General features: G+C 70.5%; 60 protein-coding genes (2 of these 60 only partly in view). 32 read left to right on the forward strand and 28 right to left on the reverse strand.

Annotated elements, in window-relative coordinates:
* Positions 1-353, forward strand: partial view of an SDR family oxidoreductase gene (locus SSP29_RS21385; protein ID WP_089102283.1) — the 3' end only. The gene continues 409 nt to the left of window position 1, outside the view; 353 of the gene's 762 nt are visible here — the last part of the coding sequence; its start codon lies off the left edge, out of view; the stop codon is at positions 351-353.
* Positions 354-358: 5 nt separating this feature from the next.
* Here SSP29_RS21385 and SSP29_RS21390 read toward each other — a convergent pair whose 3' ends face one another.
* The 6 genes from SSP29_RS21390 to SSP29_RS21415 all read right to left on the reverse strand — a co-directional run bounded on the left by SSP29_RS21390 (position 359) and on the right by SSP29_RS21415 (position 4,930).
* On the reverse strand, positions 359-766 hold the full coding sequence (locus SSP29_RS21390; protein WP_089102284.1) for a hypothetical protein: 408 nt from the start codon (positions 764-766) through the stop codon (positions 359-361).
* A 75-nt stretch (positions 767-841) separates the two neighbouring features.
* Positions 842-1,465: a carbonic anhydrase gene (locus tag SSP29_RS21395; RefSeq protein WP_089102285.1), complete on the reverse strand. Its 624-nt coding sequence runs from the start codon at positions 1,463-1,465 to the stop codon at positions 842-844.
* 149 nt (positions 1,466-1,614) lie between these two features.
* On the reverse strand, positions 1,615-2,544 hold the full coding sequence (locus tag SSP29_RS21400; RefSeq protein ID WP_089102286.1) for an ABC transporter substrate-binding protein: 930 nt from the start codon (positions 2,542-2,544) through the stop codon (positions 1,615-1,617).
* Between the two features lie 10 nt (positions 2,545-2,554).
* Positions 2,555-3,253 carry an ABC transporter permease gene (locus tag SSP29_RS21405; protein ID WP_089102287.1) on the reverse strand — a complete coding sequence of 233 codons (699 nt, stop codon included), beginning with the start codon at positions 3,251-3,253 and terminating at the stop codon, positions 2,555-2,557.
* Position 3,254: 1 nt separating this feature from the next.
* Positions 3,255-3,896 carry an ABC transporter permease gene (locus SSP29_RS21410; RefSeq protein WP_089102288.1) on the reverse strand — a complete coding sequence of 214 codons (642 nt, stop codon included), beginning with the start codon at positions 3,894-3,896 and terminating at the stop codon, positions 3,255-3,257.
* Positions 3,893-4,930 (reverse strand): ABC transporter ATP-binding protein, encoded by a 1,038-nt coding sequence (locus SSP29_RS21415; protein ID WP_089102289.1) that lies wholly within the window; start codon positions 4,928-4,930, stop codon positions 3,893-3,895. Before SSP29_RS21415 ends, SSP29_RS21410 begins: the two co-directional genes overlap by 4 nt.
* A gap of 141 nt (positions 4,931-5,071) precedes the next feature.
* Between SSP29_RS21415 and SSP29_RS21420 the strand changes: the two genes are divergently transcribed.
* From SSP29_RS21420 to SSP29_RS21430, 3 genes are all read left to right on the forward strand, one after another.
* Positions 5,072-6,580: an aromatic amino acid ammonia-lyase gene (locus tag SSP29_RS21420; protein WP_089102290.1), complete on the forward strand. Its 1,509-nt coding sequence runs from the start codon at positions 5,072-5,074 to the stop codon at positions 6,578-6,580.
* The gene (locus tag SSP29_RS21425; RefSeq protein WP_089102291.1) at positions 6,577-7,419 is read left to right on the forward strand and encodes a MurR/RpiR family transcriptional regulator; all 843 of its coding nucleotides are present in this window, start codon (positions 6,577-6,579) and stop codon (positions 7,417-7,419) included. Before SSP29_RS21420 ends, SSP29_RS21425 begins: the two co-directional genes overlap by 4 nt.
* 82 nt (positions 7,420-7,501) lie before the next feature.
* Positions 7,502-8,104, forward strand: coding sequence for a hypothetical protein (locus SSP29_RS21430; RefSeq protein WP_089102292.1), 603 nt, complete (start codon positions 7,502-7,504; stop codon positions 8,102-8,104).
* A 7-nt stretch (positions 8,105-8,111) separates the two neighbouring features.
* Here SSP29_RS21430 and SSP29_RS21435 read toward each other — a convergent pair whose 3' ends face one another.
* The 5 genes from SSP29_RS21435 to SSP29_RS21455 form a co-directional block, all read right to left on the reverse strand.
* On the reverse strand, positions 8,112-8,486 hold the full coding sequence (locus SSP29_RS21435) for a roadblock/LC7 domain-containing protein (RefSeq protein ID WP_089102293.1): 375 nt from the start codon (positions 8,484-8,486) through the stop codon (positions 8,112-8,114).
* A 16-nt stretch (positions 8,487-8,502) separates the two neighbouring features.
* Positions 8,503-9,003 (reverse strand): roadblock/LC7 domain-containing protein, encoded by a 501-nt coding sequence (locus SSP29_RS21440; protein ID WP_089102294.1) that lies wholly within the window; start codon positions 9,001-9,003, stop codon positions 8,503-8,505.
* A gap of 31 nt (positions 9,004-9,034) precedes the next feature.
* The gene (locus tag SSP29_RS21445) at positions 9,035-9,826 is read right to left on the reverse strand and encodes a hypothetical protein (RefSeq protein ID WP_089102295.1); all 792 of its coding nucleotides are present in this window, start codon (positions 9,824-9,826) and stop codon (positions 9,035-9,037) included.
* The gene (locus SSP29_RS21450; protein WP_089102296.1) at positions 9,823-10,212 is read right to left on the reverse strand and encodes a hypothetical protein; all 390 of its coding nucleotides are present in this window, start codon (positions 10,210-10,212) and stop codon (positions 9,823-9,825) included. The genes SSP29_RS21445 and SSP29_RS21450 overlap by 4 nt, the downstream gene beginning before the upstream one ends.
* Positions 10,213-10,385: 173 nt before the next feature.
* A complete protein-coding gene (locus SSP29_RS21455) occupies positions 10,386-11,783 on the reverse strand; it encodes a type III PLP-dependent enzyme domain-containing protein (RefSeq protein WP_089102448.1) in 1,398 nt (465 codons plus the stop codon).
* 165 nt (positions 11,784-11,948) lie between these two features.
* Between SSP29_RS21455 and hutU the strand changes: the two genes are divergently transcribed.
* The 4 genes from hutU (at position 11,949) to hutI (ending at position 17,549) form a co-directional block, all read left to right on the forward strand.
* The gene (hutU, locus tag SSP29_RS21460; RefSeq protein ID WP_089102297.1) at positions 11,949-13,613 is read left to right on the forward strand and encodes a urocanate hydratase; all 1,665 of its coding nucleotides are present in this window, start codon (positions 11,949-11,951) and stop codon (positions 13,611-13,613) included.
* A 170-nt stretch (positions 13,614-13,783) separates the two neighbouring features.
* Positions 13,784-14,986 carry an allantoate amidohydrolase gene (locus tag SSP29_RS21465; protein ID WP_089102298.1) on the forward strand — a complete coding sequence of 401 codons (1,203 nt, stop codon included), beginning with the start codon at positions 13,784-13,786 and terminating at the stop codon, positions 14,984-14,986.
* Positions 14,977-16,338, forward strand: a complete 1,362-nt coding sequence (locus tag SSP29_RS21470; protein ID WP_089102299.1) for a formimidoylglutamate deiminase — start codon at positions 14,977-14,979, stop codon at positions 16,336-16,338. Before SSP29_RS21465 ends, SSP29_RS21470 begins: the two co-directional genes overlap by 10 nt.
* 35 nt (positions 16,339-16,373) lie before the next feature.
* A complete protein-coding gene (gene hutI / locus SSP29_RS21475; protein ID WP_089102300.1) occupies positions 16,374-17,549 on the forward strand; it encodes an imidazolonepropionase in 1,176 nt (391 codons plus the stop codon).
* A 12-nt stretch (positions 17,550-17,561) separates the two neighbouring features.
* On the opposite strand, the gene SSP29_RS21480 is transcribed toward hutI, so the two are convergent.
* On the reverse strand, positions 17,562-19,235 hold the full coding sequence (locus SSP29_RS21480) for a hypothetical protein (RefSeq protein ID WP_145968938.1): 1,674 nt from the start codon (positions 19,233-19,235) through the stop codon (positions 17,562-17,564).
* A 127-nt stretch (positions 19,236-19,362) separates the two neighbouring features.
* Between SSP29_RS21480 and SSP29_RS21485 the strand changes: the two genes are divergently transcribed.
* The 3 genes from SSP29_RS21485 (at position 19,363) to SSP29_RS21500 (ending at position 20,703) form a co-directional block, all read left to right on the forward strand.
* Positions 19,363-19,581 (forward strand): hypothetical protein, encoded by a 219-nt coding sequence (locus tag SSP29_RS21485; protein WP_089102302.1) that lies wholly within the window; start codon positions 19,363-19,365, stop codon positions 19,579-19,581.
* Positions 19,582-20,071: 490 nt separating this feature from the next.
* Positions 20,072-20,335, forward strand: a complete 264-nt coding sequence (locus SSP29_RS21495; RefSeq protein WP_089102303.1) for a hypothetical protein — start codon at positions 20,072-20,074, stop codon at positions 20,333-20,335.
* Entirely contained in the window at positions 20,332-20,703 is a 372-nt protein-coding gene (locus tag SSP29_RS21500) for a PIN domain-containing protein (RefSeq protein ID WP_089102304.1), read from the forward strand. Before SSP29_RS21495 ends, SSP29_RS21500 begins: the two co-directional genes overlap by 4 nt.
* A gap of 14 nt (positions 20,704-20,717) precedes the next feature.
* On the opposite strand, the gene SSP29_RS21505 is transcribed toward SSP29_RS21500, so the two are convergent.
* Together SSP29_RS21505 and SSP29_RS21510 are read right to left on the reverse strand one after the other, a co-directional pair.
* Entirely contained in the window at positions 20,718-22,235 is a 1,518-nt protein-coding gene (locus SSP29_RS21505) for a ricin-type beta-trefoil lectin domain protein (RefSeq protein WP_089102305.1), read from the reverse strand.
* Positions 22,236-22,383: 148 nt separating this feature from the next.
* On the reverse strand, positions 22,384-23,277 hold the full coding sequence (locus tag SSP29_RS21510; protein ID WP_089102306.1) for an RNA polymerase sigma factor SigF: 894 nt from the start codon (positions 23,275-23,277) through the stop codon (positions 22,384-22,386).
* A 305-nt stretch (positions 23,278-23,582) separates the two neighbouring features.
* Between SSP29_RS21510 and SSP29_RS56055 the strand changes: the two genes are divergently transcribed.
* The 6 genes from SSP29_RS56055 (at position 23,583) to SSP29_RS21540 (ending at position 28,901) form a co-directional block, all read left to right on the forward strand.
* A complete protein-coding gene (locus tag SSP29_RS56055; RefSeq protein WP_089102307.1) occupies positions 23,583-23,978 on the forward strand; it encodes an STAS domain-containing protein in 396 nt (131 codons plus the stop codon).
* A 188-nt stretch (positions 23,979-24,166) separates the two neighbouring features.
* Positions 24,167-24,685: an ATP-binding protein gene (locus SSP29_RS21520; protein WP_089102308.1), complete on the forward strand. Its 519-nt coding sequence runs from the start codon at positions 24,167-24,169 to the stop codon at positions 24,683-24,685.
* A 227-nt stretch (positions 24,686-24,912) separates the two neighbouring features.
* Positions 24,913-25,614 carry an LPXTG cell wall anchor domain-containing protein gene (locus SSP29_RS21525; protein ID WP_089102309.1) on the forward strand — a complete coding sequence of 234 codons (702 nt, stop codon included), beginning with the start codon at positions 24,913-24,915 and terminating at the stop codon, positions 25,612-25,614.
* Between the two features lie 28 nt (positions 25,615-25,642).
* The gene (locus SSP29_RS21530; protein WP_089102310.1) at positions 25,643-26,521 is read left to right on the forward strand and encodes a hypothetical protein; all 879 of its coding nucleotides are present in this window, start codon (positions 25,643-25,645) and stop codon (positions 26,519-26,521) included.
* Positions 26,522-26,577: 56 nt separating this feature from the next.
* Positions 26,578-27,591 carry a hypothetical protein gene (locus SSP29_RS21535; protein ID WP_245883165.1) on the forward strand — a complete coding sequence of 338 codons (1,014 nt, stop codon included), beginning with the start codon at positions 26,578-26,580 and terminating at the stop codon, positions 27,589-27,591.
* 2 nt (positions 27,592-27,593) lie between these two features.
* Complete coding sequence (locus SSP29_RS21540) at positions 27,594-28,901, forward strand: hypothetical protein (protein ID WP_089102312.1); 1,308 nt, start codon at positions 27,594-27,596, stop codon at positions 28,899-28,901.
* A 111-nt stretch (positions 28,902-29,012) separates the two neighbouring features.
* Here SSP29_RS21540 and SSP29_RS21545 read toward each other — a convergent pair whose 3' ends face one another.
* Positions 29,013-30,509, reverse strand: a complete 1,497-nt coding sequence (locus SSP29_RS21545; RefSeq protein ID WP_089102313.1) for an oligopeptide:H+ symporter — start codon at positions 30,507-30,509, stop codon at positions 29,013-29,015.
* A gap of 488 nt (positions 30,510-30,997) precedes the next feature.
* Between SSP29_RS21545 and SSP29_RS21550 the strand changes: the two genes are divergently transcribed.
* Together SSP29_RS21550 and SSP29_RS21555 are read left to right on the forward strand one after the other, a co-directional pair.
* The gene (locus SSP29_RS21550; RefSeq protein WP_089102314.1) at positions 30,998-31,675 is read left to right on the forward strand and encodes a response regulator transcription factor; all 678 of its coding nucleotides are present in this window, start codon (positions 30,998-31,000) and stop codon (positions 31,673-31,675) included.
* 118 nt (positions 31,676-31,793) lie between these two features.
* Positions 31,794-33,065, forward strand: coding sequence for a sensor histidine kinase (locus SSP29_RS21555; RefSeq protein ID WP_089102315.1), 1,272 nt, complete (start codon positions 31,794-31,796; stop codon positions 33,063-33,065).
* A 6-nt stretch (positions 33,066-33,071) separates the two neighbouring features.
* On the opposite strand, the gene SSP29_RS21560 is transcribed toward SSP29_RS21555, so the two are convergent.
* Entirely contained in the window at positions 33,072-33,575 is a 504-nt protein-coding gene (locus SSP29_RS21560; protein ID WP_089102316.1) for a GtrA family protein, read from the reverse strand.
* Between the two features lie 207 nt (positions 33,576-33,782).
* On the opposite strand from SSP29_RS21560, the gene SSP29_RS21565 reads away from it, so the two are divergent.
* The 4 genes from SSP29_RS21565 to SSP29_RS21580 all read left to right on the forward strand — a co-directional run bounded on the left by SSP29_RS21565 (position 33,783) and on the right by SSP29_RS21580 (position 37,958).
* The gene (locus SSP29_RS21565) at positions 33,783-34,922 is read left to right on the forward strand and encodes a 5-(carboxyamino)imidazole ribonucleotide synthase (RefSeq protein ID WP_089102317.1); all 1,140 of its coding nucleotides are present in this window, start codon (positions 33,783-33,785) and stop codon (positions 34,920-34,922) included.
* On the forward strand, positions 34,919-35,440 hold the full coding sequence (purE, locus tag SSP29_RS21570) for a 5-(carboxyamino)imidazole ribonucleotide mutase (protein WP_089102318.1): 522 nt from the start codon (positions 34,919-34,921) through the stop codon (positions 35,438-35,440). Before SSP29_RS21565 ends, purE begins: the two co-directional genes overlap by 4 nt.
* A 21-nt stretch (positions 35,441-35,461) precedes the next feature.
* Positions 35,462-36,640 (forward strand): dipeptidase, encoded by a 1,179-nt coding sequence (locus SSP29_RS21575; protein ID WP_089102319.1) that lies wholly within the window; start codon positions 35,462-35,464, stop codon positions 36,638-36,640.
* Positions 36,641-36,860: 220 nt separating this feature from the next.
* On the forward strand, positions 36,861-37,958 hold the full coding sequence (locus SSP29_RS21580) for a dipeptidase (protein ID WP_089102320.1): 1,098 nt from the start codon (positions 36,861-36,863) through the stop codon (positions 37,956-37,958).
* A 7-nt stretch (positions 37,959-37,965) separates the two neighbouring features.
* On the opposite strand, the gene SSP29_RS21585 is transcribed toward SSP29_RS21580, so the two are convergent.
* Complete coding sequence (locus SSP29_RS21585; RefSeq protein ID WP_089102321.1) at positions 37,966-38,355, reverse strand: VOC family protein; 390 nt, start codon at positions 38,353-38,355, stop codon at positions 37,966-37,968.
* A 14-nt stretch (positions 38,356-38,369) separates the two neighbouring features.
* Entirely contained in the window at positions 38,370-38,729 is a 360-nt protein-coding gene (locus SSP29_RS21590; protein WP_089102322.1) for a VOC family protein, read from the reverse strand.
* Positions 38,730-38,846: 117 nt separating this feature from the next.
* Here SSP29_RS21590 and SSP29_RS21595 point away from each other — a divergent pair, with 117 nt between their 5' ends.
* Complete coding sequence (locus SSP29_RS21595; protein ID WP_089102323.1) at positions 38,847-39,353, forward strand: CGNR zinc finger domain-containing protein; 507 nt, start codon at positions 38,847-38,849, stop codon at positions 39,351-39,353.
* A 176-nt stretch (positions 39,354-39,529) separates the two neighbouring features.
* Here SSP29_RS21595 and SSP29_RS21600 read toward each other — a convergent pair whose 3' ends face one another.
* The gene (locus tag SSP29_RS21600; RefSeq protein ID WP_089102324.1) at positions 39,530-40,873 is read right to left on the reverse strand and encodes a UDP-glucose dehydrogenase family protein; all 1,344 of its coding nucleotides are present in this window, start codon (positions 40,871-40,873) and stop codon (positions 39,530-39,532) included.
* 177 nt (positions 40,874-41,050) lie between these two features.
* Here SSP29_RS21600 and SSP29_RS21605 point away from each other — a divergent pair, with 177 nt between their 5' ends.
* On the forward strand, positions 41,051-42,208 hold the full coding sequence (locus SSP29_RS21605) for an acyl-CoA dehydrogenase (RefSeq protein WP_089102325.1): 1,158 nt from the start codon (positions 41,051-41,053) through the stop codon (positions 42,206-42,208).
* A 200-nt stretch (positions 42,209-42,408) separates the two neighbouring features.
* Here SSP29_RS21605 and SSP29_RS21610 read toward each other — a convergent pair whose 3' ends face one another.
* On the reverse strand, positions 42,409-43,671 hold the full coding sequence (locus SSP29_RS21610; RefSeq protein ID WP_150134615.1) for a tyrosine-type recombinase/integrase: 1,263 nt from the start codon (positions 43,669-43,671) through the stop codon (positions 42,409-42,411).
* A gap of 57 nt (positions 43,672-43,728) precedes the next feature.
* Between SSP29_RS21610 and SSP29_RS21615 the strand changes: the two genes are divergently transcribed.
* Positions 43,729-44,280, forward strand: coding sequence for a hypothetical protein (locus SSP29_RS21615; RefSeq protein WP_089102326.1), 552 nt, complete (start codon positions 43,729-43,731; stop codon positions 44,278-44,280).
* A 144-nt stretch (positions 44,281-44,424) separates the two neighbouring features.
* Positions 44,425-45,201 (forward strand): hypothetical protein, encoded by a 777-nt coding sequence (locus tag SSP29_RS21620; protein ID WP_150134616.1) that lies wholly within the window; start codon positions 44,425-44,427, stop codon positions 45,199-45,201.
* A gap of 51 nt (positions 45,202-45,252) precedes the next feature.
* Here the strand turns inward: SSP29_RS21620 and SSP29_RS59850 are convergent, their stop codons facing one another.
* From SSP29_RS59850 to SSP29_RS21650, 6 genes are all read right to left on the reverse strand, one after another.
* Entirely contained in the window at positions 45,253-45,720 is a 468-nt protein-coding gene (locus tag SSP29_RS59850; protein WP_089102327.1) for a hypothetical protein, read from the reverse strand.
* Between the two features lie 83 nt (positions 45,721-45,803).
* Positions 45,804-46,028 (reverse strand): DUF397 domain-containing protein, encoded by a 225-nt coding sequence (locus tag SSP29_RS21630; RefSeq protein WP_089102328.1) that lies wholly within the window; start codon positions 46,026-46,028, stop codon positions 45,804-45,806.
* 95 nt (positions 46,029-46,123) lie between these two features.
* A complete protein-coding gene (locus SSP29_RS21635) occupies positions 46,124-46,348 on the reverse strand; it encodes a DUF7848 domain-containing protein (RefSeq protein WP_150134617.1) in 225 nt (74 codons plus the stop codon).
* Between the two features lie 332 nt (positions 46,349-46,680).
* On the reverse strand, positions 46,681-47,511 hold the full coding sequence (locus SSP29_RS21640) for a helix-turn-helix domain-containing protein (RefSeq protein ID WP_089102450.1): 831 nt from the start codon (positions 47,509-47,511) through the stop codon (positions 46,681-46,683).
* The gene (locus SSP29_RS21645) at positions 47,508-48,032 is read right to left on the reverse strand and encodes a DUF6879 family protein (RefSeq protein ID WP_089102330.1); all 525 of its coding nucleotides are present in this window, start codon (positions 48,030-48,032) and stop codon (positions 47,508-47,510) included. Before SSP29_RS21645 ends, SSP29_RS21640 begins: the two co-directional genes overlap by 4 nt.
* Positions 48,016-48,207 carry a hypothetical protein gene (locus tag SSP29_RS21650; protein WP_089102331.1) on the reverse strand — a complete coding sequence of 64 codons (192 nt, stop codon included), beginning with the start codon at positions 48,205-48,207 and terminating at the stop codon, positions 48,016-48,018. The genes SSP29_RS21645 and SSP29_RS21650 overlap by 17 nt, the downstream gene beginning before the upstream one ends.
* Before the next feature lie 488 nt (positions 48,208-48,695).
* Here SSP29_RS21650 and SSP29_RS21655 point away from each other — a divergent pair, with 488 nt between their 5' ends.
* The 3 genes from SSP29_RS21655 to SSP29_RS21665 all read left to right on the forward strand — a co-directional run bounded on the left by SSP29_RS21655 (position 48,696) and on the right by SSP29_RS21665 (position 49,868).
* Complete coding sequence (locus tag SSP29_RS21655; protein WP_089102332.1) at positions 48,696-49,061, forward strand: four-helix bundle copper-binding protein; 366 nt, start codon at positions 48,696-48,698, stop codon at positions 49,059-49,061.
* 185 nt (positions 49,062-49,246) lie between these two features.
* Positions 49,247-49,630: a DUF6247 family protein gene (locus SSP29_RS21660; protein ID WP_089102333.1), complete on the forward strand. Its 384-nt coding sequence runs from the start codon at positions 49,247-49,249 to the stop codon at positions 49,628-49,630.
* Between the two features lie 37 nt (positions 49,631-49,667).
* Positions 49,668-49,868 carry a hypothetical protein gene (locus tag SSP29_RS21665; RefSeq protein ID WP_150134620.1) on the forward strand — a complete coding sequence of 67 codons (201 nt, stop codon included), beginning with the start codon at positions 49,668-49,670 and terminating at the stop codon, positions 49,866-49,868.
* A gap of 80 nt (positions 49,869-49,948) precedes the next feature.
* On the opposite strand, the gene SSP29_RS21670 is transcribed toward SSP29_RS21665, so the two are convergent.
* On the reverse strand, positions 49,949-51,253 hold the full coding sequence (locus tag SSP29_RS21670) for an LCP family protein (RefSeq protein WP_089102335.1): 1,305 nt from the start codon (positions 51,251-51,253) through the stop codon (positions 49,949-49,951).
* A gap of 119 nt (positions 51,254-51,372) precedes the next feature.
* Between SSP29_RS21670 and SSP29_RS21675 the strand changes: the two genes are divergently transcribed.
* The gene (locus SSP29_RS21675) at positions 51,373-51,921 is read left to right on the forward strand and encodes an acyl-CoA thioesterase (RefSeq protein ID WP_089102336.1); all 549 of its coding nucleotides are present in this window, start codon (positions 51,373-51,375) and stop codon (positions 51,919-51,921) included.
* Positions 51,922-52,251: 330 nt separating this feature from the next.
* Here SSP29_RS21675 and SSP29_RS21680 read toward each other — a convergent pair whose 3' ends face one another.
* A complete protein-coding gene (locus SSP29_RS21680) occupies positions 52,252-53,799 on the reverse strand; it encodes an LCP family protein (RefSeq protein WP_245883157.1) in 1,548 nt (515 codons plus the stop codon).
* Between the two features lie 126 nt (positions 53,800-53,925).
* Between SSP29_RS21680 and SSP29_RS21685 the strand changes: the two genes are divergently transcribed.
* Positions 53,926-54,883, forward strand: the 5' portion of a protein-coding gene (locus SSP29_RS21685; RefSeq protein WP_089102338.1) for a glycosyltransferase family 2 protein. The gene runs 92 nt beyond the window's last position; 958 of the gene's 1,050 nt are visible here — the first part of the coding sequence; the start codon lies at positions 53,926-53,928; its stop codon lies beyond the right edge, outside the window.

Genomic DNA, 54,883 nt, shown 5'->3' on the forward strand with positions numbered 1-54,883 from the left:
AGGGCCGTACCGCCGATCTCGTCAACGTGTCGTCCATCGGCGCGCACGTCGTCTTCCCCACCTTCGCGGTGTACGGCGCCACCAAGGCCGCCGTCACCTTCCTCTCGCAGGCCCTGCGCGCCGAGTTCGGGCCGCGTGACGTGCGGGTCACCAACGTCGAGCCGGGTCTGACGGACACCGAACTCGGCACCCACATCGACGGCGAGGAGCTGCGCGAGCAGGTGGCGGGCATGTTCGACGGGATGGGCGCACTGGCCGCCGAGGACCTCGCAGACCTGGTCGGCTATGTGGCGAGCCGCCCGCGGCACGTCAACCTGCGGCAGGTCGTCGTCCAGCCGACCCGGCAGGTGTGACCGGCTCAGTCCTCCCGGTCGGGGCGGTGGAACAGGCCGGGGTTGAGGCGGACGGCCTGGGTCGCGTTGACGCCGACGATGCCGATCCAGGTGACGACCACGCCCGTCATGCCGCCGAACGCGCCGCTGATCGCCGAGAGCGGGATCGCCAGCACCAGCGAGACGATCCCGAAGCCGAACCGCTCGCCCCAGGAGTCGGTGCCCTTCGGCCTGCGGGCCCCCCGGGCCGCCTGCATCTGCTGCTCGGCCAGACCCCGGCGCAGCCGGCGCTCCACCGCGGTGTCGATCCGCTGGTCGATCTTCTCCAGGAAGGAGTCGACCAGTTCCGACTCGTACTCCGGCCCCAGGTCCCTGCGGGCGTGCAGGGTGGCGGCGAGATCCTTCTTCAGCTCGGTGTCGTGAACGTCCGTCATGACGTCCACCGTAGGGGCCGCGAGAGCCCGTCGCACTGGGGCAGTCCCCCGCATCCGGCGGGGGGTCCGCCGCCCTCAGGGCAGCAGCGACACCAGCCCGCTGCCGGCGTCGAACCGGGCCGCGACCACCGATGCCCCCGCGAACCCGGAGTCCGCCCGGATCGCGTCCCGCGCCCACACCGTCTGGGCCCGCATGGCGTGTTCGGCCCAGTCGCCGGGCAGCGCCCTGGTACGCAGGGCGGCCGGCGCGATCTCGGCGGCGAGGAGTTCCAGGTGACCGGGGACGGGCGCACCGGTGCGCAGCCGGGCGAGGGTGGCGGCGACGGCCCCGCAGCCCTCGTGACCGAGCACCACGACCAGCGGGACGCGCAGTTCCTGCACGCCGTACTGGAGGGAACCGAGCACCGCCTCGTCCAGCACCTGCCCGGCCGTCCTTATGCACAGCAGGTCGCCGAGGCCCTGGTCGAAGACCAGTTCCGGGGCGGCCTCGGAGTCGATGCAGCCGAGCACCACCGCGAACGGGTGCGGTGCGGCGGCCCGGCCGCGGCGGTGGCGGCCGGTGGCGTACCGCCGGTTGCCCTGGAGCAGTTCGTCGAGGGCCGCGCTCGCCGAGGCGGGCAGGACGGCCGCCGACGAGAGGGCGACGGCCGGCGCGCCGACGGCGGTGGCCGTCGGAAGAGCCCTGGGGTTCGAGGCCATGACGCTTCCTCAGGTGCTGGCGCGGATGGTTCTCATCACTGTACGCGGCGGAAACGTTACGTTCGGTGGTGGTTTAACGGCTCTTGGCCGGATCATCGCCCGCGCGATACCGACGCGGTGGCGGGTGCCGGGTGGCCGGTGATCGGCGGTCAGGCCAGTCCGTGCTGCTTCGCGTACGCGGCCGCCACGTCCTCCGGGTCCTTCTTGTCGTTGTCCACCTGGCTGTTGAGCTGGGTGAGCTGCTCGGTGGTGAGGACGTTGCCCAGCCGGGCCAGGGCCTTGCGGACCGTGTCGTCGGCCTTGCGGTCGGCGATCAGCGGGACGATGTGCTGGCTGGGGATCAGGTTCTTGGGGTCGCTCAGCACCACCCAGTCGTCGGCCGCGATGTCCGTGTCGGTGGTGAACAGGTTCGCCACGTCCACGTCGCCCTTCTTCAGCGCGCCCTTGACCAGCGGCCCGTCCGAGTCGAGCGACTTGAACTCCTTGAACTGGACGCCGTACACCTCCTGGAGGCCGACCGCGCCCACCCGGCGCTTCTTCACCTCGGGCGCGGCTCCGATGACCAGCCTGCCGTTCTGCTTGGCCAGGTCGGCGAGGGAGGTCAGGCCGTACTTCTGCGCGGTCGCCCGGGTGACGACGAAGCAGTCGGAGTCGGCGGCCTGTCCGTACGGCAGCACCTGGAGGCCGGCGGGCAGCGCCAGGGTGAGCGCGTTCTGCATGGTGCCCGGCTCGGCGGAGGCGTCCTTGGGCGCGAGGTAGTTGAGGAGGGCGCCCTGGTACTCGGGCAGCAGGTCGATGTCGCCGGCCTTGAGCGCCGGGATCACGATCTCCCGGGTGCCGAGGTTCGGGCGGACCTTCACCTTCACGCCGGCCTGCTGGAGCACGGCCGCGTAGAGGTAGCCGAGCACCTGGTTCTCGGTGAAGTTGGCGGTGCCGATGGTGATCCCGCCCTTGCTGGAGCCGCCGCCGGCGGTCGAGCCGCTGCTCTCGTTCAGGGAGGTGATGCCGCCGGAGCAGGCGGCGAGGGCGGGGACGGAGGCCGCTGCGAAGAGGCCGCCGAGGAGAGTACGTCGGTTCATCGAGGGGTCCCTAGGCAGTGCGGGTGGGGGTGCCCCCGCGCGAGTCTGTTCGAGCGTGGGGGAGGAAGAGGAAGCGCTGGAGGGTGCTCAGGAGCAGGTCGAGGACGACGGCGACGACCGCGACCAGCACCGCGCCGCCGAGCACCTGGACGAGGTCGCGCTGGGCGAGTCCGTCGAAGACGTAGCGGCCGAGGCCGCCGAACGAGACGTACGCGGCGATGGTGGCCGTGGCCACGACCTGGATGAGCGCGAGCCGCAGGCCCGTCATGATCAGGGGGAGCGCGAGGGGCAGCTCGACCTGGAAGAGGACCTGGTGGCCGCGCATGCCCTGGCCGCGGGCCGCGTCCTTCACGTCCGGGTCGACGGCGGTCATGCCGGCGTAGGTGTTGGTGACGATCGCCGGGACGGCGAGGGCGACCAGTGCCACGTACACCGGCAGCATCGACAGGCCGCCGGCCAGGAAGACCAGCACCACCAGGCCGACGGTCGGCAGCGCGCGGCCGAAGGACGCCAGGTTGATGGCGACGAACGCGCCCTTGCCGGTGTGCCCGATCAGCAGGCCGAGCGGGAGGCCGATCGCGGCCGCGATGAGGGTCGCGAGGAGCGAGTACTGGAGGTGCTCGCCGAGTCGGTGGGCGATGCCGTCGGAGCCGGCCCACTGGGAGCCGCTGGTCAGCCAGGTGCCCAGGTTCTTGAAGAGTTCGAACATGTCAGGCTCGCCTCCGCCGCCACGGGGTCAGTACGTACTGGAGGGCCACCAGCAGCGCGTCCGCGACCACGGCGAGCAGGATCGTGAGGACCACGCCCACGATCACCGGGGTCGGGAAGTCGCGCTGGAAGCCGTCGGTGAAGAGCTGGCCGAGGCCGCCGTCGCCGATGTAGGTGGCGACGCTCACCAGCGAGATGGACATGACCGTGGCGATCCGGACGCCCGCCATGATCACGGGGAGGGCCAGCGGGAGTTCGACGGTGAGGAGCGTGCGCAGCGGGCGGGTGCCCATCGCCTTCGCCGCCTCCTTGGTCTTCGCGGGGACCGAGTCCAGGCCCTCGACCGTGTTCCTGAGCAGCACGACCAGCGTGTAGACGGTCAGGCCGATGACGGTCGTGGTGCGGGTCAGGCCGCTGACCGGGAGCAGCAGCACGAAGATCGCGATCGACGGGATCGTGAAGAGCACGTTGGACAGGCCGAGCAGGAAGCCGCGCAGCGGGCGGACCCGGTGGGCGACCACCGCGAGCGGCAGCGAGATGAGCAGGCCGAAGAAGACGGCGGTCATCGCGGCCTGGAGATGGGAGAGGGTGAGGCTGGTGAGGTCGTCGGTGTGGTCGCCGATCCACGACCAGTCGATGGTCATGCCGCCACCACCCGGGCCGCGCTGTGCGCCTGACCGGCGTGGACGTGGATGTCGTCGCGGGACGAGACGCCGGTGAGGACGCCGGCCGCGTCGACCCGGGCGACCAGTCCGGTCGGGGAGGCGATCGACTCGTTCAGCGCCGCGAGCAGTGAGTCGCCGTCCGTCAGCGGCCGTACGGGGAGTTCGGCGTCCTTCGAGGCCCAGTGCAGGGGCTTGCCCGCCGGGTCCAGGACGAGGGTCCAGGTGCCGCCCTGGGGTGCCGGGCCCTGGGGGACGTCGGCGAGGGTCTGCAGGGACAGCAGCTTCAGGCCCCGTTCCGCGCCGAGGAAGTCGGCCACGAAGTCGTCCGCGGGCCCGGCCAGCAGTTCGGCGGGCGGGGCGCACTGGACGAGGTGGCCGCCGGTGCGGAAGATCGCGATCCGGTCGCCGAGCCGGACGGCCTCGTCGACGTCATGGGTGACGAAGACGATGGTCTTGTTCAACTCCTTCTGGAGCCGGAGCAGTTCGTCCTGGAGCTGGGTGCGGACCACCGGGTCGACGGCGCCGAACGGCTCGTCCATCAGCAGCACGGGCGGGTCGGCGGCGAGCGCGCGGGCCACGCCGACGCGCTGCTGCTGGCCGCCGGAGAGCTGGTGCGGGTAGCGCTTGCCGGCGTCGGCGGCGAGGCCGACGGTCTCCAGGAGCTCGGCGGCGCGGGCGCGGGCCTTCTTCCGGTTCCAGCCGAGCAGCAGCGGGACGGTGGCGATGTTGTCCAGCACCGTGCGGTGCGGGAAGAGGCCTGCCTGCTGGATGACGTACCCGATGGAGCGGCGCAGCTCGGCGGCGTCCTGCTGGGTGACGTCCCTGCCGTTCACCTTGATCGTGCCGGAGGTCGGCTCGACCATTCGGTTGATCATCCGCAGGGTGGTGGTCTTGCCGCATCCGGAGGAGCCGACCAGGACGGTGACCCCGCCCTCCGGCATCTCCAGGGAGAGATCGTGGACTGCTGTCGTGCCGTTGGGGAAGCGCTTGTGGACCGCGTCGAACTGGATCATGAGATGTCCCTTGCCCGGCTGTATAACGTCATGCAGAGTTCTCGGTAGGTGAATAGGTTGTCAACGGTCTCGCGTTAATCCGAGGTAACGGATGACCGCAACGCAAGATCGGGTGTCCGGATTGAGGGGAGTTTGGGCGTGATGTCGTCTCGCATTGTGGACACTTCCGGAATCACGCATTCCGGCCTGGTGGTCCTCGACGGCATCGGCATGGGCGTCGAGGACGTCGTACGCCTCGCCGACGGCACCGCCCGCCCGGTCCCGGGCACCGAGGCGATGCGCCGCGCGGAGGAGTCCTGGAACGCCGCCCGGCAGATCGCCGCCACCGGCCGCGTCTACGGCCGCTCCACCGGCGTCGGCGCCAACCGGAACGAGGACGTGCCCACCGAGGCCGCCGCCGGCCACGGACTGCGGCTGCTGCGCAGCCATGCCGGCGCGATCGGGGACGAGCTGCCCGCCCGGCAGGTCCGCGCGATGCTCGCGGTCCGGGCCAACCAGCTGCTGGCGGGCGGCGCGGGCCTCAGGCCGACCGTCGTGACGGCCCTGTGCGAGGCGCTGGAGTCGGGCGCGTACCCGGTGGTCAACGAGTTCGGCTCGGTCGGCACCGGGGACATCGCGGCGCTCGCCCAGGTGGGCCTCGCCCTGGTGGGGGAGCACCCCTGGCGGGGCTCCGGCGCGCCGGCATCCCAGCCACTGGACAACAACGACGCCCTCGCCCTGATCAGCAGCAACGCCCTCACCCTCGGCCAGTCCGCGCTCGCCCTGCACGAGCTGCGCGGGCTGATCGAGGCCACCCAGGTCGTGGCGGCCCTCTCACTGCTCGCCGTCGACGGCTCCCACGAGGCGTTCGCAGCGCCCGTGCACGCGGCCCGCCCGCACCGCGGCAGCGTCGAGGTCGCCCGCCGGATGCGGGAGCTGATCGGCGCCGCCGACCGGCCGACCCCGCCGCTCGGCCGGATCCAGGACCCCTACGGCTTCCGCTGCCTGCCCCAGATCCACGGCCCGGCCCATGACGCGGCCGACGCCCTGGAGCAGGTCCTCGCCATCGAGATCAACGCGGCCGCCGAGAACCCCCTGATCTCGGTCGAGGACCTGGCCGCCTACCACCATGGCGGCTTCTACCAGGCCCAACTCGCCCTCGCCCTGGACCACTTCCGGCTCGCCGTCACCCAGGTCGCCCGCCTGTCCACGTCCCGCCTCTCCTCCCTCAACGAGCCGGCCTTCACCCGCCTGCGCCCCTTCCTCGCCGACCAGGAGCCCGCCTCCTCCGGCGTGATGATCCTGGAGTACGCCGCCGGCGCCGCCCTCGGCGACCTGCGCGCCTTCTCCGCGCCCGCCTCCCTCGGGCACGCTGTACTCTCCCGAGGCGTCGAGGAGCAGGCCAGTTTCGCCTCGCTCGCCGCCCGTCAAACGCTGCGCGCCTGCCGTGCGTACCGTCTGGTGGTCGGCTGCGAACTCGTCGCCGCCGTACGGGCGCTGCGCCAGCGCGACCTGAAGCCCGAACCCGGGCTCGGGGCGGGCAGGGCGCTGGAGCTCGCCGAGGCGGCGCTGGAGGCGGACCCGGCCGACCGGCCGCTCACGGACGACGTCACGGCGGCGGCCGGGCTGCTCGACCGGTTCACGGACATCTGGAGGGGGAGCACGTCATGAACGTGACCGACAGCCCTGCAACACGGTTGCAGGCGCTCTTCGAGGGGCACCGGCTCACGCCGACCCAGCGGCGCATCGCGCACAGCATGGTGCGGCGCGCCGCCGACGTGCCCTTCCTGTCCAGTGTGGAGCTGGCCGAACTGGCCGGGGTCAGCCAGCCCTCCGTCACCCGCTTCGCGGTCGCCCTCGGCTTCGACGGCTACCCGGCGCTGCGCAAGCACCTGCGCGAGGTCGTGCCGCCCGAGCAGGCGGCCGGTTCCGGGTCGTACAACGAGTACCAGCAGGCCGTCGAGGCCGAGATCGAGAACCTCCGGCACCTCGCCGAGGTGCTCGCCGACCCGCGCCCGGTGCAGCAGGCGGGACGGCTGTTGGCCGCGTCCCGGCCGCTGCCGGTGCTCGGGCTGCGCGCGGCCGCCTCGCAGGCGTACGGCTTCGCCTACTTCGCCGCCAAGGTGCACCCGGACGTCCGGCTGCTCAACGAGGGCGGCACGATGATCCACGACCGCATCGACGCGGCCGTCCTCGCCGGCGCCACGGCCCTGCTGTGCTTCGCGCTGCCCCGGCATCCCCGCGAGGTCGTCGACACCCTCGGCTATGCGAAGGAGGCCGGGCTGACCGTGGTCACCGTCGCCGACTCCGCCTTCGCGCCCGTCGCCAAGGTCTCCGACCTGCTGCTGCCGGCCGCCGTGGGCACCGGGCTCGCCTTCGATACCGCGTGCGCGCCGATGCTGCTCGGCCGGGTGCTCCTGGAGGCGATGTGCGACGACCTGCCGGACGCACAGGCCCGCCTGGAGGAGTTCGACACCCGGGCGGCGGCGCGGGGTCTTTTCGTCGAGTAGGCGGCTTTAAGACTCGTCTCACGTTCGCTGGTTAGCGTCCCGCCATACGGACTGGGCCGACACCGGCGAGGAGGCTGCGGACATGGCGCGTGCGGGACGAGGGGTACGAGGAGGACAGGGCCTGGCCCGGGTGGCCGTGGTCGTACGGGCCGGGGCCGCGCCGCTGTGGTGGTTCGGGGTGTTCGCCGCCGGCGTCGGGGTGCTGCCCCCGGGGATCACCGGACGGCGGATCGGGGTGCTGGCCGGGGCCGCGCTGTTCATCGTTGGCGCCGCCGTCGTGGCGCTCACCCGCCGCAAGCGGTACACCGCGCTGGTGAACGGGGCCGCCCGGGCCGGCAAGCACGACGTGCTCCAGGACCGGGCGGTGACTGTGCGGAACTGGCGCCGGGGGCACCGCTGGTGGCTGCTGCTGGCCTTCGCCGTCGCGCTCGGCTCCGCCTTCGCGGTGCCCGCGGCGGGCGGCATGCTGCTCGCCGGGACCGGCACCGGGCTGCGCCTGAAGGCGGCCTGGCTGGGCCGCCGGGAGAAGGCCGGCGAACAGCTGCTGTGGCTGCGCGTCGACTGGCTCGACCAGCGCGGCGGCCGCCCGGCCGGCAAGGACGTCAAGGCGTACCGCGGTACCGGCATCGCGGCGGGCGACGCGGCTCCGGGCGGAGCACGCCGCCGCACCGCGGCGCTGGTGTGAGGTCCGGTTAGACCTCCAGGTCCTCCTCGATCTTCTTCAGCTGGTGCCGGGCCATCGCCAGGTTGGCGCGGGACTGGTCGAGCACCAGGTAGAGGAAGAGGCCGTTGCCGCCCCGGCCCTTGAGCAGCCGGACCAGGTGGTACTGGTTGGAGAGCGTGATCAGGATGTCCTCGATCTCGCCCTTGAGGCCGAGGTGCTCCATGGTGCGCATCTTGGCGCGGATCACGTCGGTGTTGCCGGCCGCGGCCACGTTCAGGTCGAAGGTCTTGCTGCCCCCCATCGTGCCCAGCGCCATCCCGCTGGTGTAGTCGACGAGCGCGACGCCGGTCGCGCCCTCGATGGAGGTGAGGCACTCTTTCAGGGCGGTTTCGGTGTTGGCCATGACTTTCTGGTTCCTTTCAACTGTCGGTTGCGGTGCGCGCGTCGGTGGTGGTGCTGGTGCGTGGCGTGCGCGTGGTTCTGGTCCGTGGGGCTGTGCTGCGGGCCGGGCGCAGGGCCTTGGCGGCGGCCTCGGCGGCGTCGACCATCTCGCCGATGCGGGCGGCGGCCCGGCGGCCCTCCAGGTGGAGCCGGCCGACGTTCACCCGGTCCTCGGCGAGCAGGGTGAGCACGGCGCTGCGGCCGGCCGCGTAGGTGGCGACATAGCCGTCCTCGCCGCGCACCAGCAGCTCCCTGAGCTCGCCCTTGCCGGTGGCGTCGGAGACCCGGACGGCGACACCGAGCTCGGCCGCGGTGAGCGCGGCGAGGCCCTCCGGATCGACGCCCGGGCAGTCGTGGGCGACGACCAGGCCGTCGACACCGGCCGCGAGGGCCCCGGTGAGCTGGGGCATCCGGGTGCGTAACCGGCGCAGTTCGTCGAGGACGGCCTCTCTGTCGGAGCTGCCGGGTTCTGCCGCCATCAGCTGTCTCCTCTCGGCGGGGCGGTGCCGTTCAAAGGGCCTCCAGCGCATCCCTGAGCCTCTTCAGCAGCGCGATGTCGGGGTCGGTGACCGGGGGAAGCGGGGGCGGGGCGGGCGCGGTGCTCCTCGGGGCGAGGAGTCCGGCCGCGGCCAGCCGCCGTACGTCCACCAGCGTGTGGAAGGCCGGCCGGCCCAGCTCCCGGGCGATCCGCGGGGCCGTGCGGACACCGTCCACCCGGTCGAGAACCGCCCGCTGCCGGGGGGTGACCGGCGGCGGCGCGACCGGGTCGGCGCGGATCAGCGGGGCGCCGTCCGCCGACGGGTCGGGCCAGATGCGGTGCAGCAGCTCGCGGCGGCGCAGGGTCTCGCGTTCCAGGTCCGCGACGGGCACGGCGCGCCACGGACCGGCGGCGGCCGTGGCGCCGTAGCGGAACCGGCCCGGGGTGCTGCTGGGCGCCAGTGCGAAGTACGCGGCGTCGTACAGGGCGCCTAGGCGGCACAGCTCCAGGGCGCCTCTCGGGAGCAGGTCGGCGGCGAGCAGCCGCTGGGCGGCGGCGGGTATGTCGTCGGTCCAGGGCCAGACCGCCGGGTCGAGCGTGCCGCGGGCCGTGAGGAGCACGTCGAGGCCGGGTGCAAGGGGGCTCTCGGCGTGCACCACGCGGCCCTCGGCCAGGTGCAGGGTGCCGTGCTCGCGGACCAGGACACCGGTGGCCCGCTCCTCGGCGAGGCGTATCAGCATCGGGGAGAGCGCGCCGGGCACCCTCTCGTGCAGGGCCGCCCGGTCCCGGACCGGCAGCGGCGGCGGCGTTTCGACCACGGTCATCCCAGCACCAGCCGCTCGGCCATCTCGCCGAGCCGGATCCGGGCGAGGGCGAGATTGCCGTCCTCGCGGGCCAGCCACAGATGCAGGAACACCGTGGCGTCGAAGGAGGTGACCACGAACCGCAGTAGGTGGTAGCTGTCCCGGTTGCTGACGATCAGGTCCTCCACCGGAGGACTCACCTCGGTGTCGTCCTCCGTGCTGAACGCCCCGTGCTCGGCGGCCAGCCGGGCCAGCTCGGCGGCCTCCGCTGCGGTGGTCTCGTGGTCACCGCCGGGCGCCTCCCCGACCGTGCCCAGGGCCAGCCCGCTGGTCCAGTCGACCAATGCGGCGCCCCGGGCACCGGGCAGTCGCATCGCTTCCAGTAAGCACTCGTCGATTCCGGGCACCGTGGCTCCCCTCCCGCCGCGTGGGCCTCCGGTTGAGTGACGCAGACATTACGCAACGTGTGCGGGGAGGGGTGAGTCGTTTGGCATTTTCCAGTGGAACATGCTTCCGGCAGGCTAGTGTTGGTCAACTGGGCTGCTTTTCACACCAGTTGATCCCTGCTTTCGGAGGTGTCTCAACGGCTCTCGGATGCGCGCAGGGTGGTGAGCGCGTCGGCGTGCGCCCCTCCGGATTCGGCCACGACCTCGGCGACCGTCTGCGGCTCCCGTACGACGGCGAACGCCACGCCCCCGTCGCCGTCCGGTGCGAAGCCGTAAACCCCGGGCCGGGCAAGGGAGTTGTAGGAGTAGTGACTGCCGAAGTAGTACGCCCCGGTGTCCAGCGCCGCCGCGAGGTCCCCCTGCTCCAGCGGCGGCAGCGCACGCCCCTCGGCGAGCAGGTCGCCCGCGAAACAGGCCGGCCCCGCCACGTCCTGCACCACCGGGGCCCCTTGCCTGGGCCGCCCCTTCGCGTCGTACGCGGCGATCCTGAGCGGCCACGCCCCCGGCACGTACACCGTCCGCGGCGCCACCTGCACCCCCGCGTGCGTCACCGCGATCCGCCGCCCGCCGGAACTCTTCGTGTACTCCACCCGGGCCACCACCGTGCCGTGCCGGGCCAGCAGCGACCGCCCGAACTCCGTCACCAGCCCGTACCGCCCGTCGAACAGCCCCGGCACGACCTCCGCCAGCAGCCGCGCGTACTGCGCGTACGTCGGCTCCGTCGCCTCCGAGGCGAAGTTGACGGAAAGCCCGCCCCCGATGTCGAGGGTGTCGACCTGCCGCCGCCCGGCGCGCGCGTTGATCTCCTCGGCCAGCGCGTACGTCTCCGCCACGCCCCGCGCCAGCAGCGACAGCGGGATCCCCTGCGACCCGATGTGCGCGTGCAGCCGCGTCAGCCACGGCCGCTCCGCGAACGTCCGTACGACCCACTCCCGGGCCCCCTCGTCCCGCAGCCCCACCCCGAACTTCGAGGTCGCCGTCGCGGTGGAGGTGGCCCCGATCGTCCCGGCCCCGACCTGCGGGTTCACCCGGATCCCGAGCGGCGAGGAGGTGGTGGAGCCCGTGTGCACGAGAGCGTCGAGGCGCCGGAGCTCCTGCGGGTTGTCCGCGTTCACGGCGACGCCCAGCGCCAGCGCCTCGCGCAGCTCCGCCTCGGTCTTCGCGGGCGCGTCGAACACCGTACGCTCCGCCGGCATCCCGGCCGCCCGCGCCAGCGCCAGCTCGCCCGCACTGGCCACCTCGGCGCCCAGACCGGCCTCGGCCAGCAGCCGCACCACCGGGACCAGCGGGTTCGCCTTCACCGCGAAGGCGTGCAGGATCGCGGTGCCGGGCGCCGCGACCGCCTCGAACGCCCGGCGCAGCGCGGCGGCCGACGCGCGGATGCCCTTCACGTCCAGCAGGCCTACGATCGGCGCGTCCGGCCCCAGCAGTCCCTGCTCCACCGCCGCCCTGACGGCGTCGTCCCGCCGCCCGACCCGCTCACCGTCGTCCTCGCGCCCGTCCCTGCATTCGTCCACGACGTCCCCCGACATGTCGTCGTCCACACCTTTAAGGCCCATAAGTCCAGCGAAACATCCGGACCGCGGCCGCGCTGGCGGACCGGATGTATTGACTAGTTCTATTCATCGAGCCAGGATGTGAATAACCGCAGGAACACTTCGCTGGCCGTTGATCCCGGATCCGCTAGGAGGCAGACCATGTCAGGACCCCGCCCCGTACGAGCACCGCGCGGTACGGAACTGAGCGCCCTGGGATGGCAGCAGGAAGCCGCCCTGCGGATGCTGCAGAACAACCTGGACCCCGAGGTCGCCGAGCACCCCGACAAGCTCGTCGTCTACGGCGGCACCGGCAAGGCCGCCCGCGACTGGCGCTCCTTCGACGCGATGGTCCGCACCCTGCGGACCCTCAAGCAGGACGAGACCATGCTGGTCCAGTCCGGCCGCCCGGTCGGCGTGATGCAGACCCACGAGTGGGCCCCGCGCGTCCTCATCGCCAACTCCAACCTGGTCGGCGACTGGGCCAACTGGGAGGAGTTCCGCCGTCTGGAGGCCCTCGGCCTGACCATGTACGGCCAGATGACCGCCGGCTCCTGGATCTACATCGGCACCCAGGGCATCCTCCAGGGCACCTACGAGACCTTCGCGGCCGTCGCCGCGAAGAAGTTCAACGGCACCCTCGCCGGGACCATCACCCTCACCGCCGGCCTCGGCGGTATGGGCGGCGCCCAGCCCCTCGCCGTCACCATGAACGACGGTGTCGCGATCTGTATCGACGTCGACCCGCGCGCCATCGAGCGCCGCATCGAGCACCGGTACCTCGACGTGAAGGCCGACTCCCTCGACCACGCGCTCCAGCTGGCGACCGAGGCCCGCGACGCCCGCCGCCCGCTGTCCATCGGCGTCCTCGGCAACGCGGCCGAGCTGGTGCCGCAGCTGCTCGCCATGAACGCCCCCATCGACATCGTCACCGACCAGACCTCGGCCCACGACCCGCTGGCCTACCTGCCGGTGGGCGTGGCCTTCGAGGACATGGCGGACGCGGCGGCCAAGGACCCGGCCGGCTTCACGGCCCGCGCCCGTGAGTCGATGGCCAAGCACGTCGAGGCCATGGTCGGCTTCATGGACGCCGGCGCCGAGGTCTTCGACTACGGCAACTCCATCCGCGGCGAGGCGCAACTGGCCGGATACGAGCGGGCGTTCGCCTTCCCCGGCTTCGTCCCCGCCTACATCCGCCCGCTCTTCTCCGAGGGCAAGGGCCCCTTCCGCTGGGCGGCCCTGTCCGGTGAGGCCTCCGACATCGCCAAGACCGACAAGGCGATCCTCGACCTCTTCCCGGAGAACGAGTCCCTGCACCGCTGGATCAAGCTGGCCGGTGAGCGGGTCCACTTCCAGGGCCTGCCCGCGCGCATCTGCTGGCTGGGCTACGGCGAGCGGGACAAGGCCGGCGAGCGGTTCAACGACATGGTGGCGAGCGGCGAGCTGGCCGCGCCGCTGGCGATCGGCCGCGACCACCTCGACTGCGGCTCCGTGGCCTCTCCCTACCGCGAGACGGAGGCCATGCTGGACGGCTCCGACGCGATCGCCGACTGGCCGCTGCTGAACGCGATGGTCAACGTGGCGTCGGGTGCGTCCTGGGTCTCCATCCACCACGGCGGCGGGGTCGGCATGGGCCGGTCCATCCACGCCGGGCAGGTGACCGTCGCCGACGGTACGAAGCTCGCCGGCGAGAAGATCCGCCGGGTGCTGACGAACGACCCCGGGATGGGTGTCATCCGGCACGTGGACGCGGGTTACGACATCGCGGAGACGGTCGCCGCGGAGCGGGGCGTCCGCGTCCCGATGCGTGAAGGTGAGTCCGCGTGACGAAGGGCGGGGACTCTTCGGTGGGGGCCGGGCTCTCGTCGCCGGGTGCGGGTGCGGCTGTGCCCACCCGTTCCGCCCTGCGGAACGACTGCCCACAGCCTGTACGGGGCGGGGGCCCGCAGCCTGTACGGCCTGAGCAGCCTGCTCGGAGCGCGGCCTCCTTCCACGCCATGTGGCGTGAGCTGCTCCCCGTCGGGCGGCACGCCGACTCCCGCGGCTATCGGCGTTTCGCCTGGACCGGGGCCGATGCCGAGTGCCGGGACTGGTTCAGGGAGCAGGCCGAGGCGCGCGGGCTGGGCTACGAGGTCGACCGGAACGGGAACCAGTGGGCCTGGCTCGGGGACCCGGCCGCCGGGAACGCCGTCGTCACCGGGTCGCACCTGGACTCCGTGCCGGACGGCGGTGCCTTCGACGGCCCCCTCGGTGTGGTGTCCTCCTTCGCCGCGCTCGACGAACTCCGGGGCAGGGGCGTGGAGTTCACCCGGCCCCTCGCCATCGTCAACTTCGGTGACGAGGAGGGCGCCCGGTTCGGCCTCGCCTGTGTCGGGTCCCGGCTGACCGCGGGGCACCTGACCGTCGAGCAGGCCCACCGGCTCACCGACGGGGACGGCGTCACGCTGCCGCAGGCCATGGCCGCCGCCGGCTACGACCCCGAGGCCATCGGGCCCGACCCCGCGCGGCTCGCGCGCATCGGTGCCTTCGTCGAGCTGCACGTCGAACAGGGCCGGGCGCTGGACCTGTCCGGGGACCGCGTCGGCATCGCCAGTGCCATCTGGCCGCACGGGCGCTGGCGGTTCGACTTCCGGGGCGAGGCCAACCACGCCGGCACCACCCGGCTGGCCGACCGGCGCGACCCCATGCTGTCCTACGCCGAGACCGTGCTCGCCGCCCGCCGCGAGGCCGAACTCGCCGGTGCCGTCGCCACCTTCGGCAAGATCACCGTCGAGCCGAACGGCGTCAACGCCATCCCCTCCCTGGTGCGCGGCTGGCTCGACTCCCGCGCCGCCGACCAGGCCACCCTCGACACCGTCGTCGGCGGCATCGAGAAGGCGGCCCGGGAGTACGCGGAGGCGCACGGCATCGACCTGGACGTGGTCCGCGAGTCGTTCACGCCGGTCGTGGAGTTCGACCACGCCCTGCGCGACGAACTCGGCCGGATCCTCGGCAAGGACACCGGTCTCACCGTGCCCGTCCTGGGTACCGGTGCCGGACACGACGCCGGGATCCTCTCGGGGAGCATCCCGACCGCCATGCTGTTCGTGCGCAACCCCACCGGCGTCTCGCACTCCCCGGCCGAGTTCGCGGCCGAGGACGACTGCGTGGCCGGGGTGAGCGCGCTCGCCGACGTACTGGAAGGGCTGGCCTGCGGGTGACGACACGGACGACGTACTGGTTGGAGTACGCCTGGCTGGACACGCACGTCGAGCCGGGCGTCGCCGTGGAGGTGGCCGACGGCCGCATCACGGCGGTGCGGACCGAGGTGCCCACACCGCCGCCCGGGGCCGAGGTGCTGCGCGGCCTCACCCTCCCCGGCCTGGCGAACGCCCACTCGCACGCCTTCCACCGCGCCCTGCGCGGCACCGTCCAGGTCGGCTCCGGGACCTTCTGGACCTGGCGCGAACTCATGTACTCCTTCGCCGACCGGCTGACCCCGGAGACCTACCACGCACTCGCCCGCGCGGTGTACGCCGAGATGGCGCTGGCGGGCGTCTCCTGCGTCGGCGAGTTCCACTACGTCCACCACGCCCCCGGCGGCACCCGGTACGCCGACCCCAACGCCATGGGCGAGGCGCTGATCGCGGCGGCCGCCGACGCCGGGATCCGGATCACCCTCCTCGACACCGCCTACCTCTCCTCCGCCATCGTGAGCGAGCACCGTGGCGAGCCGCCCAACGCCCACCAGCTGCGCTTCTCCGACGGCAGCGCGGAGGCCTGGGCCGAACGCTGTTCAGTTCTCAAGGAACGGGATCACGCACGGATCGGGGCGGCGATCCACTCCGTACGGGCCGTGCCCGCCGGGCAGTTGGCGACCGTGGCCGGCTGGGCCGAGGAGCGGCGGGCCCCGCTCCATGTGCACCTGTCCGAGCAGACGGCGGAGAACGACGCCTGCCTGGCCGCCCACGGCCGCACCCCCACCCGGCTGCTCGCCGACCACGGTGTCCTCGGCCCGCGCACCACGGGCGTCCACAACACCCACCTCACGGACGAGGACATCGCGCTGATCGGCGGCTCCGGCACCGGCACCTGCATGTGCCCGACCACCGAGCGGGACCTGGCCGACGGCATCGGACCGGCCGTCGCCCTGCAGCGCGCGGGCTCCCCGCTCTCCCTCGGCTCCGACAGCCACGCCGTCATCGACCTGCTCGAAGAGGCGCGCGCGATGGAGCTGAACGAGCGGCTGCGCACCCGCACCCGGGGCCACTGGACGGCCGCCGCACTGCTGCGCGCCGCCTCCGCCGACGGCCACGCGGCGCTCGGCTGGGAGGACGCGGGCACCATCGAGACCGGCATGCTCGCCGACCTGACGACGGTCGCGCTGGACTCCGTCAGAACGGCGGGGCCGGTACCGCGACTCGGCGCCGAGACGGCCGTATTCGCGGCGACCGCGGCGGACGTACGGCACACGGTCGTGGGTGGCCGGCACGTCGTACGGGACGGTGCGCACACCCTCGTACCCGATGTGCCACAGGCCCTCGCGCGGGCCGTCGAAGCCCTCCGCACCTGACGACCAGCCCCCACAAGGACTCCGACGAGGCCATCATGAGCAGCAGCACCGCCATCACCAACATCGCCACGCTGGTCACCAACGACCCCTCCCTCGGTGACAACTCCCCTCTCGGTCTGATCCAGGACGCGGCCGTCGTCATCGACGGCGACCGTGTCGTGTGGACCGGTGAATCCAGCAAAGCACCCGCCACTGACAATCGGGTCGACGCGGGCGGCCGGGCGGTGCTGCCGGGCTTCGTGGACTCCCACTCCCACCTGGTCTTCGCGGGCGACCGGACCCAGGAGTTCAACGCCCGCATGTCCGGCCGCTCGTACACCGCGGGCGGCATCCGGACGACCGTGGCGGCCACCCGCGCCGCGACGGACGAGGAACTGGAGCGGAACCTCACCCGTTACCTGACCGAGGCCCTCCGCCAGGGCACCACCACCTTCGAGACGAAGTCGGGCTACGGCCTGACGGTCGCCGACGAGGCGCGCGCCCTGCGCATCGCCGCCGCCCACACCGACGAGGTCACCTACCTCGGCGCCCACATCGTCCCCCCGGACTTCGCCGACGACCCGGCGGCCTACGTCTCCCTGGTCACCGGCGAGATGCTCGACGCCTGCGCCCCGTACGCCCGTTGGATCGACGTCTTCTGCGAGAAGGGCGCCTTCGACGGCGACCAGGCCCGGGCGATCCTCACCGCGGGCAGGGCCAAGGGCCTGACCCCCCGCGTCCACGCCAACCAGCTCTCCTACGGCCCCGGCGTCCGGCTCGCCGTGGAACTCGACGCGGCCAGCGCCGACCACTGCACCCACCTGACGGACGCCGACGTCGACGCACTGGCGAGCGGCAACACGGTCGCCACCCTCCTCCCCGGCGCCGAGTTCTCCACCCGCGCCGAATGGCCCGACGCCCGCCGCCTCCTCGACGCCGGCGTGACAGTCGCCCTCTCCACCGACTGCAACCCCGGCTCCTCCTTCACGTCCTCCGTCCCCTTCTGCATCGCCCTGGCCGTCCGGGACATGCGCATGACCCCCGACGAGGCGGTCTGGTCGGCCACGGCGGGCGGCGCGGCGGCCCTGCGCAGGACCGACATCGGCCGCCTGACCCCGGGCGCGTACGCCGACCTGCTCCTCCTGGACGCCCCGAGCCACGTCCACCTGGCCTACCGCCCGGGGGTTCCGCTGGTCAGCGGGGTGTGGCGGCGGGGCGTACGGGTGGTGTGACCGGACCGCGGATCAGCCCTGGCTCTTTCGCCACGCAACGAGTGCGGATCGGGCCAGGTTGCGTTCCTTCCTGCGCTCGGGCAGAAGGGCCCATCGGCTTCCGAGTAGCTTGGTGAAGTCCGAGAGCGTACTTCTCGCCCGGAGTTCCTGAAGGATCGCAGGCAATGGTGTGCCGACCAGCCCCGCATTCATGAGGGAATGTTGGTAAGCCTTGCAGACAGCCGTGAAGACGGCCACCAGGCCCTCCAGCGACAAGCCGTCGATAAGAACACCGGTGAGGGCTCGCCACTCCGCGTCTGTCATCCCGCCAAGCCGCTCGTCGTGGAGCGACAGCCACAGTCCGGGCATTCGGACCCTCTTCGCGAGATCGGTGACAAGCAGCGCGAGGAGCTGTTGCCATCGGTATTCCGATGCCACAGGGATGAGGGTGAGCACGTACGCGTCCCTGTGCGTCGCAGAGGCGTGCAGATTCTCGACTGCAGTCACGTCGTCGGGTGGGATCAGGGCCAGTACCTGAGCCACTTCGCTCTGACTGCGCGGAGATTCGAGCAGGGCGGCCAGGACGCTTTGTGGTCCGCGGGCCCGAAGACGGAATCCGCCTTCGGCCGTCTCCCAGCTGTCCGGCCAGAGGACGTGCAGCCTGGCGATGTCCCGGGGTGGCATCACTCTGCACGCCTCGGCAGCGAGGAGTTCTGCCCGTTCGGCGGCGGTGTGAAAGGAGGACGGGGTCCACTGCCTGTGCAGGGTCTGTCTGCCGAATGCCGCTACGTCGTCGACGTCCCGGACCCGGGCCACGTTCCGAACGACGTGGTCACCGTGTTGACGGTCCTCCCGATGGTCGAGCCAGGCCACGAGGTCCGAGAGCTCTTCGACGGGAAGGGTCAGTGCCGCTTCCGTGAGTTCTCGTGCGGCTTCGTTGTTCCGGCCGTTCTCCCAGTACGTCATCAACTGGTCCTGGCGCGCTGCCAAGGGCAGCGCGACGCTTCCGCCCTCGCCGGATCGTGCGGCCAGTTCCTCTTCCATGTCCCGGACCCGCGACTCCAAGTGCGCGCACCGGCGTTCGGCCTCTGCGCGCTGTGCGGTGACCTCGGCCAGTTCGGCCTTGAGACGGGCGATTTCCTCGGCACGTCCGTCCGTGTCGGCGGAACGCTGCGGTTGGGGCACGGGTGGTTCCACGTCGGTGTCTGGCGTGGGTGGCTGATCGGCGATCCAGTCCTGACGGACCTGTTCCAACTCGGCGTGCAAGTGGTAGATCTCGGCCTCCCTTTTTCCGAGGAGGTCGTGAAGCGCTTCCTGATGCCTGGCCAGGGTCGCGGCCTTGCGCTGCATCCGCTCCATTTCGTCCCGTACCGACTCGAGCTCATAGACAGCCGGGTCACACACTTGTAGAGCTGCGAGGCGTAACTGGTGGAGATTGGCTCGTACTTCAGGCTGCACGGACGTGTCATGTCGAACCTCGACCTCACGGACCAGCCGGTCGATAAAGTCCTGCGTGGCCACGCGTCGGCCGCGTAGGGAGCGCGACACCACCGACTTGTCGAGAGAGACGCGAACAGCGTAGGCGTTCTGCGACATGTGCAGAGTGTTGAACAGTGTCGTCAACGCTTTGCCGAGCGCGGCAACCTGTGGGATTTCTCCCCTCTCCAACTCTCCTGAATTCCCGGACGCGGGTGTCACATCATTCACAGGTGCCCCCTCAGCGCTGACTCTGTGTTGACTCCGGATCGGCAACCGATGCGGCTGTCGCAACGACACGGGACCCATGGACGGTGGAGGCCGAAAGGTCCCTCCCGCACAAAGGAGCCGTCGAACCATGACATCGTCCTGGGCAGCCGCGGTCATGGGCAGCCGGGTTCAACGCACGCTCATCGTCCTCTTCGCACTGCTCCCTCTGTGCGTCGTGACGCTGGCCTCCGTCCCTGCCCTGCTGCTGCTCCCCTTCTTCCCCACGCATAGCGCCCGTGCCCACGCGATCGTGCAGCAACTGATCACCTGGACGCGTACGACGCTGATCTTCAGCAGGAATCAGTGAGCGGCCGGTCGAGCGGAGCAGCCCCGGCATCGCCCGGTTGCATGGCGCGGAACGCGCGGTCGCAGCCGTCGCAGTTCTGGAGGGGGAGTGGCCGACCCGGAGCAGCGGGAGGTCGGGTTGCCGTCGGAAGGGCCGGTGGCAGCCATTCGCGCAGGCGGTATGCGAGGAGTTGGGCCGGCCAGCGGACCGCGCCGCTGGGGAGGTCACCCGTGAGGGTGCGGAGCAGGTCGGCGGCACGGCAGTGGTCGGCGGAGAGCGGGGGCGCCGGAGGCTCCCGACCGGTGCGGTGTACAGGTTTCCACGCCGTCACGGCCGCTTGCTCATCCGATCGTGTGATCCAGGCTGGCGGCCATGGCCCCGGTAGGGATTTGGAGAGGTTCTCTTCCAGGCGTTCTTTCCGGGATATCGGGCGTGCCGGGAACGCGGCCGGCTGGGTCGTGGGATGTCCGATCCTGGGCGGGGCGATGGTATTCGGTTGTATTCTCGGGGTATGAGTGACACCACGATCAAGATCAGCGAATCAATAAGAGACCGCCTCCGCACGCTGGCCGAAGAGCGTGGCATGAGCACGCGGGCGTACGTGGAGCGGGTCGTCGCCGCCACGCCGACCGAGACCGAGCGCGCAGAGCGGACGGCGCGGGCGGTGGCCTATGTGCAGGCCCACCTCCGGGAGGACTTCACCGAGGGAGACGTACGGGAAGCGCAGGAGTGGCGTGCGGCGATTGCCGAGGGGCGATTGGGGAGTCGCAGGTGATTTTTCTCGACCACACCGCTGTGCTCGCACTCTGCCGTGGTCACCGGTTGCTCTCCGGGCTGGCTGTCGTGGAGGTAGATGATCTGGCCCAGCGCGCTCACGTACCTGCCTTGTGCCTTGTCGCGGCCAGCCTGGAACGGCCCGGTGTGGCGGCGCATGTCGGAGCGCTGCCCGGGCTGGAGTTTCTTCCGCTCGACTTCGCCGGTGCGGCAGCGGTTGAGCAAGTCGTGTCCGCCGGGCTGGACTGGTCCTTCGGGCATGCGGTGTACGCAGCCTCCTCCGATCCTGCCGAGGGACAGATCCTGACGGCCGTACCGGATGCCTACAACGGCACCGGTATGTGGGTGGTGGACATCGGTAAGCCCTGAGAGGCCGGGGAAGGTCAGCCCGCCCCCGCCCGCCAGTGCTGGCCCGTGCCGTCGTTCACCGGGGACAGGGAGAGCTGGTCGGCGCCGGTCGGGGTGAGGGCCGTTTCGAGGGCGATCTCCGGGCAGATCTCGCCGTCGGGGGTCACGGTGAAGCGGAGGTTGTCGCCGTGGTCGCCGTCCACGGAGGCGCAGCTCCAGATGCCGACGCCCTTGTCGACGGAACCCCGGCTGTCCAGGCAGAAGTCGGGATCCGCGGCGGACTGGAGGACGCCCCGGGCGGTGTCGACCCGCCAGCGCTGGGTGGGGGAGGCGGAGCAGGGGGCCGTGACGACGTCGGTGCCGTTGCCGAGGTCGGCGTCGCGGATGTCCAGGCAGCGGGCGGTGGCGGCGTTCACGACCTGGGCGTAGGCGGTGCCCGGGGGTTTCGGGGTCGCGGACGGGGTCGGCGTCGCGGATCGCGTCGGGGTGGCGGACGGGCTCGGGGACGGACTGTGCGACGGTCTCGCGGGGCTGGGAGACGGCGAGGGGGAGACGGTCGCCGTCACTGTCACCTGCACCGGGGGAGTGGCGGCCGCCGGGGGCCGGGTGTGCGGGGCCGGGCGGTTCAGCAGGAACAGCAGCAGCGGTACGAGGGCCACGCCCAGTGCCGTCGAGGTGAGCAGGAGGCGCCGGGACCGGAGGCGGCGCTCCCGGGGCGGGGCGGCGCCCGGGCCGGGTTCGGTGGGAGGCGCTGGTGTGATGCCGAGGCGTACGTACGCCGTTCCGGCCCACGGCAGCAGGCCCTCCGCCAGGGTCTCGCGCGGGGCGTCCCGGAGCGCGGTGAGGTCCTCGAACGCGGCCGTGCAGTGCGGGCAGCGGGCCATGTGCGCGTGCAGGTCGGGGCTGTGGCGGGGGTTCTCCGGGCGGACCGACTCCTCGATCAGACGGCGGAAGTCCGCGCAGCGGGGGTCGTCCGAGGCGGCCAGGCGGGTGCGCAGGCAGGCCTGGGCCAGGGACTGGAGGGCGGGCGGGGTGTCGTACCGGACGTCCTCGGGGGTCAGGCCGAGGTAGGTGGCGGTCCGTTCGGCGGGCTCCCGGTCCAGTACGCCGTACCAGACCAGGCCCTGGGTGCGGGACGGCAGGGACTGGAACGCAGGGAGGAGGGGCGGGGGCGGGACACCGGGGGTACCGGGGATGCCGCGGGTGCCGGAGGAGTTCAGGACCAGCAGGAGGGTGGGGTCCAGGGCGGCGGAGCGCTCGTCGTGCGACCAGTCGGCGGCCAGCCGGGCGGTCAGCAGGAGCAGATGGTGGCGGAGCGGTACGACCGGCTCGGCGCCGTGTGCGATCTCGCGGGCGGCGGTGCTGAAGGTCTGCGTGGCAAGGCGGCGGGCCGCCGCGTCGCCGGTCGTACAGAGGCGGGCGTGGCCGAGGACCGCGGGGTGGTGGCGGGTGCGGAGTTCCTGGAGGGCGGGGTAGGCGGTGGGCGCGGGGGCGCGCAGGAGTTCGGTCAGGCGTGCGTCCGGGGGCGGGTCGCCCTGGATGTCCTGGACCATGGTGCACCCCTTCTCGCGGGCCGTCCTTCCTGACGTACCGGCCAGTTTGGGGTGTGAGTGACGCTGTGGGGGGAGCTTTGGCCGAAGACGCTGCCGGCCGGGGCGGAGGGATCCCCGCCGCCCCGGCGGCGGGGCGGGCCGGCCGGGGCTATTCCTCCAGGGTCAGCGCCCTGCGCAGGTGCACGAGGGTGCGGGACAGCAGGCGGGAGACGTGCATCTGGGAGATCCCGAGTTCGTCGCCGATCTCCGACTGGGTCATGCCCGCGACGAAGCGGAGGGAGAGGATGGTGCGGTCCCTGGGCGGGAGTTCGGCGATGAGGGGCTTCAGGGACTCGATGTACTCGATGCCCTCCAGGCCGTGGTCCTCGTAGCCGATGCGGTCCGCCAGGGCGCCCTCGGACTCGTCCTCCTCGGGTTGTGCGTCCAGGGAGGAGGCCGTGTAGGCGTTGGACGCCGCCATGCCCTCGACGACCTCGTCGGCGGAGAGGCCGAGACGTTCCGCGAGTTCCGCGACCGTGGGGGCGCGGTCCAGTTTCTGGGCCAGTTCGTCGCCCGCCTTGGCGAGGTCGAGGCGGAGCTCCTGGAGGCGGCGCGGGACGCGTACCGACCACGACGTGTCGCGGAAGAAGCGCTTGATCTCGCCGATGATCGTCGGCATCGCGAAGGTGGGGAACTCGACGCCGCGGGAGAGCTCGAAGCGGTCGATCGCCTTGATCAGGCCGATGGTGCCGACCTGGACGATGTCCTCCATCGGCTCGCTGCGGGAGCGGAAGCGGGAGGCGGCGAACCTGACCAGCGCGAGGTTCAGTTCGACGAGGGTGTTGCGGACGTACGCATACTCGTGCGTGCCTTCCTCCAGCGACTCCAGCCGCTCGAAGAGGGTCTTGGACAGGGCTCGCGCGTCGACCGCGTCGACCTCGTCGTACGGGGGGATCTCCGGGAGTCCGAGTCCCGCGAAGAATCCCTCGATGGCATCCAGTGGTTCCGGTGGGGGTGTCGACGTCGCGGTCGGGGTATGCGAGGCGTCGAGCCGGGGTGACATGGTGTCCTCCATCGTTCTCGGCAATGAGGCTGCCGAAGCCGTGCGTGCACTGCGGTGTGCGGCGCCTCCAAAGCCGGCCGTGTCGGTTGCGTGTCCCTACTAGCCCTACCCGCTCCGCCGAGCCAGTCGCAAGTCCGTTCTATTATCATATGTTCCGTTTCGAGAGGTTGTTCGGGTGTCGGGTTGCGTGCAGAAGGCGTAATGTTCGAGGGCGTCGCCAAGGCGTTCGGCGGACATGGGTGGGCATCGTCGGACATCGGTCGGACGGTGGCAGAAGCGGTCACGACCTCGGGAGAGAGACGGCAATGGACCACGGGACGGTCGGCAGCGCACAGTCGGGCCGGCTGCTGGTGGAGGTGCGGGAAGAAGGCTCCAGCGCCGTCGTGACTCCGGCGGGTGAGCTCGATCACCACACCGCCGACCTGCTGCGCGAGCCGCTCGACGATCTCCTCGACAAGGGGTTCGCGCGCCTTGTCGTCGACTGCTCACGACTTGAGTTCTGCGACTCCACCGGGCTGAACGTGCTGCTCGGCACCCGGCTGCGGGCCGAGGCCGCCGGGGGCGGGGTGCACCTCGCCGGGATGCTGCCCGTCGTCGCCCGGGTCTTCGAGATCACGGGGGCCGAGGCGGTCTTCACCGTCCACGACTCCGTCGAGGCGGCGCTGGCCGACGAGGACGGCGCGGCCGGCGGCACGGGCTGAGCCCCTGCCGGCCCGGCGTCCGGAACCGGGGGGGGTGTTCCCGGGGATCGCTCGGGCAGGAGAGATTCTGGATCTGCCGGCGTCCGACCCGGCCACGTCCGAGCGGAGCGCGCCGACCGGCCCGTACGAAACTGCAGCAACGCGAACTTTTGAATCGTGAACCGGTGAAACGGTGAGGTGAAGCGCTGATGAGCACCACCCGGCCTTACCCGCCGGGCGACCGCGGCCCGGAGCCCAGCGGCGCTTCCGGGATGTCCGGGGAGGCGGCGTCCGACGAGCCGTCCGCCTCGACGGGGGGTCGTCAGGTCCGCAGGCTGCGCCTGCACGGCGAGAGCGGGGTCGTACCGCTCGCCCGCGACTTCGCCCGCCAGGCGCTGTACGCGTGGGGGTGGCTGCCGGCCGCGACCGCCGACCGCAGGGCCGCCGCCGAGGACGTGCTGCTCGTCGTCTCCGAGCTCGTCACGAACGCGTGCCTGCATGCGGAGGGGCCGGACGAGCTGTTCCTGGCCTGCGACCGGAAGGTGATCCGGGTGGAGGTGTCCGACCGGGGGGCCGGGCAGCCGGCGCCGCGGACGCCGCATCGGGCGGGGCGGCCGGGGGGGCACGGGATGTTCATCGTCCAACGGCTGTGTCTGGACTGGGGGGTTGTGCGGACGCCGGGGACGGCCGGGAAGACGGTGTGGGCGGAGTTGGGGGCACCAGCCTGACGGCTGCCCAAGGGGTTGCCGCCGTGTGCCGGTTCGCGGCTGCGGGTTGTCGGTGGCTGGTCGCGCAGTTCCCCGCGCCCCTTGCGGGGCGCTTCAGTCGGGGGAACCTTCGAGCTCGCGTATCCCCACACTTCCGCCACGCCCTTTCTCTTCCCTCCTCTTGAGCCCCGGCGTACCTTGACGGCCGAATCTGATACCTCGTCAGTAGCGAATGGGGTGGACCGACCGTGTCGTCGTACCCGAAACGTACCGCCGTGCTCGCGTCCGCCGCCGCCCTGGCCGGGTCGGCGGTACTGCTGGCCGCCCCGGCGGCGCACGCCACCGTCGTGAACGTCAACTACCAGTGCAAGACGCCGATCGGCGAAAAGAGTGCCGTCTCCCCGATCGACATCACCGGCGTCAAGAGCGGCAGCGGCTACAAGATCACGATGTCCTGGCAGAAGGGCGTCTCCTCCAGCCCCGTCGAACTCGGCAAGGGCGCCATGAGCCCGAGCGCCACCATCAAACTCGGCGGCGCCGACAGCGGGACCGTCAACGTCACCGGCGCCGCCAACCAGGCCGCGATCCCCGCCAACACCCCCATCAAGATCAACGACTTGAGCGGCACCTACACCCCGGAGAAGTCCGGCAAGGTGACGTTCACGGCGGGCACGCTCACCATCAAGGCGCTCGGTACGACGACCACCTGCACCCCCACCAACAACCCCGGCCCGTCCCTGACCCTGGACGTGACCGCGGCGGGCGGCGGTTCGAGCAGTTCCGGCAGTTCCGGATCGTCGTCCGGCAGCACCGACTCCGGAGGCACCCTCCCGAAGACCGGCCCCGAGGACTCGTTCGTCGCCCTCGGCACCCTCGGCGGCACCGTGCTGCTCGCGGGCGCGGCCGGCACGCTCTGGCTGACCCGGCGGAACCAGACCGTACGCCGCTGACCTCCGGGTCCGACCGCTGGAGCCGCCCATGCCGTCCGCCCAGACCGTTGTCCGTGCCCTCGGTCTCACCGCGCTGACCCTGCTCGCCACCGTCCCACGCGCGTCGGCGGCCACGGGCTGGTCCCTCGCGCCCGCGGGCGGCGGCCGCCCCTCCTTCTACGCCGAGGGCGTCCCCGGGGCGGTCCTCCAGGACACCGTGTCGGTGACCAACCCCGGCGGGCAGCCGGTCACGGTACGGCTGACAAGCACCGGCACCGGCACCGGCACCGGCACCGGCACCGGCGTCCCCGTCACCTTCGCCGAGCCGCGCGTCCGGGTCCCCGCCCGCACCCGCGCCGACGTCCCCTTCACGGTGACCGTCCCGACGGGCGCGGCACCCGGCGACCGCTCCGGCACACTCGTCGCGCAGGACGCCGACGGCCGCACCGCCACCGTCCGTATCCGGCTGCGCGTCGGCGGCCCCGCGCTCTCCGCGCTGACCGTCGAACACGTCGCCGTCCACGGCGACCGCATCACGTACGAGCTGGTCAACCGGGGTACGACGGTCCTGGTACCGAAGCTGGCCGTGCACGCCGAGGGAGTCTTCGGCCGCGACCTCCTGGACCGGGCCCCGCGCACCCTCCCCGTCCGCCTCGCCCCCGGCAGCCGCACCGCACTCAGCGAGCCCTGGCCCGGCCACCCGGCCCTGGACGCGGTCGACGTCCGTCTGACGGCGACGGCGGCGGATGGTGCCCATGACACGGCGACCACGCGGGCACGGTTCGTGCCCTGGGGTGCGGTGGCGGGGACCGCGGGCGCGCTGACGGCAGGCGCTGCCGTGACGGTCGTACGACGGCGTCGGCGCCGTGCCGGCCACGCGGCCGAACCCCTGTCCACGAAAGCCGAGTTGACGGGAGCGGTGAGGTGAGGGTGCGGGTGTTCCTGATACTGACGGCGGTGTTCTCGCTGTTCCTGGCGGCGCCCATGGCGGCAGCCGCCGACGGGCCGACCGTCAAGGTCTCCAAGTCCCAGGCCGGCACCGGCGGTTCGGTCACCGTCAGCGGCACCGGCTGGCGGCCGCACACCCTGCTGATGATGCTGATCTGCGGCCAGTCCAGCCCGTCCCGGGGCGTGATCGGCGGCACCAACTCCTGCGCCAACGCCGACGGACGGGCCGTCACCACCGACGCGAACGGCGGCTTCGGCAAGCAGCTCCCGGTCGCCGAACCGCCGGTCCCCTGCCCCTGCGTGGTGCACGTGGCCACCGTGACCGGCGCGACCGCCGACGCGGACGCCGCCTTCAAGGTCGCCGGACACCCCGTCAAGGCCCTGCCCGCCGAGTCCACCGGCGGCCGCCTGTCGATGCTCACCGACACCCGCCTCGACGGCTCCTCGGGCCTGCTGACCTGGTTCGGCGCACCCCCGGCCCGCACCCTCGTCTTCACCATCGGCAACGCGGGCACCTCCACCCTGAAGGACCCCGTCTTCCAGGTCGGCACCGCACACGGCGTGTTCGCCCCGCAGTGGGACGAGCAGCAGTGGCACGGCACCCTCGCACCCGGCAAGAAGGCGCAGATCAGACTGCCCGTCGAACTCTCCGCCGGGGCGCACGGCGACTACGACGTCTCTCTCAGGTACGAGGGCAAGACCCTCGCCGAGCAGCCCTGGGGCGTCGGCCGCCCCTGGGGCGTGACCCTCTTCTGGCTCCTGCTCTGCGTGGTCGTCCCGGCCGCGGTCTTCCGCATCGGCATGGCCGTGGTGGACCGGGTACGGCCGCCCCGCGCCGGCGGCATCCGGCACCGGGGAGTGCCCCGCCCGGTCTTCCGCGTGCCGGGCCTGCGCGCCCCCGAGCCCGCGCCCTCGACGGCCTCCACCCCCTCGACCCTGCCGTGGTTCACCCCGGACTCCGATCCGGGCGCGACGGCCGGCCGGCTCTCCGCACCGCACGACGACAGCTCCACGAGTCCCACGACTCCGACGACGAAAGGACCCACGTGATCATGCGAAGGAGAGTGACACCGGTACCGGCCAGAGCGGGCGCGGCGGCGGCCGCCCTGGTCCTCGCCGGGGCGGGCGCCCTGCTCGGCGCGACCGCGGGGACCGCCCAGGCGGCCGAGGTGTCGTACGCCACCCACTGCGTACCGCCCGCGGGGGTCGCCGACCCGGTCGACGGGACCACCAAGGTCGAGATCACCGCGCCCGCCACGGCGAAGGTCGGCGAGACCGTCGACATCACCTGGAAGTTCGTGCAGGCCGCGTCCAAGAACCCGGACATCATCGTCATCGAAAAGAACAAGGTCCAGCCGTCCGGCACGCTCAAGGCGGCCGGCGCCCAGACCGCCGACATCGCCATGCAGGGGCCGCGCGAGAACCCGGAGATCCCCAAGGGCGGCGACATGGTGCTGTCCGACATGACCGGCACGCTGAAACTGACGTCGCCCGGCGAGGTGACGCTCACGCCGGACGCGTACACGGTCAACGCGTACGGGACGGACACCGTGTGCACGCCGACGGCGACGGTGCCGAAGGCGGCGACCATCGAGGTGACCGGAACCGGTTCGAGCGAGTCGGCGAGCCCGTCCGACAGCACCTCGGCCTCGGCGTCCCCCTCCGACTCGGCGTCGGCGTCTGCCTCCGCGTCCACGTCTGCCTCCGCCTCTGCCTCCGCGTCCGCGTCCGACGGCACGGGCAGCGGCCAGACCGACTTCACGGGCAAGGAGGTCAAGATCCCCTACGCCTGCAAGACGCCCCTCGGCGACAAGAGCGCGACCTCGCCGGTGCAGATCAACGCCAAGAAGGACGGCGGCAGCTTCGACCTCACCGTGAAGTTCAACGGGTCGGTGATGGACAGCCCCGCCCCCATCCCGGCGGACTCGGTGAAACCGTCGATGGAGGTCGTCCTGGGCGGCGCCGACAAGGGCACGGTCCATGTGGAGGGCCCCACCAACTCCTCCGCGATCAAGACCGGCGACCCGATTCAGATCCCGGACCTGACGGGCACCTACAAGCCGGGGGCGAGCGGCGAGTCGACCCTGTCGCCGGGCGTCCTGACGGTCGAGGCCCTCGGTACGACCACGACGTGCACGCCGACCAAGACGGCGGTCTCCCTGACCCTGGACACGACCGAGCAGGCGAGCGGGGCGTCGGGTTCGACGACGTCGGGCGGCTCGTCGAGCAGTAGCGGTGGACTCGCAGAGACGGGCGACAGCAGCAATGGGGCACTGAAGGCACTGGGCCTGGTGGCAGGAACGGCGATTCTGCTGGGCGGCGCGGTCTTCACCTTCATGCCTCGAAAGAGGACGAGGTAATCGACTCAGGGGCGCGGGGAACTGCGTGATCAACCCCCACGCGCCGTTTGCCGACAACGCAAGAGGGCCACCCCATTCACAAGAATGCGGTGGCCCTCTGTCAGAAGACGATCAGTGAACGTCTCCCATGAGCTCCCGGACCTTCTTCCGGTACATCCACACCGCCGCACCGGCAAGCACCGCCAGCGCCGCCTGGAACGCCACGATCCCCGTCTTGTTCAGGTCGACACCCGCGATGGACAGCAGACCGGTCGTCGCGTCACCCGCGGTGACCGCGAGGAACCACACGCCCATCATCTGGGACGCGTACTTCGCCGGAGCCATCTTGGTCGTCACGGACAGACCCACCGGGGACAGCAGCAGCTCACCCACGGTCTGCACGAAGTAGATCCCGACCAGCCACATCGCCGCGGCCTTGTGCCCGCCGTCCGCGATCGACAGCGGCGCGAGGAACAGGAAGAACGACGCACCGATCAGCACCAGACCACCGGCGAACTTCACGGCCGTGCTCGGCTCCTTGCCGCGCCGCGCCATCGCCAGCCACGCCCAGGCGAACACCGGCGCGAACGCCATGATCATGACCGGGTTGACGGACTGGTACCAGGAGACCGGGAAGTTCCAGCCGAAGATGGTGTTCTTGGCGGACGCGTCGGCGAACAGGGAGACGGTGGAGCCACCCTGGTCGTAGATCATCCAGAAGACCGCGGCGGCCACGAAGAACCAGATGTACGCGCTCATCTTGCCCTGATCGGCGCGGTCCAGGTCCTTGTCCCGCTTGATGCGGGCGATGACGACGACCGGGATCAGCAGACCGGCGATGGTGATCGGGACCAGCAGCCAGTTCAGCGTGTAGACCCCGGAGACACCCACGACGAGGTAGAAGACGGCGGCGACGCCCGCCCACACCGCGGCCTTGGTCAGCGTGGCCTTCTTCTCGGCGTCCGACAGCGGCGTCGGGACGATGTCCGAGCGCGAGCTCAGGTGGCGCGTGCCGAGCAGGAACTGGGCGAGACCCAGCGCCATGCCGAGCGCGGCCAGCGCGAAGCCGATGTGCCAGTTGTAGTTCTCACCGACCGTACCGATGACCAGCGGCGCGGCGAACGCGCCCAGGTTGATGCCGATGTAGAAGAGCGTGAAGCCACCGTCACGGCGCGGGTCGTCCGGACCGTCGTACAGGTGGCCGACCATCGTGGAGATATTGGCCTTCAGCAGGCCTGAGCCTATGGCGACCAGGCCGAGGCCCGCGAAGAAGGTGCCGGAGCTGGGCAGCGCCAGCGTCAGGTGGCCGAGCATGATGATCACGCCCGCGACGGCGACCGTCTTGCGGGGGCCGAGGACGCGGTCGGCGAACCAGCCGCCCGGCAGGGCGAGCAGGTACACGAGCGACAGGTAGACGGAGTAGATCGCCGTCGCCGTGGCCGCGCTCATGTGCAGGCCGCCGGGAGCGACCAGGTACAGCGGGAGCAGGGCCTTCATGCCGTAGTAGGAGAATCGCTCCCACATCTCGGTCATGAAGAGAGTGGCCAGTCCGCGGGGGTGGCCGAAGAAGGTCTTCTCGGAACCGGGGGTGCCCGGTCGGACCGAGTCCTTCGTCAGGCTGGACGCCATGGTCGTTCCTTGCTGGTCGGAGCGCGCGGTGGGGCTCTGCGCGCCCGTGGGGGGAGCGGCCGGCACCGGCGGGTCGGACCGTCCATCCCACGCCCAGGGGAGTCCGCCCCGGGTCGCGGAGCGGCGGACGGCGACCACCGGGATCCACGCCCCGTGACGCTGTGTCGCGTCCGGAGCCCGGCCAGAGGTCATTCCTTTCAAGGCTGGCAGGCCAGCCCGCACACAAAAGAGACCTTCAGCGCGACATGCCCACCAAAGGTCACCGGGTGTACTACAGGCGTTCACGTCACTGTACGTCAGGACACTGCCGGATATGGAAGGACTTGAGACAGGGATCACAGGTGTCGGTGGAACCTCGCACCCGGTTTCGAAGGTCCCTCCTACGATCGCACCTTTCGCCCATAGGTTCGTACCACTGTGCCCCAAGGTAAGAATCCCTGGTGCCGATCACACTCCAGTACTGCGCGTAATCGGACTACCATCACCCCATGACCCGTGTACTGCTCGCCGAGGACGACGCGTCCATCTCGGAGCCGCTGGCCCGCGCACTGCGCCGGGAAGGTTACGAGGTCGAGGTGCGCGAGGACGGACCCGCCGCGCTCGACGCCGGAATGCAGGGCGGCGTCGACCTGGTCGTGCTGGACCTCGGGCTGCCCGGCATGGACGGCCTTGAGGTCGCGCGTCGGCTGCGTGCCGAGGGCCACGCCGTGCCGATCCTCATCCTGACCGCGCGGGCCGACGAGGTGGACACCGTCGTCGGTCTCGACGCGGGCGCCGACGACTACGTCACCAAGCCGTTCCGGCTCGCCGAACTGCTGGCCCGGGTGCGGGCGCTGCTGCGGCGCGGTGCCGCGGAGCCGGCGCAGCCGCCGGCCACGCACGGGGTGCGGATCGACGTGGAGTCGCACCGGGCGTGGATGGGCGACGAGGAACTCCAGCTCACCGCGAAGGAGTTCGACCTGCTGCGGGTGCTGGTGCGGGACGCGGGGCGGGTCGTCACGCGGGACCAGCTGATGCGGGAGGTCTGGGACACCACGTGGTGGTCGTCGACCAAGACGCTCGACATGCACATCTCGTGGCTGCGCAAGAAGCTCGGCGACGATGCGGCGAACCCTCGGTACATCGCTACCGTGCGTGGTGTCGGGTTCCGGTTCGAGAAGAGCTGAGTGCGGAGCGCCGTGGGTGGTACATCACAGTGTGCGACTGGCCGTCGTGTGTGGCTGGTCGCGCCCACGCGGCGGAGCCGCAAATATCAACGTCCCGCGCCCCTGAAGGGGCGCTGAAGTGCGGCGGCGTCTGATTCAGTCCACCCTCGCCGTCGTACTCGTCGTCATTGCCGTGTTCGGTGTCTCCTTGGTGATCGTCGAGAGTCGGACGATCAGCAACAGCGCCCAGGACCGCGTCGACTCCGAGGCCCTCCGGCTCGCCAGCATCGTCGACAGTCGGATCCTCGAGGACGAGGACGTCACCGGCGAGATACTGCGCAGTCAGGTCGGCAAGGACCAGTACGCCGTCATCCGGATCCCGGGCAAGCCGCCTATCGAGCTCGGGGTCAAGCCCGAGGGCGATGTCATCCACTACACGGCCGACGGTGAGGAAGGCGAGACGGTCACCGTCCAGGAGCCGCGGTCGACCGTGACCCGGGAGGTCGGCCGTACGCTGCTGATCATCGGGGCCGTCGCGCTGCTCGCCGTGATCGCCGCCGTGCTGCTCGCCATCCGGCAGGCCAACCGGCTCTCCTCCCCGCTCACCGACCTCGCCGAGACCGCCGAGCGGCTCGGCTCGGGCGACCCGCGGCCCCGGCACAAGCGGTACGGCGTCCCGGAGCTGGACCGGGTCGCCGATGTGCTGGACTCCTCCGCCGAGCGGATCGGGCGGATGCTGACCGCGGAGCGGCGCCTGGCCGCCGACGCCTCCCACCAGCTGCGCACCCCCCTGACCGCGCTGTCCATGCGGCTTGAGGAGATCACCCTCACCGACGACCCGGACACCGTGAAGGAGGAGGCGAACGTCGCGTTGACGCAGGTGGAGCGGCTCACGGACGTCGTCGAGCGGCTGCTGACGAACTCCCGCGACCCGCGTACCGGCTCCGCCGTCTCCTTCGACCTGGACGAGGTCATCCAGCAGCAGCTCGCCGAGTGGCGGCCCGCCTACCGCAGCTACGGCCGGGCGATCGTCAGCTCCGGCAAACGGCATCTGCGGGCGGTGGGCACGCCGGGCGCGGTGGCGCAGGTGCTGGCCGCGCTGATCGAGAACTCGCTGATGCACGGCGGTGGCACGGTCGCCCTGCGGACCAGGGTGACCGGCAACCAGGCGGTGGTCGAGGTGACCGACGAGGGTGCCGGGGTCCCAGCCGACCTGGGCAACCGCATCTTCGAGCGGACCATCAGCGGCCGTAACTCCACCGGGATCGGGCTGGCCGTCGCGCGTGACCTCGCGGAGGCCGACGGCGGCCGTCTGGAGCTGCTCCAGGCCCAGCCGCCGGTGTTCGGCCTGTTCCTGTCCCGCACGCCGCCGCCGCACAAGCCGGACGACGACCTGCCCATGGTCCGCTGAGGCGTCCTAGCGGACCTGCTGCCTGGGCTTCTCGGTGTCGGCGGCCCGCTCCAGGATGGCCTCCGCGTCCGCGACCGTCTCGCGGGCCGGCAGCGCCTTGAACACCCAGGTGCGGTAGGACCAGAAACGGAACAGCGTCGCCACGCCGATGCCGACGAACTTGAAGACGTTGCTCTGCAGCGGGCTGTCCCAGCCGAAGCCGTAGGTGGCGAGATACAGCAGACCGTTCTCGATCACCAGGCCGACCGCGCTGAACAGCAGGAACAGGGTGAGTTCCTTGGTGCGGCCGCTCTTCTCGCGGTCCCGGTACGTCCAGTAGCGGAAGCCGAGGTAATTGAAGACGATGGCGACAACGGTCGCTATGACGCTCGCCCGTACCACCGGCAGGTTGGTGACGTGCCGGACCACGTTGAACACGCCGAGATTGACGAGAATGCCGGCCCCGCCGACCGCGCCGAATTTGGCGACCTCGCGTACGAGCCGTTGCAGCCCCGAGGAACCACGTTCCATGGTTGTGCTGGCTCCCGTCCGTAGGTATTGGCGACCCAGCCACTCTAACGACCCAGTATGTCCCGCGCCTGTGGATGGCGACACAGGTCGGGAACGGCTTGGAAAGAGCACCGGAAAAGCGGGGCAAGAGGCGGCGAAGCGACAGGTAAGAGCCCTGGTCGAGGGCGCGGAAACCAGCCACCCTGGCGCGGCCGATACCCTAAGGGCGTGACGTTCCCGGTAGTCGGCATGGTCGGCGGGGGTCAGCTCGCTCGTATGACACACGAGGCGGGCATCCCGTTGGGCATCAGGTTCAAGCTCCTCAGTGACACCCCTCAGGACTCGGCGGCCCAGGTGGTGAGCGATGTCGTCATCGGCGACTACCGCGACCTGGACACGCTGCGTGCTTTCGCGCAGGGCTGCGATGTGATCACCTTCGATCACGAGCACGTCCCCACCGAGCACCTGCGGGCCCTGGAGGCGGACGGCATCCCCGTGCGCCCCGGTCCCGACGCGCTGGTGCACGCCCAGGACAAGGGCGTGATGCGGGCGAAGCTCGACGCGATCGGCGTGCCGTGCCCGCGGCACCGCATCGTGACCGACGCGGAGGACGTGGTCCGCTTCGCCGCCGAGGGCGACGGCTTCCCGGTCGTCCTCAAGACGGTCCGCGGCGGCTACGACGGCAAGGGCGTGTGGGTCGTGGAGACGGCCGAGGAGGCCACCGACCCCTTCCGGGCCGGCGTGCCCGTCCTCGCCGAGGAGAAGGTCGACTACGTCCGCGAGCTCGCCGCCAACGTCGTACGCTCCCCGCACGGCCAGGCCGTCGCCTACCCGGTGGTCGAGTCCCGGCAGGTGAACGGCGTCTGCGACACGGTCATCGCCCCCGCACCCGATCTCGACGAGTCCCTCGCGCTGCAGGCCGAGGAGATGGCCCTGCGGATCGCCAAGGAGCTGGGCGTGGTCGGCCACCTGGCCGTCGAGCTGTTCCAGACCCGCGACGGCCGCATCCTCGTCAACGAACTGGCGATGCGCCCGCACAACTCCGGCCACTGGAGCCAGGACGGCGCGATCACCAGCCAGTTCGCCAACCATGTGCGGGCGGTTCTCGACCTGCCCCTGGGCGACCCGCGGCCCCGCGCCAGGTGGACGGTCATGGTCAACGTCCTGGGCGGCGACTACCCGGACATGTACTCCGCGTACCTGCACTGCATGGCCCGCGACCCCAAACTGAAGATCCACATGTACGGCAAGGACGTGAAGCCCGGCCGTAAGGTCGGCCACGTCAACACCTACGGCGACGACCTGGACGACGTTCTTGAGCGCGCACGTCACGCTGCCGGCTACCTGAGAGGCACGATCACCGAATGAGCCCTGTTGTTGGCATCGTCATGGGTTCGGACTCCGACTGGCCCGTCATGGAGGCCGCCGCGAAGGCCCTCGACGAGTTCGAGATCGCCTACGAGGTCGACGTCGTCTCCGCGCACCGCATGCCGCGCGAGATGGTGACGTACGGCGAGCAGGCCGCCGAGCGCGGCCTGAAGGTGATCATCGCGGGTGCGGGCGGTGCCGCCCACCTGCCGGGCATGCTCGCCTCCGTGACCCCCCTCCCGGTCATCGGCGTGCCCGTCCCGCTGAAGTACCTGGACGGCATGGACTCCCTGCTCTCCATCGTGCAGATGCCGGCCGGCGTCCCGGTCGCCACGGTCTCGGTCGCCGGTGCCCGCAACGCGGGCCTGCTGGCCGCCCGGATCCTCGCCGCCCACGACGAGGACCTGCTGCAGAAGATGCGCGACTTCCAGCAGGACCTCAACGACCAGGCCACCGAGAAGGGCAAGCGGCTGCGGGCCAAGGTCGAGGGGCCGAGCGGCTTCGGCTTCGGCAAGTAGGACTCCGGGAAGTAACACGCAATGACGTCCCTCGATGAAGCCCGGTCCCTGCTGCGCGAGTTCCCGGTCGTCGACGGCCACAACGACCTGCCGTACGCACTGCGCGAGCAGGTCCGCTACGACCTCGACGCCCGTGACATCGCCACCCACCAGAACGCGCATCTGCACACCGACATCCCGCGTCTGCGCGAGGGCGGGGTGGGTGCCCAGTACTGGTCGGTGTACGTCCGCTCGGACCTGCCGGGCGCGGTCCCGGCGACCCTCGAACAGATCGACTGCGTACGGCAGTTGATCGCCCGTTACCCGGCCGACCTGCGGGCCGCGCTGACCGCCGCGGACATGGAGGCGGCGCGCGCGGAAGGCCGTATCGCCTCTCTCATGGGTGCGGAGGGCGGCCACTCCATCGACAACTCGCTGGGCACCCTGCGCGGTCTGTACGAGCTGGGCGTGCGCTACATGACGCTCACCCACAACGACAACAACGACTGGGCGGACTCGGCGACCGACGAGCCGAACGTGGGCGGTCTGTCGGCCTTCGGCCGCGAGGTCGTGCGGGAGATGAACCGCCTGGGCATGCTGGTCGACCTCTCCCACGTGGCGGCCACGACCATGCGCGCCGCCCTCGACACCAGCACCGCCCCGGTGATCTTCTCCCACTCCTCCTCCCGGGCGGTCTGCGACCACCCCCGCAACATCCCGGACGACGTCCTCGAACGCCTCTCGGGCAACGGCGGCATGGCGATGGTGACGTTCGTGCCGAAGTTCGTGCTCCAGGCGGCGGTCGACTGGACGGCGGCAGCCGACGACAACATGCGCGCCCACGGCTTCCACCACCTCGACACCACCGAGGACGCGATGAAGATCCACCGGGCCTTCGAGGAGAGCCACCCCCGCCCGATCGCCACCACCGCCACGGTCGCCGACCACCTCGACCACATGCGCGAGGTCGCCGGCATCGACCACCTCGGCATCGGCGGCGACTACGACGGCACCGCCTTCACCCCCGACGGCCTCAGCGACGTCTCCGGCTACCCCAACCTCGTCGCCGAGCTGCTGGACCGCGGCTGGTCCAGGTCCGACCTGGCCAAGCTGACCTGGCAGAACGCGGTCCGGGTGCTGGGCGCGGCGGAGGACGTGGCCCGCGACCTCCAGGAGACACGCGGGCCGTCCAACGCGACCATCTCCGACCTGGACGGCTGATCGACCGATCGTGAGGGCGGGGCAGCCGGCGCGGCCGGCCGCACCGCCCTCACGCGTGGAGCGGCACGACCGGGTACCGCGGCCCGGCGGGGGACGCGGCCCGGCGGGGGACGCGGCGTACCCCCGAACGCCCCATCCACCAGGAACCCTCCCGGGCAGGCGTGCGACGGTGGGCTACAGCCCCTTCACGACGTAGGTCACGCGACGTACGGAGCCCTTCATGGCCGACCTCCAGCACGACATCCACACCACGACCGAGGTCGGCAGGGAGGACTGCCTCCCGGACGACCCGTTTCCGGTGGAGTCCGGCGCCGCGTTCCTGGAGCGGGCCCACGCGCTGCTGGAGGCGCATCCGGTCGCGGACGGCTACAGCGGGCTGCCCCGGGCGCTCGCGCCGCTGCCCTGGTACGACCTGGAGCTGGGCGAGGCGGCCGTGGACACGGACGTGCCCCGGCTGCGCGAGGGACACGTGGGCGCGCTGTTCTGGTCCTTGCAGGTGCCGGAACGGGAGCGGGGCGAGCGGGCCGTCGGGGCCACCCTGGAGCAACTGGACCTGGTGCGCCGGGTGGTCGAGGCGCACCCGGAGGGGCTCCGGCTGGTGCGCACCGCCGGGCAGGTCATCGACGCCCGCAACTGCGGCCGGGTCGCCGTGGTGCTCGGCCCGGCCTCCGCCGCCGCCCTCGACGACTCCCTCGGCATCCTGCGGGTCCTGCAGTCCCTGGGCCTGCGCGTGCTCTCCCTGGCCGGTGCCGCCTGGGCGGGGGAGAAGGGGCTGACCCGGTTCGGCGAGGAGGTGGTCCGGGAGATGAACCGGCTCGGGGTGCTCGCCGACCTGTCCGGCGCCCCGGAGGCCACGCTCGCCCGGGTGCTCGCGCTCTCCAAGACACCGGTCCTGTGCACCCGCTCCGCCGCCGCGGCCGTACACCCGCACCCCGCCAACCTCTCCGACGACCTGCTCGCGCGGCTGGGGGAGCAGAGGGGCGTGTGCATGGTGCCGCTGGCCGCCGAGCAGACCGGGCCGTCCGTGCCGGACGTCGCCGACCACCTCGACCACGTCCGCGTGGTCGCGGGCCCCGAGTGCGTCGCCCTGTCCGGCACCTACGACTCCGGCGTCGCCCACCCCCGCGACCTCGCCGACACCTCCCGCTATCCCCACCTGATCGCCGAACTGCTCCGACGCGGCTGGTCGGAGACCGAGCTGTCCCAGCTGACCTGGGGCAACGTCCAGCGAGCCCTGCGCAGCGCCGACTTCACCGCCCGGGCGACCCAGCGACGCAGGGAATCGACCCCGCCCCGGCCGGCCGACGCCGAGGCCTGACCGGCGGTCAGTCGATCCGGCAGAGGCAGAACGGATGCCCGGCCGGGTCGGCGAACACCCGGAAGTCCTCCGCCACGGGATCCGCCTCCCGTCGCAGCAGCCGCGCCCCCAGCGCCAGCACCTTCTTCTCCGCCGCGTCGACGTCCGCCCACGTCGGACCCGCGTCGATGTCGAGATGGAACTGCTGGGAGTTGCGGTCGGCCCGCGGCCACTCGGGCGGCGTGTACGCCTCCGCCAGCTGGAACCCCAGCCGCAGCCCGTCCGGCAGCCTCAGCACGACCCAGTCGTCCTCCTCGGTCACCAGGGAGCCGCCGATGACGTCGGCGTAGAAGGCGGCCAGCGCACGCGGGTCGGGACAGTCGAGCACCACGTTGCGCAAGCGGGCGACGGACGCCATGGGTCCTCCCTCTCTCAGCAGGCACAGAGACAGAAAGGGTGCCCGGCCGGGTCGGCGTACACACGGAAGGTGCGTGAACGGTCCGCCGCGTCCAGCGGTTTCGCGCCCAGCTCCAGCACCCCCTTCTCGGCCGCGTCCAGGTCGTCCACCACCAGGTCCAGGTGGAACTGCTGCGAGTCGTCGGGCGCGGGCCACTTCGGCGCCACGAAACCCGGCGCCTTCTGGAACGCCAGCGCCTGCCCGCCGGGCACCGCCAGGTCCACCCAGTCCCCGTCCCCCTCGACGCTGCCGCCCAGCACCCCGGCGTAGAAACCGGCGAGCGCGGACGGGTCGGGACAGTCCAGGACGACGACACCGAGCTTGGCGAGAGCCATGAATTCCTCCTCGAAGGCGGAGTTACCTGTAGAGCCGGTCAATCAGTAACTTCGGTTACCGCATGTTCCCGTAATGGAGGTAACGTCGCAACAGGATTCGGGAGGTAACTTGCAGGGATGAGTGAGAGATCGCCCGCGCCGGGCGGCCTGGCCCTGGTCGAGGCCCTGGTGAACACGCTGGACCTGGAGTCGGGTGCCGACGCGCTCGACACGGCGGACGGCAGGGCGCGCCTCGGCATCACGGAGGCCGAACTCCCACCGGCCCGCGTCCTGCGCGAGTCCCTGCGCGCCACCCTTCTCGCCCACGCCGGGTACCCCCCGCACCGCGAGGTCACGCCCCTGGGCGAGCTGTTCGCGCAGGCCCCCCTGTACGCCGCCGTCGACCCTGCCGACGGCGCGGCGCGCCTCCGGCCGGCCGACGGGGACGCGCTGCTCTCCCGCGTGGCGGCGGCCGTCGCCACCGCCGCGATCGAGGGCACCTGGACCCGCCTCAAGGCCTGCGAGGCCGACACCTGCCACTGGGCGTACTACGACCGCAGCCCGGCCGGCCGCGGCCGCTGGTGCTCGATGCAGGTGTGCGGGGCGCGCGCGAAGATGCGCCGCTATCGGGCCAAGGACCGGTAACGCACAGCCGGTTCACCGGTCACGCATGTGCCGCGTGGTGCAGAATGCAACAAGGCACCGGTTCGGCCGACTGAGCCTCGGCCGAACCGGTGTCGTTCAGATATGAACACCTTGTGCTGGAGCGCCCCTTCAGGGGCGCGGGGAACTGCGCGACCAGCCACATACGGCCCGCAGATCTAAGCGGTCGGACGCCCCATCGCACGGTACGTCCACCCCGCCCGCCGCCAAACCTCCGGCTCCAGCGCATTACGCCCGTCGAGGATCACCTTCTCCGCGGCCACCTCTCCCAGCGCCGCCGCATCCAGCTCCCTGAACTCCCGCCACTCGGTGAGGTGCAGCACCACATCGGCCCCCCGCACACACTCCTCGGCGCTGACGGCGTAGCCGAGTGTCGGGAACAGCCGCCGCGCGTTGTCCATCCCCTTCGGGTCGTACACCGTCACCTGCCCGCCCTGGAGCTGTATCTGCCCGGCGACGTTCAGCGCCGGCGAGTCACGCACGTCGTCGGAGTCCGGCTTGAACGTCGCGCCGAGCACCGCGACCCGCTTGCCGAGGAAGGACCCGCCGCCCAGCGCCTCCCGGGCCATCTCGACCATCTGCCCCCGGCGCCGCATGTTGATGGAGTCGATCTCGCGCAGGAAGGTCAGCGCCTGGTCGGCGCCCAGCTCACCCGCGCGGGCCATGAAGGCACGGATGTCCTTGGGCAGGCAGCCGCCGCCGAACCCGATCCCGGCGCGCAGGAACTTCCTCCCGATCCGGTCGTCGTACCCGATCGCCTCGGCGAGCTTGGCGACGTCGCCGCCCGCGGCCTCGCACACCTCGGCCATGGCGTTGATGAAGGAGATCTTGGTCGCGAGGAAGGAGTTCGCGGACGTCTTCACCAGCTCGGCGGTCGGGAAGTCGGTCACCACGAACGGCGTGCCCTCGCCGACCGGCGTCGCGTACACCTCGCGCAGCAGCTTCTCGGCCCGCTCGCTGCGCACGCCCACCACGAGCCGGTCGGGGTGCAGCGTGTCCTGGACGGCGAAGCCCTCGCGCAGGAACTCCGGGTTCCAGGCGAGCTCGGCATCCGCGCCGGCGGGCGCGTTCTCCGCGAGGTAGGCGGCCAGCCGCTCCGCCGAACCGACCGGCACCGTCGACTTGCCGACGACGAGCGCCGGTCCGGTGAGATGCGGGGCCAGCGACGCGATCGCGGAGTCGACGTACGACATGTCGCAGGCGTACTCGCCGTGCTTCTGCGGGGTGTTCACGCAGACGAAGTGGACGTCGCCGAAGGCGCCGACCTCGGCCCAGTCGGTGGTGAAGCGCAGCCGCCCGGAGGAGCCCTCGAAGCCGGCCACGTGCCGCCGCAGCAGCTCGTCGAGCCCGGGCTCGTACATGGGAGTCTCGCCGCGCTCCAGCATCGCGATCTTCTCGGGTACGACGTCCAGCCCGAGCACCTCGAAGCCCAGCTCGGCCATGGCCGCGGCATGGGTGGCGCCGAGATAGCCGGTGCCGATCACAGTGATCTTGAGGCTCATGAATGCTCCAGCTCGGGGACGTCGGTACGGGCTGCGGCCCGAGCATAACCGGGCCGTGTTCCGGGCAACTTTCCCGCTGTCGCCAAGCTCACGTGACCTAACCGTGGGCCGCGTTCTAAACTTTGAGTTACTTAACAGTAATTAGCGTCAGCATCACTGCGTCTGGAGTGAGAGACCTTGGCCGGATCGGCTGACTTCGACCTGTACCGCCCGTCCGAGGAGCACGACATGCTCCGTGACGTCGTCCGCGCGCTGGTCGAGGCGAAGATCGCCCCGTACGCCGCCGCGGTCGACGAGGAGGCCCGCTTCCCGCAGGAGGCGCTCGACGCCCTGGTCGCGGGCGACCTGCACGCCGTGCACGTACCCGAGGAGTACGGCGGGGCCGGCGCCGACGCGCTCGCCACGGTCATCGTGATCGAGGAGGTCGCCCGCGCCTGCGTCTCCTCCTCCCTCATCCCGGCCGTGAACAAGCTGGGCTCGCTCCCGGTGATCCTCTCCGGCGGCGAGGACCTGAAGAAGAAGTACCTGACCCCGCTCGCCAAGGGCGACGCGATGTTCTCGTACTGCCTCTCCGAGCCGGACGCGGGCTCCGACGCGGCCGGCATGAAGACGAAGGCGGTCCGCGACGGCGACCACTACGTCCTCAACGGCGTGAAGCGCTGGATCACCAACGCGGGCGTCTCCGACTTCTACACGGTCATGGCCGTCACGGACCCGTCGCAGCGCTCGAAGGGCATCTCCGCCTTCGTGGTCGAGAAGTCCGACGAGGGCGTCTCCTTCGGCGCCCCGGAGAAGAAGCTCGGCATCAAGGGCTCGCCGACCCGCGAGGTCTACTTCGACAACGTCCGCATCCCCGCCGACCGCATGATCGGCGCGGAGGGCACCGGCTTCGCCACCGCGATGAAGACCCTGGACCACACCCGGATCACCATCGCCGCCCAGGCCCTCGGGGTCGCCCAGGGCGCCCTCGACTACGCCAAGGGCTATGTCCAGGAGCGCAAGCAGTTCGGCAGGCCGATCGCCGACTTCCAGGGCATCCAGTTCATGCTCGCCGACATGGCCATGAAGATCGCCGCCGCCCGCGCCCTCACCTACCAGGCCGCGGCCGCCTCCGAGCGCGGCGACGCCGACCTCACCTTCCAGGGCGCGGCGGCGAAGTGCTTCGCCTCCGACGTCGCGATGGAGGTCACCACGGACGCCGTCCAGCTCCTCGGCGGCTACGGCTACACGCGTGACTACCCCGTCGAGCGCATGATGCGCGACGCGAAGATCACCCAGATTTATGAGGGTACGAACCAAGTGCAGCGGATCGTGATGGCAAGGAACCTTCCCTAGCAGCATTTTTGCAGGTCAGGAGCTGTTTCGAAGGCCTCGGAGAGGTGCCCTCGGCTTTCTGTCCGTTGCGGCCTGATCAGGGCCGTTCCTGGGCGTCATGCTGGGGGAATCCTGGGCGGATGCTGGGCTGAAAGTAGCCACTGACCTGCACAAACAACGCAGCCCCCGGCGTGATGCCGGGGGCTGCTGTCGTATGCCGATCAGGCGACTTCTGATGTCTCCGTGGGGTCGTCGGCGCCGGGTGTCAGCATCGTTGCGATGGCGGCCCGCCCGCGCTGCTCGGCTCCTTCGAAGATGTAGTGATAGTGCTCCCTCAGTACGTCCGTACTGCTGTGGCCCATCCAGTCGGCCACGTCGTTCTCGGGGACTCCGGCATACAGCAGCCGCGACCCGTAGTAGTGCCGGAGTGAGTGAGCCTTGCAGTAGGCCACCTGTCCCTTGCTCAGAGCCTCCATCCAGATCTTGGGGTAGAAGTACGACCCGTAGAGGTACCCGGTCCGCGTCACATTGGGGAAGAGAAGCTGTTCGGGCCCCCAAACACCGTGGTTCCTGATGTGCCGTCGAAGTTCGAAGGCGACGTTCGGCGGGAGGGGGACGGTACGCCCCGGCTCACCCTCGTCACGAGCCTTGATGTGCCGACGCTGGATCGCACTGTTCTTGCCCGACTCCGTGTCACCGTCCTCCGCAATCTGATAGTCGACCCGAAGCGTCTCGGCCTTGAAGTCGATCTGATCGCGGGACATCGCCATGGCCTCGCCCAGTCGCAGGCCGCACCCGGCCATGAGCCACAGCATCGCGCGGTATCGCGGAGGAGCGGCATCCAGCATCGCCAGAACTTCCCGCGTCGTGAGCCGCCTTGCGGTGCTCTTCTGCTCCCGGATCTCCTTGGCGCGGCTCCCTGCGCCCTTGACCCTCTTGCACGGGTTCCGGCCGATGATCTCGTTGGCGACGGCCCAGTCCATCATCCCGGAGAAGAACGAGAACCGCTGACGCCGTGTACGGGCGGACAGCTTCCGGTCCTGCTCCATCCACAAGAGCCACTGCTCAACATCTGCGACCTTCAGGGACACGATGGAACGGGCCTTGAAGAATGGCTCAAGGGTCGTTGTCTGGATGGACCGGTACTGCTTCTTGGTGCTGTTCTCCAGCTTCCTTTGATTCGTCCACTGCTCCCACACGGCCGTCACAGGCTGCTTGCCCAACCGGTTGTCCAGGTAGGTCCCGGCGTCGAGATCCTGTTCCTTGCGCTTGCGGTGGTCGTCAGCTCGCGTCTTGGTGCTGAAGGTCTTCTGACGCTGCTCGCCGTCAGGGTCGTACCAAAACGTCGTCCACTTCTTCGGGTCGTCCGTCGATCGTGCGACCCATGCCCTTGCCACCGAGGCGGCCCCCCTCTCGTTGTTGCCGACCTGCGGGACCACCCCGCCGTCGCGCCGGTCAGTCACCGACATCTCAAGTCTGCTCATGGCCCACCCTGGGTTGTCCACACGGGGTGGTTCACCCTGTGTGGTACCTTCGGAAGTATGGAAGCGGATGAGAGCGGGTTCGAGATCACCCAAGGGCAGGGGGCTTGGGTGATCCGAATGTGGTGGCCGACCGGACCGATCACTGGGGGGCCGCAGCGGATCACTGTTGAGGCGGCAGAAGGCGCCGCAACTCGGGACGTGGCGCGCGGGATCTCTACGACCGTGCTGCGGCGGCTCGACCTGGCGGCGGCCATGAAACTGGCGGAGACGGCACCTGAACTGCAACAGGGCATGGAGGAGGTGACAGCGAAGGTGGAGGAAGCGGGATCGTCGGCGGGCCTACTGCTGGCCAACGAGGGTGTGTCAGAGCCCTACTTGGCCATGTTGGCCGCGACCTACAAGACCATGGCCGACTTGGGCGCTCCGGCGCCTGTTCCGTGGCTGGCACGACTCATCGGCCGCCGCCCCGAGACCGTGAAGGACCATCTCAAGCGCGCGAGAAGAGAGGGATATCTGACCACCGTGGCGGGCAAGGCTGGCGGTGACCTGACAGAGAAAGCCACGCAGGCGCTGGCGGCCTTCACTGAATCCGGTGACGGTCAGAACTGAGATTCGCTATTACTGAAACTGCGCACAACTAGCCTGCACTGCCATGTCACCCCCTCTGACTGGACCAAGTACGTCGGTGAGTCCGAAGCTGCGGGCGGCTCGTATAACCGCATCCTTCCCTTCCTGCTCGGGTCGGTGCCGCTCTTGGATGACGACCGGGTGAGCCTGCCCGAAGTGGACGGGCGCGAGCTGGCTGACGCGTACGGTTGGGCCACTGCCCGGCCCCGTGTGATCACGCTTGCGGAGGACGCCCGGCCGCTGTGGCGGATCGTGCGCCGATACGCCCGCATCCTGGGCGAGAGCCTGCCCGAGAGCCAGGCTGTCTATATCGAGCGAACGGCGGAGCAGACCATACGAGTTGCGGCCTGCCTGGCCGCCTCTGAGTGCTCCGAGCACATCACGGAAGAGATGCTGTCGGCCGCCTTCACCCTGGTTCGCCGGTCCGTACAGGACGCCGTGCGTATCACCAAGGGAGCGACCTCCCCGAAGGTGAAGCGACAGCCGCTCGCTCTTGAGGACAAGGTGCGCGCCCGCATCGAAATGCACGGCGGACGCGCCACGTCCTCTCAGGTACTCCCGTACGTCGGAGCGACGGCCGCCGAGGTCAAGGAACTGCCCGGAATCGTCGTCACCGTGGAACGGGCGGGGAAGACCGGCCGACCGGCCACAGTTTTCTCAGTCCGCGGTGACACCTCCGGTGACTCTGTGGCGCAGCCGGCCAGCACGGACAGCGACAGGAAGCGGAGCAGTTCCCGTCACGCAGAGGCGCAGCCGGTCAGCGCGGAGCGTGAAGAGAACCGTGCACGCGTCGTCCGCCTGGATGCCTACCGCCCGGCACCCAAGCAGGCCCCCGTTCCCGCACTCGAGCCGAAGGGGCCGGAACCGCTCGGAGACTTCAACCCCTTCCGCGCCCTGCTCTGATCAACCGAACGAGCCTCGGCCTTTGTGGCCGGGGCTTCTTTGTTGCTTCGACTATGCGACTGGGCAGGCCAGTTCAGCGTTCGCCCGATTCGGGGAACACGTCACCACTGCCAGGGACAGATACGAGGGGCGTTCCAGGTAGAAGCCATACGACACATCAGCACCCGAGTGCAGTTGCTCGACAGCAGCGTTCACCAGCCGGGCCAGGCGCGTAGTGTCACGGTCCCTGTCTGACGCGAACCGAGGCGCGTACTCGGCCAGCCGCTCACCGAGCCATGACGCGGCCTCCTTCGCCTCCTCCCACGTGCCACGAACTAAGGAACGCGGCTTGATCAGCCAGTACGCCGTTTCCAGCGGCGGCAGATCCGAAGCGGGGAACTCTGCTGCTACCTCGCGGTACCGCTGAATCAGTTCCGGCCTGCTTCCGGCAGGGGGCGGCTCAGGATGCGGGGGCCGTCGTAGTGCTTCCTGGTCGAAGCGCTCTTTCGGGCCGGTCCATAGATAGCCGTGGTGGTGCACGAGTCGTTCCCGTTCGAGAGGTGCCAGCCGGACCGGACCCAGGGACGGGAGATGGCCCGGCCCGACTGGCGGGAGGGGGAGGCTCAGACGTTCAGGTCGAAGCGCGCCGGGTCGATACCGGCCGCGTCCAGTTCCTCCGTGGTGAACCGCAGCGGCTGCGCGTCCGGCCGCTTGCTGTCACCCAGGGCCCAGGCGTCGTCACCGATCCGCGCCAGGGTCACGCACCCTTCGGTGCAGGGGCCGCCGCATGCCTTCACAAACGACGCCCCGTTGATGTCGAGCGCGTACAGATCACTTCCGTCCAGCATCACTGCACCTTCCTGCTCAGCTGATCACGGCCATGACTGACCGTCGCCGCCCATACCGGGCGGGAGTTCAGGGATTCCACCGCAGGGGCGGTGTCTCACTCGGCGCGAACGACCATGGCGAACGAGGTCCGGATGCGCCGGAAACCGGCATGCCCGGACTGGCCCGTGTGGCTCATGCACTCCACGTCGACGGATGCCGAGTCATCGGCGGGAGTCGCCTTCCAACCGCAGTGCAGACACTCGGCCTCGAACGTCACGCCCGTGTCGGGATGCTCGGTGATCCGGTGCATGACGTACCGCATGGCCGCTCTGACGCTCACAGCCCACCCCTACGGCTCCGTGCGTTGGCTGCGGCGACTCTGCCGCGCAGTCCCTCTGACGGGCTGTTCGGCGGGGGCTTGTAGTCAGGGCACTTCGGGCTCCCGCACTCACACCGAGGCCAGTGCAAAGCCGAACTCGGCGCCAGGTCCGCGCCTTCGGGGCCAGGATCGCTCTTTCGCACCATGAGCACGCCACCGACGCCGAACGCTCCGGAAAGACGAGAGAGAAACTGTCGGGCCTCACTGCTGCCCAGATGATCAGCCGCTTCGGTCCTCTGTGCCCTGCTGTCGCTCACCATGGCCCCCATCTTCGGCGGGCCACGATCGCGCCTCTAGCCTGTTTCCTGTTCCCGCAAAAAGTCGTTGCGGATACCTTCGATCAGATCCCGCATTTCGTCACCGGCCAGCGCGGATCGCTCGAATCCTTCGAACTTATCAACGTAGAGACTCACATCTCGCGGGTCCGTAACGACGACTTCGGCATGGACGGTTTCAACGGTCACCATGCGGTCGTCACGGATGACGAAGGCATGATTTGCGATGTCGTGTTGCTGAACCCGTAGAGGGACTATCCGGATGTCCACGTGGGACAGCCGTGAAATAGAGACGATGCGATCAAGCTGAGCAGCCATCATCTGCGGTCGCACGATGCGCCAGCGCAGAACAGGTTCGGTGATGATGAACCGGAGTGACTTTGCGTTGTCGTAGAGAACCGCTTGCCGTTCGAGTCGCCCATTGATCGTTCGCGTGAGTGCGTCTTCACTCAGGTTGTGGCGTTGCAGAATGGCCCGGATGTACTCAGGAGTCTGGAGCAGGCCGGGAACGAGCGCGGGTTGAAACAGCCGCAGAACGGACATCTGGGCTTCCAGAGCCTTGGCGGCCTGCTGGCCCTTGTGGACCCCGATCCGCTTGAGCAGGCGCCACGCCGTCGCCTCCGTCGCTGACGCGCGTGCGGCTTCCGCGTACTCCGCCTTGACCTCGTCCGAGACGCCGATGGCGGTCAGGATGCGCTCTACGTCCGTCGCGCTGGGTGCCAGCTTCGCGTTCTCGATCTTGGACAGCTTGGACGGGGACATGAGTGCGCTGCGGGCCACCGCCTTGGCTTCCTTGCCGGATGCCACTCGCAGCGCCCGCAGCGCGGCTCCAAGCTGTGCTCTGTTCACGTCCCGTACTTGGCCCACCATTCGGTGAACGGTTCCGCGTGCGCGAGAGCCGCATCACGGTACCGCGTGAATTCCGCTGTTCGTTCCGGCGGTAGCACTTCCGAACCCAGGTACTTTCCGCTTCCGTCGTAGTTCATCACGGCCACGGATTCGGAGTCGAAGAACCAAAAGTCCGGAACGTTCTCCAAGGGGTTGGGCTTGTCGGTGATGTCGAGGATGAAGAACTCTTCGCCCCCGCTCACATTCTTGTGGTAGCCCCAGCCGAGTTCGAACCTAAGATAGTCCGTCAGCGGGCGGGACAGGATATGGACCCGGTATACCCGCTTCCCCTTCTCGGTGTGCGAGCGTAGTTCTTCGACCCAGCCTGCGTTGTAGTCGTCCGGCTGTGGCTCCCCGGCCAGGAATGCCTGATAGGCGTCGACGCTCCCGGACTTGCTGTAGTCGTCCAGGGTCTCCAGTCGGAATGCCTCGCGATCGAACGCGTCGAAGAGGTCGACGAGGCTCCTAGATGAGGTTGTCACGGATGGCCTTCTGGATCAGTTCCATCGGGATCTCGACCAGGGTTTCGTGCGCGGGAATCTGAAGCCCGTGGTCGGTCGGCGTCTCGCCCTGTACCAGGAAGGTGCCGCGATCCGTGGCGTAGATCGTCGGGCAGTCCTTGATGTCGCACGTGCTGATCAGCTTGGTGACCTTCATGGTCTGGGTTCCCCTCTCCCGTGCCGCTGCCAGTGCCCCGCATCTGGGTTGATGCTCCCGAGGGCCGGGTGCACCGGTCAAGTGATCACGGTTGACGGAACGGGAAACCGCGTAACCTGCGCCGGGCCTGCTCGTATACCGCGCGACTGGCGGAGGTGCCTCCAGTGCGCCTCCTGCCTGCGCAGACTGCTGACGATCATGGGGAAATGCTGGGGACACCCCCTCTGGGAGGGGCCTTCGTGCAGGTGAGGGCCGTATGACATGTAAAGCACCCAGATCTACGAGGGCACCAACCAGGTCCAGCGGATCGTCATGGCCCGCAACCTGCCGTAACCGCACCGGCATCCGGCGGGAAGGCGCCCCTCGGGGCGCCTTTTCCGGCTCTGGCGCCGAATGGCACCACCGAATGGCACTACCGGACGGTCGGGCTTAGGACGGGAACCAGACGGGGAACGCCCCCGGACCCCGCACCCCACCCTGGAGGAGCCATGACCCAGACCGGACCCGTGACGGCCATGTCCAAGCAGATGCAGGAGTGCGTCAACATGTGCATGGCCACCCACACGATGTGCGAGGAGACCATGAGCTCCTGCATGTCGATGGAGGGCGGCCAGGCCCACATGCGCATCATGCGCGCGCTGATGGACTGCTCCGAGGCGACCCGTATGTGCGCCGACATGATGATGCGGCGCTCGCCGCTCTCGCCCGAGATGTGCGCGATGTGCGCCAAGGCCTGCGACATGTGCGCCGAGGCGTGTATGTCCATGCCGGACGACCCCCAGATGAAGCGCTGCGCGGAGGCGTGTCGCCGCTGCGCCGAGATGTGCCGCTCCATGGCGGCCATGCCCATGTGACGCTCCTCGCGAGCGCGGAGCGCGGTCCAGGGGCCTCCGGCCGGGGGTCCCTGACCATGCTCCGGACACTCCTGCCTCAAGGGAGACGGAGGGGACACCGGTCCCTCACTCGTTCGAGCAGTGAAAGAGTGATCCCGCCCGATACGCTGACGCCCGGGATCAGAATCGCGCCCATGGGAGCAGCCATGACCACCTCCGCCGCCGGGCAGCCACTCATCCCTCAGCCACCTGCCACGGTTGCCGCGCTGCGGCAGGCCGTCAGACAGATCGCGCCCGCCGCGCTGCCTGCTTTCACCCAGGAGCTGGACCAGGCGGCCGACCAGTCCCGGCAGGGCTCCGATCTCGGCCCTCTCCAGCGGTTCGTGGCCCAGTGGGCCGTCTACGTGCACATCCAGCGCCAGCCCGAGATGGCCGCGGACCTCCGCCGCTGGGAAGACGCCGCCGAGTCTGGCGACGCCGCTCAGGCGCGCCAGGCCGCCTCTCGGATCGGGCGACTCCTGGACGAGGCGCACGTGGCCTCGGCCTTCCGGCCCGGTGAGCGCGGACTGGCGTTGGGGGTACGACCCTGACCAGGACCATGTGGCGGGCGGCATTCCCGCTCACGTGGTGAGGGAAGTGGAGCGCCTGGCCGACCAGCTCATCGACCTCGCCCGTACGGGCATCGATGTCAGCGATCTCGGCAACGGTCCCCGACCCGGCGGCCTGCGCCGTATGGACGCTGCCGGCGGCTGGTTCTACTTTCTGGTGGCACCACGCGAGCCGTTGATCATCGTTGTCCGCATGGTGCCGCCCTTCGACGAGCTGTAGCCGAGTACGCCACATGGGGAAGGACGCCTCGCCCTTCCCCATATCGCGCTGCTCGCCGTCGGGACGGCCTAGCCGGCGGCTCAGTTGCCGGAGACGGTGACCTTCTCGTCGTTCTTCAGTTCGTCGACCAGGGTCTTCACCTTCGCCTTGTCCCAGACGAGGTTGCCGCCGGTGGAGCCGGAGATCGGCATGTTCATCGAGACGCCGCCGCCGCCGTTGACGTCCTTCATCGCGAAGAACATCGACGCCAGGTTCCACAGGCTCATGTCCTTGTCGACGGTGAGGGAGTCGAGGCCCGCGCCGAGGGTGGGGTAGAGCTTGAAGGGGTTCAGGACCGTCGACGGGGTGGCCACCTGGTGGGCGAGGGCGGCCAGGAACTTCTGCTGGTTCTTGGTGCGCTGGAGGTCGGACGTGGCGAAGGCGTGCCGGGTCCGGACGAAGGCCAGCGCCTCCTCGCCGTTCAGGGTCTGCTTGCCCGCCTTGAAGTTCGCGCCCGAGTAGCTGTCCTTGAAGCCCTTGTCGATGGTGATCGTGACACCGCCGACCGCGTCCACGATGTCCGCGAAGCCGGCGAAGCCGATCTCCACGTAGTGGTCGATGTGCAGACCGGTGTTGTACTCGACCGTGCGCACGAGGAGGGTCGGGCCGTCCTCGGCGTAGGCCGCGTTCAGCTTCGTGTGGCGGCCGGTGCCCTGGTAGACCTTGCCGGACGTGGACCCCTGGTAGGAGGGGATCTCCACGTCCGAGTCACGGGGCAGCGAGATCAGCGTGTCGCCGTTGTCGCCGACGTGCAGGATCATCATCGAGTCCGTGCGCTGGCCCTCGGCCGACCCCGTGTGCAGCTTCTTCTTCTCCTCGGCCGACATGCCCTTGCGGCTGTCGGAGCCGACGATCAGGTAGTTGGTGCCCTTGCCCGCAGCGGGCCGGTCGATCACCTTGGACAGGTCGACGTCCCGGTGCAGCTTGGAGTCGGCCCAGAAGTAGGTCGAGACGGATGTGACGATCAGCACGCTCAGGACGACGATCGCGGTCCACTTGATCCGCTTGCGCCAGTTGGGAGCCGGCCGCGGCCCGCGCTCGGGCGTGCCGGCGGGACCACCGCCCCCGGGGCCGCCGCCGTAGACCTGGCCGGTGTTGTAGCCGCTGTCGTAGCCGTCGTACCCGCCGCCGCCACCGTCTCCGTACCCGCCGCCGTACGACGGCTGCTGCGGAACCCCGGCGTATCCGTCGCCGCCCTGCTGCGGGGCGCCGTACGGCGGTGCCGACGGCTCGCCGCGCCGTACCTGGCGCATCACGCGGGCGCCCTCAGGCTGCGCGCTTGCGCTACCGCGTCCGTACTGGTTGCCGCGGTTGTCGTTCGACCGCCCCTCGGGCCATTCGTTCATGGGCCCCAGTGTGCAGGCAGCGGCCATGCCTCTTACAAGGGTCGTCGGAAAATCAGGGCACCGCTGTTGCGAAGCCGACACAAATTCCGCGATTGTCGCTTCCGCATAAGGTGGGGGCCATGACAGACCAGGCCCCCGAGGCGGAATCCGATATACCCGGCAAGCCGACGTCCGCGTCCCGGACCACGCTGAGCCACATCATGACCCACAGCGACACCAACCTCCTCGGGACGGTGCACGGCGGTGTGATCATGAAGCTGGTGGACGACGCGGCGGGCGCGGTCGCCGGCCGCCACTCGGGCGGGCCCGCCGTCACCGCGTCCATGGACGAGATGGCGTTCCTGGAGCCGGTCCGCGTCGGCGACCTGGTCCACGTCAAGGCCCAGGTCAACTGGACCGGCCGGACCTCGATGGAGGTGGGGGTGCGGGTCCTCGCCGAACGCTGGAACGAGTCGACTCCCGCCACCCAGGTCGGCTCGGCCTACCTCGTCTTCGCGGCGGTGGACGCCGACGGCAAGCCGCGCCGGGTGCCGCCGGTCCTGCCGGAGACCGACAGGGACCGCCGCCGCTACCAGGAGGCCCAGATCAGGCGCACACACCGCCTGGCACGGCGCCGGGACATCAGGGAACTGCGCGAGCGCAGGGTGGCGGAGGGGTACGCGGACTAGGGCCTGTCTGTCAATTCCCGTCTGCCTCGCGACGCCATGCACGCACTCTCGCCGCACCGGGCGCAGACCCAAGTACGTCCAGTACGAGGGCCTACGCCCGGCACGCCGAGAGCACGCACCTGACGCCGCGAGGCCGCCCTCCGGGCGACGACGGGAATTGTCAGACAGGCCCTAGGGCGGTGCCGCGCCGTGGCGTCGTTCGGCTGCGGCGCCGTCGTGGCTTGTCGCGCAGTTCCCCGCGCCCCTAAAAGAACCAGGGGCGAGCGCCCCTTCAGGGGCGCGGGGAACTGCGCGACAAGCCCCCACCGGCCCGCAGCCGAACCACGACCCTCAGCAGACCTTCTCATCCCCCCGGATGACGGAAGTCTCCGCCTGCGGCGTCGGCGCAGCCGCCCGCACCGTCCGCACAGCCCCCCTGAAGTCGGCCCCCACAGTCACCCGCAGCACCGGCCCCAGCCCCGGCACGGCCCGCAGCACGCTGCCCGGCAGGGCCGCCGCCAGTGAGCGGGCCGAGCGGTCCCACCGCGGGTCGAAGGAGACCACCGTCCGCCGCACGTCGCGGCGGGCGGCCGTCACCGGCTGGTGGTTCGTCGCGAAGCCCGTCGCCGCCAGCGCCGCGTCCATCCGCCGCGCCAGCCCCGCCGTACCCGTGCCGTTCTCCACCTGGACCCGGATCCCCGCCGGCGCCACCTCGACCGTCACCGGCGCCGGCCCCTGCGGCTTCGGCGGCTTCGGCGGGAGAGAGGGCGAGGGCGACGGCGCGGGCGCGTGCGTGGGCGCCGGCGCCGCGAGCGGCTTGTCGTCGCGCAGGGACCGGAACAGCTGGTCCGCCCCGGCCCGGTCCCACTTCAGCGTCGAGCCGATGCCCTTCACCACGTACCCGAGCTGCCCGATGGGGACGGTCGTGAACTCGGACGAGGACGGCGAGAAGTTGCGCATCGCCCGGCCGAGGTCGAGCAGCTCGTCCGTGCCGAAGCCCGTGTCGGCCCGCACCGACCCCAGCACCGCCCGCGTCACGTCCCGGAACCTGATCGGGTTGAGCAGCACCCCGTTCGACGTCGCCCGCTCGATCAGCGCCGCCAGGAACCGCTGCTGCCGCTTCATCCGGCCCAGGTCGCTCGCCGCGTCGACATGCCGCGAGCGGACGTACTGCAGGGCCTGGCCGCCGTTCAGGATGTGCCTGCCGGGGGAGAGGTTCAGGCCGGTGTAGGAGTCCTTCAGGGGCTGGGCGGTGCAGATCCGGACCCCGCCGAGCACGTCCACGGTCCGCATGAACGTGATGAAGTCGACCTCCAGGTAGTGGTCGATCTTCAGGTGGGTCATGTCCTCGACGGTGCGGACGGTCAGCTGCGGGCCGCCCTCCGCGTAGGCCGCGTTCAGCTTGATGGGGTGCGCGGGGTGCGACCGGCCCGTCGTCTCGTCGACGTGCGACGGCACCTCGGCGTACGAGTCGCGCGGCAGGCTGACCACGGTCGCCCGCTCCCGGTCCGCCGAGATGTGCACGATCATGATCGTGTCGGTGCAGTGGCAGGGCGCCCCGCCCAGCCGGTACTTCCGCCGCTCGTGCTCGGTGATCTGGTCGCGGCCGTCGGTGCCGACCAGCAGCACGTTCATGCCGTGGCCCGGGGCGGGACGGTTCTTCATGTCCTTGAAGGGGTCGACCCGGGCGATGTCCGCGTCCAGGCCGGCCATCACCGAGTGCCCGATCCCGGCCGACGCCAGCACCACCACCGAGAGCGTGGTCACCGCCCGCATGGCCCAGCGCGGCCGCCGGGGCCTCCTGGGTCGTACCGGCGGCCGCGGGGCCTGACGGGTGGGCTGCGGTCGGCGCTGCGGCCGGGCGGGCCGGACGAGGGACCGGGACGGGCTGGCGGACAAAGGACACCTCCGGACGAGGCCGTACGTGGGATCCGTGAGCACGGTAGGCCGATACGACCTTCAGCCCGCCCCACCGCCCATGCGGCGCGCACCGGTGTCCCCCGTTCGCGGTAACGTGAGCCCCCTATGAACGCCAAGCCCGACGTGCGGCACCCCGCAGTTTCTGTGATCATGCCCGTCCTCGACGAGGAGCGGCATCTGCGCGGGGCCGTCCAAGCGATCCTCGCGCAGGAGTACGCCGGCGAGCTGGAGGTCGTCATCGCCCTCGGTCCGTCCAAGGACCGCACGGACGAGATCGCCGCCCAGCTCGTGGCGGAAACCGCATCATTCAGAAGCAAGCGTGTCCACACCGTCCCGAACCCGACCGGGCGCACCCCGGCCGCGCTGAACGCGGCGATCAAGGCCTCCCGGCACCCGATCGTGGTCCGTGTCGACGGCCACGGCATGCTCTCGCCGAACTACATCGCCACCGCGGTACGGCTCCTGGAGGAGACCGGCGCGATGAACGTGGGCGGCATCATGCACGCCGAGGGCGAGAACGCCTGGGAGGACGCGGTCGCGGCGGCCATGACCTCGAAGATCGGCGTCGGGAACGCGGCCTTCCACACGGGCGGCGAGGCCGGGCCCGCCGACACCGTCTACCTCGGTGTCTTCCGGCGCGAGGCGCTGGAGCAACAGGGCGGCTACAACGAGGAGTTCATCCGCGCCCAGGACTGGGAGCTGAACTTCCGGATCCGGGAGGCCGGCGGGCTGATCTGGTTCTCGCCGGAGCTGAAGGTGTCGTACCGGCCGCGGCCCAGCGTGAAGGCGCTCGCCAAGCAGTACAAGGACTACGGCCGTTGGCGGCACGTCGTCGCCCGCTACCACGAGGGCTCCATCAACCTGCGCTACCTCGCCCCGCCGACGGCGGTCTGCGCGATAGCCGCTGGGATCGTCGTGGGGGCGCTGGTCACCCCGTTCGGGTTCGTGGTCCCCGGCGGCTACCTCGCGGCGATCGCCGCCGGGTCCCTCCCGGCCGGCAAGGGGCTGCCGCTCAGGGCACGGCTGCAGATCCCGGTCGCCCTCGCCACCATGCACATGTCGT

Source organism: Streptomyces hyaluromycini (assembly GCF_002217755.1).
Classification (GTDB): Bacteria; Actinomycetota; Actinomycetes; order Streptomycetales; family Streptomycetaceae; genus Streptomyces; species Streptomyces hyaluromycini.

Coding starts and splice junctions, on each gene's coding strand:
- purE (WP_089102318.1), top strand. CDS start 34,919: ATGAGCCCTGTTGTTGGCATCGTCATGGGTTCGGACTCCGACTGGCCC.
- SSP29_RS21510 (WP_089102306.1), bottom strand. CDS start 23,277: ATGTCACCCCGGCTCGACGCCTCGCATACCCCGACCGCGACGTCGACA.
- SSP29_RS21495 (WP_089102303.1), top strand. CDS start 20,072: ATGAGTGACACCACGATCAAGATCAGCGAATCAATAAGAGACCGCCTC.
- SSP29_RS21435 (WP_089102293.1), bottom strand. CDS start 8,486: ATGGCCAACACCGAAACCGCCCTGAAAGAGTGCCTCACCTCCATCGAG.
- SSP29_RS21415 (WP_089102289.1), bottom strand. CDS start 4,930: ATGATCCAGTTCGACGCGGTCCACAAGCGCTTCCCCAACGGCACGACA.
- SSP29_RS21390 (WP_089102284.1), bottom strand. CDS start 766: ATGACGGACGTTCACGACACCGAGCTGAAGAAGGATCTCGCCGCCACC.
- SSP29_RS21430 (WP_089102292.1), top strand. CDS start 7,502: ATGGCGCGTGCGGGACGAGGGGTACGAGGAGGACAGGGCCTGGCCCGG.
- SSP29_RS21400 (WP_089102286.1), bottom strand. CDS start 2,544: ATGAACCGACGTACTCTCCTCGGCGGCCTCTTCGCAGCGGCCTCCGTC.
- SSP29_RS21630 (WP_089102328.1), bottom strand. CDS start 46,028: ATGCTGGACGGAAGTGATCTGTACGCGCTCGACATCAACGGGGCGTCG.
- SSP29_RS21410 (WP_089102288.1), bottom strand. CDS start 3,896: ATGACCATCGACTGGTCGTGGATCGGCGACCACACCGACGACCTCACC.
- SSP29_RS21520 (WP_089102308.1), top strand. CDS start 24,167: ATGAGCACCACCCGGCCTTACCCGCCGGGCGACCGCGGCCCGGAGCCC.
- SSP29_RS21615 (WP_089102326.1), top strand. CDS start 43,729: ATGGAAGCGGATGAGAGCGGGTTCGAGATCACCCAAGGGCAGGGGGCT.
- SSP29_RS21600 (WP_089102324.1), bottom strand. CDS start 40,873: ATGAGCCTCAAGATCACTGTGATCGGCACCGGCTATCTCGGCGCCACC.
- SSP29_RS21485 (WP_089102302.1), top strand. CDS start 19,363: ATGACATCGTCCTGGGCAGCCGCGGTCATGGGCAGCCGGGTTCAACGC.
- SSP29_RS21395 (WP_089102285.1), bottom strand. CDS start 1,465: ATGGCCTCGAACCCCAGGGCTCTTCCGACGGCCACCGCCGTCGGCGCG.
- SSP29_RS21575 (WP_089102319.1), top strand. CDS start 35,462: ATGACGTCCCTCGATGAAGCCCGGTCCCTGCTGCGCGAGTTCCCGGTC.
- hutI (WP_089102300.1), top strand. CDS start 16,374: ATGAGCAGCAGCACCGCCATCACCAACATCGCCACGCTGGTCACCAAC.
- SSP29_RS21660 (WP_089102333.1), top strand. CDS start 49,247: ATGACCACCTCCGCCGCCGGGCAGCCACTCATCCCTCAGCCACCTGCC.
- SSP29_RS21540 (WP_089102312.1), top strand. CDS start 27,594: ATGCGAAGGAGAGTGACACCGGTACCGGCCAGAGCGGGCGCGGCGGCG.
- hutU (WP_089102297.1), top strand. CDS start 11,949: ATGTCAGGACCCCGCCCCGTACGAGCACCGCGCGGTACGGAACTGAGC.
- SSP29_RS21650 (WP_089102331.1), bottom strand. CDS start 48,207: ATGAAGGTCACCAAGCTGATCAGCACGTGCGACATCAAGGACTGCCCG.
- SSP29_RS21585 (WP_089102321.1), bottom strand. CDS start 38,355: ATGGCGTCCGTCGCCCGCTTGCGCAACGTGGTGCTCGACTGTCCCGAC.
- SSP29_RS21655 (WP_089102332.1), top strand. CDS start 48,696: ATGACCCAGACCGGACCCGTGACGGCCATGTCCAAGCAGATGCAGGAG.
- SSP29_RS21465 (WP_089102298.1), top strand. CDS start 13,784: ATGTGGCGTGAGCTGCTCCCCGTCGGGCGGCACGCCGACTCCCGCGGC.
- SSP29_RS21445 (WP_089102295.1), bottom strand. CDS start 9,826: ATGACCGTGGTCGAAACGCCGCCGCCGCTGCCGGTCCGGGACCGGGCG.
- SSP29_RS21590 (WP_089102322.1), bottom strand. CDS start 38,729: ATGGCTCTCGCCAAGCTCGGTGTCGTCGTCCTGGACTGTCCCGACCCG.
- SSP29_RS21440 (WP_089102294.1), bottom strand. CDS start 9,003: ATGGCGGCAGAACCCGGCAGCTCCGACAGAGAGGCCGTCCTCGACGAA.
- SSP29_RS21580 (WP_089102320.1), top strand. CDS start 36,861: ATGGCCGACCTCCAGCACGACATCCACACCACGACCGAGGTCGGCAGG.
- SSP29_RS21560 (WP_089102316.1), bottom strand. CDS start 33,575: ATGGAACGTGGTTCCTCGGGGCTGCAACGGCTCGTACGCGAGGTCGCC.
- SSP29_RS21675 (WP_089102336.1), top strand. CDS start 51,373: ATGACAGACCAGGCCCCCGAGGCGGAATCCGATATACCCGGCAAGCCG.
- SSP29_RS21595 (WP_089102323.1), top strand. CDS start 38,847: ATGAGTGAGAGATCGCCCGCGCCGGGCGGCCTGGCCCTGGTCGAGGCC.
- SSP29_RS21405 (WP_089102287.1), bottom strand. CDS start 3,253: ATGTTCGAACTCTTCAAGAACCTGGGCACCTGGCTGACCAGCGGCTCC.
- SSP29_RS21535 (WP_245883165.1), top strand. CDS start 26,578: ATGGCGGCAGCCGCCGACGGGCCGACCGTCAAGGTCTCCAAGTCCCAG.
- SSP29_RS21550 (WP_089102314.1), top strand. CDS start 30,998: ATGACCCGTGTACTGCTCGCCGAGGACGACGCGTCCATCTCGGAGCCG.
- SSP29_RS21455 (WP_089102448.1), bottom strand. CDS start 11,783: ATGTCGGGGGACGTCGTGGACGAATGCAGGGACGGGCGCGAGGACGAC.
- SSP29_RS21505 (WP_089102305.1), bottom strand. CDS start 22,235: ATGGTCCAGGACATCCAGGGCGACCCGCCCCCGGACGCACGCCTGACC.
- SSP29_RS21670 (WP_089102335.1), bottom strand. CDS start 51,253: ATGAACGAATGGCCCGAGGGGCGGTCGAACGACAACCGCGGCAACCAG.
- SSP29_RS21420 (WP_089102290.1), top strand. CDS start 5,072: ATGTCGTCTCGCATTGTGGACACTTCCGGAATCACGCATTCCGGCCTG.
- SSP29_RS21425 (WP_089102291.1), top strand. CDS start 6,577: ATGAACGTGACCGACAGCCCTGCAACACGGTTGCAGGCGCTCTTCGAG.
- SSP29_RS21545 (WP_089102313.1), bottom strand. CDS start 30,509: ATGGCGTCCAGCCTGACGAAGGACTCGGTCCGACCGGGCACCCCCGGT.
- SSP29_RS21610 (WP_150134615.1), bottom strand. CDS start 43,671: ATGAGCAGACTTGAGATGTCGGTGACTGACCGGCGCGACGGCGGGGTG.
- SSP29_RS56055 (WP_089102307.1), top strand. CDS start 23,583: ATGGACCACGGGACGGTCGGCAGCGCACAGTCGGGCCGGCTGCTGGTG.
- SSP29_RS21530 (WP_089102310.1), top strand. CDS start 25,643: ATGCCGTCCGCCCAGACCGTTGTCCGTGCCCTCGGTCTCACCGCGCTG.